The organism is uncultured Tateyamaria sp., assembly GCF_947503385.1.
Taxonomy (GTDB): domain Bacteria; phylum Pseudomonadota; class Alphaproteobacteria; order Rhodobacterales; family Rhodobacteraceae; genus Tateyamaria.
Map to the genome: position 1 here is coordinate 57,672 of NZ_CANNDO010000008.1, position 55,719 is coordinate 113,390.

At 62.7% G+C, this 55,719-nt stretch carries 57 protein-coding genes (2 of these 57 running past the window's edge); 20 read left to right on the forward strand and 37 right to left on the reverse strand.

The window, feature by feature from the left end:
* The 3 genes in view from Q1A85_RS19570 to Q1A85_RS19580 are tightly spaced (at most 57 nt apart) and all read left to right on the forward strand, a layout consistent with a single transcriptional unit that may run on beyond the window.
* Positions 1–2,503: the end of an autotransporter outer membrane beta-barrel domain-containing protein gene (locus Q1A85_RS19570; protein ID WP_299693603.1), read on the forward strand. 6,719 nt of this gene lie to the left of the window's left edge; the window shows 2,503 of its 9,222 coding nt (coding positions 6,720–9,222); its start codon lies off the left edge, out of view; the stop codon is at positions 2,501–2,503.
* Positions 2,504–2,560: 57 nt separating this feature from the next.
* The gene (locus tag Q1A85_RS19575) at positions 2,561–2,791 is read left to right on the forward strand and encodes a type II toxin-antitoxin system prevent-host-death family antitoxin (RefSeq protein WP_299693606.1); all 231 of its coding nucleotides are present in this window, start codon (positions 2,561–2,563) and stop codon (positions 2,789–2,791) included.
* Positions 2,788–3,156, forward strand: coding sequence for a type II toxin-antitoxin system VapC family toxin (locus Q1A85_RS19580; RefSeq protein WP_299693609.1), 369 nt, complete (start codon positions 2,788–2,790; stop codon positions 3,154–3,156). Before Q1A85_RS19575 ends, Q1A85_RS19580 begins: the two co-directional genes overlap by 4 nt.
* 91 nt (positions 3,157–3,247) lie before the next feature.
* Here the strand turns inward: Q1A85_RS19580 and Q1A85_RS19585 are convergent, their stop codons facing one another.
* The 6 genes from Q1A85_RS19585 to Q1A85_RS19610 all read right to left on the reverse strand — a co-directional run bounded on the left by Q1A85_RS19585 (position 3,248) and on the right by Q1A85_RS19610 (position 11,202).
* Positions 3,248–3,664: a 1-deoxy-D-xylulose-5-phosphate synthase gene (locus Q1A85_RS19585; RefSeq protein WP_299693612.1), complete on the reverse strand. Its 417-nt coding sequence runs from the start codon at positions 3,662–3,664 to the stop codon at positions 3,248–3,250.
* 70 nt (positions 3,665–3,734) lie between these two features.
* The gene (locus Q1A85_RS19590) at positions 3,735–5,060 is read right to left on the reverse strand and encodes an ISNCY family transposase (protein ID WP_299693615.1); all 1,326 of its coding nucleotides are present in this window, start codon (positions 5,058–5,060) and stop codon (positions 3,735–3,737) included.
* A gap of 114 nt (positions 5,061–5,174) precedes the next feature.
* Positions 5,175–7,394 (reverse strand): PAS-domain containing protein, encoded by a 2,220-nt coding sequence (locus Q1A85_RS19595; RefSeq protein WP_299693618.1) that lies wholly within the window; start codon positions 7,392–7,394, stop codon positions 5,175–5,177.
* Entirely contained in the window at positions 7,385–8,590 is a 1,206-nt protein-coding gene (locus Q1A85_RS19600; protein WP_299693621.1) for an FIST N-terminal domain-containing protein, read from the reverse strand. Before Q1A85_RS19600 ends, Q1A85_RS19595 begins: the two co-directional genes overlap by 10 nt.
* A gap of 32 nt (positions 8,591–8,622) precedes the next feature.
* A complete protein-coding gene (locus Q1A85_RS19605) occupies positions 8,623–9,324 on the reverse strand; it encodes a response regulator transcription factor (RefSeq protein WP_299693623.1) in 702 nt (233 codons plus the stop codon).
* A gap of 111 nt (positions 9,325–9,435) precedes the next feature.
* Complete coding sequence (locus Q1A85_RS19610) at positions 9,436–11,202, reverse strand: PQQ-dependent methanol/ethanol family dehydrogenase (protein ID WP_299693626.1); 1,767 nt, start codon at positions 11,200–11,202, stop codon at positions 9,436–9,438.
* 219 nt (positions 11,203–11,421) lie between these two features.
* On the opposite strand from Q1A85_RS19610, the gene Q1A85_RS19615 reads away from it, so the two are divergent.
* From Q1A85_RS19615 to Q1A85_RS19625, 3 genes are all read left to right on the forward strand, one after another.
* Positions 11,422–11,943: a hypothetical protein gene (locus Q1A85_RS19615; protein WP_299693628.1), complete on the forward strand. Its 522-nt coding sequence runs from the start codon at positions 11,422–11,424 to the stop codon at positions 11,941–11,943.
* A 69-nt stretch (positions 11,944–12,012) separates the two neighbouring features.
* Positions 12,013–12,984, forward strand: coding sequence for an ABC transporter substrate-binding protein (locus Q1A85_RS19620; protein ID WP_299693631.1), 972 nt, complete (start codon positions 12,013–12,015; stop codon positions 12,982–12,984).
* Positions 12,985–13,650, forward strand: coding sequence for an ATP-binding cassette domain-containing protein (locus Q1A85_RS19625; protein ID WP_299693634.1), 666 nt, complete (start codon positions 12,985–12,987; stop codon positions 13,648–13,650). It abuts the gene before it with no gap.
* On the opposite strand, the gene Q1A85_RS19630 is transcribed toward Q1A85_RS19625, so the two are convergent.
* Genes Q1A85_RS19630 through Q1A85_RS19655 form a run of 6 tightly spaced genes read right to left on the reverse strand, consistent with a single transcriptional unit; the run spans position 13,590 to position 18,199 of the window.
* On the reverse strand, positions 13,590–14,114 hold the full coding sequence (locus Q1A85_RS19630; protein WP_299693637.1) for a sel1 repeat family protein: 525 nt from the start codon (positions 14,112–14,114) through the stop codon (positions 13,590–13,592). The two genes, Q1A85_RS19625 and Q1A85_RS19630, sit on opposite strands and share 61 nt — an antisense overlap.
* Before the next feature lie 39 nt (positions 14,115–14,153).
* Positions 14,154–14,945, reverse strand: coding sequence for an ABC transporter permease (locus Q1A85_RS19635; RefSeq protein WP_299693640.1), 792 nt, complete (start codon positions 14,943–14,945; stop codon positions 14,154–14,156).
* Positions 14,942–15,658 (reverse strand): ABC transporter ATP-binding protein, encoded by a 717-nt coding sequence (locus tag Q1A85_RS19640; protein WP_299693642.1) that lies wholly within the window; start codon positions 15,656–15,658, stop codon positions 14,942–14,944. Before Q1A85_RS19640 ends, Q1A85_RS19635 begins: the two co-directional genes overlap by 4 nt.
* Positions 15,655–16,107 carry a hypothetical protein gene (locus tag Q1A85_RS19645; RefSeq protein WP_299693645.1) on the reverse strand — a complete coding sequence of 151 codons (453 nt, stop codon included), beginning with the start codon at positions 16,105–16,107 and terminating at the stop codon, positions 15,655–15,657. The genes Q1A85_RS19640 and Q1A85_RS19645 overlap by 4 nt, the downstream gene beginning before the upstream one ends.
* 23 nt (positions 16,108–16,130) lie before the next feature.
* Entirely contained in the window at positions 16,131–17,093 is a 963-nt protein-coding gene (locus Q1A85_RS19650) for a YVTN family beta-propeller repeat protein (RefSeq protein ID WP_299693647.1), read from the reverse strand.
* The gene (locus Q1A85_RS19655) at positions 17,090–18,199 is read right to left on the reverse strand and encodes an ABC transporter substrate-binding protein (RefSeq protein ID WP_299693650.1); all 1,110 of its coding nucleotides are present in this window, start codon (positions 18,197–18,199) and stop codon (positions 17,090–17,092) included. Before Q1A85_RS19655 ends, Q1A85_RS19650 begins: the two co-directional genes overlap by 4 nt.
* Before the next feature lie 216 nt (positions 18,200–18,415).
* Here Q1A85_RS19655 and pedF point away from each other — a divergent pair, with 216 nt between their 5' ends.
* From pedF to Q1A85_RS19685, 6 genes are all read left to right on the forward strand, one after another.
* Entirely contained in the window at positions 18,416–19,114 is a 699-nt protein-coding gene (pedF, locus tag Q1A85_RS19660) for a cytochrome c-550 PedF (protein WP_299693652.1), read from the forward strand.
* 4 nt (positions 19,115–19,118) lie between these two features.
* Positions 19,119–20,021 (forward strand): transporter substrate-binding domain-containing protein, encoded by a 903-nt coding sequence (locus Q1A85_RS19665; protein ID WP_299693654.1) that lies wholly within the window; start codon positions 19,119–19,121, stop codon positions 20,019–20,021.
* 85 nt (positions 20,022–20,106) lie between these two features.
* On the forward strand, positions 20,107–20,625 hold the full coding sequence (locus Q1A85_RS19670) for a carbon monoxide dehydrogenase subunit G (protein ID WP_299693657.1): 519 nt from the start codon (positions 20,107–20,109) through the stop codon (positions 20,623–20,625).
* A gap of 39 nt (positions 20,626–20,664) precedes the next feature.
* Positions 20,665–21,150, forward strand: a complete 486-nt coding sequence (locus Q1A85_RS19675; protein WP_299693660.1) for a (2Fe-2S)-binding protein — start codon at positions 20,665–20,667, stop codon at positions 21,148–21,150.
* A gap of 18 nt (positions 21,151–21,168) precedes the next feature.
* Positions 21,169–23,541, forward strand: coding sequence for a xanthine dehydrogenase family protein molybdopterin-binding subunit (locus Q1A85_RS19680; protein ID WP_299693663.1), 2,373 nt, complete (start codon positions 21,169–21,171; stop codon positions 23,539–23,541).
* 12 nt (positions 23,542–23,553) lie between these two features.
* Entirely contained in the window at positions 23,554–24,336 is a 783-nt protein-coding gene (locus Q1A85_RS19685) for an FAD binding domain-containing protein (RefSeq protein WP_299693666.1), read from the forward strand.
* 54 nt (positions 24,337–24,390) lie between these two features.
* On the opposite strand, the gene Q1A85_RS19690 is transcribed toward Q1A85_RS19685, so the two are convergent.
* A complete protein-coding gene (locus tag Q1A85_RS19690) occupies positions 24,391–25,263 on the reverse strand; it encodes an FAD:protein FMN transferase (RefSeq protein ID WP_299693669.1) in 873 nt (290 codons plus the stop codon).
* Positions 25,260–27,314, reverse strand: coding sequence for a 4Fe-4S binding protein (locus tag Q1A85_RS19695; protein WP_299693862.1), 2,055 nt, complete (start codon positions 27,312–27,314; stop codon positions 25,260–25,262). The genes Q1A85_RS19690 and Q1A85_RS19695 overlap by 4 nt, the downstream gene beginning before the upstream one ends.
* Positions 27,315–27,472: 158 nt before the next feature.
* Here Q1A85_RS19695 and Q1A85_RS19700 point away from each other — a divergent pair, with 158 nt between their 5' ends.
* Complete coding sequence (locus tag Q1A85_RS19700; RefSeq protein ID WP_299693672.1) at positions 27,473–28,237, forward strand: ABC transporter permease; 765 nt, start codon at positions 27,473–27,475, stop codon at positions 28,235–28,237.
* Here the strand turns inward: Q1A85_RS19700 and Q1A85_RS19705 are convergent.
* The 17 genes from Q1A85_RS19705 to Q1A85_RS19785 form a co-directional block, all read right to left on the reverse strand.
* The gene (locus Q1A85_RS19705) at positions 28,234–28,935 is read right to left on the reverse strand and encodes a vWA domain-containing protein (protein WP_299693675.1); all 702 of its coding nucleotides are present in this window, start codon (positions 28,933–28,935) and stop codon (positions 28,234–28,236) included. The two genes, Q1A85_RS19700 and Q1A85_RS19705, sit on opposite strands and share 4 nt — an antisense overlap.
* A 9-nt stretch (positions 28,936–28,944) precedes the next feature.
* Positions 28,945–30,030, reverse strand: coding sequence for a pyrroloquinoline quinone biosynthesis protein PqqE (gene pqqE / locus Q1A85_RS19710; RefSeq protein ID WP_299693678.1), 1,086 nt, complete (start codon positions 30,028–30,030; stop codon positions 28,945–28,947).
* On the reverse strand, positions 30,014–30,292 hold the full coding sequence (gene pqqD, locus Q1A85_RS19715) for a pyrroloquinoline quinone biosynthesis peptide chaperone PqqD (protein WP_299693681.1): 279 nt from the start codon (positions 30,290–30,292) through the stop codon (positions 30,014–30,016). The genes pqqE and pqqD overlap by 17 nt, the downstream gene beginning before the upstream one ends.
* Positions 30,289–31,035, reverse strand: a complete 747-nt coding sequence (pqqC, locus tag Q1A85_RS19720) for a pyrroloquinoline-quinone synthase PqqC (RefSeq protein ID WP_299693683.1) — start codon at positions 31,033–31,035, stop codon at positions 30,289–30,291. The genes pqqD and pqqC overlap by 4 nt, the downstream gene beginning before the upstream one ends.
* Positions 31,032–31,919: a pyrroloquinoline quinone biosynthesis protein PqqB gene (gene pqqB, locus Q1A85_RS19725; RefSeq protein WP_299693685.1), complete on the reverse strand. Its 888-nt coding sequence runs from the start codon at positions 31,917–31,919 to the stop codon at positions 31,032–31,034. The genes pqqC and pqqB overlap by 4 nt, the downstream gene beginning before the upstream one ends.
* 15 nt (positions 31,920–31,934) lie before the next feature.
* On the reverse strand, positions 31,935–32,042 hold the full coding sequence (gene pqqA / locus Q1A85_RS19730) for a pyrroloquinoline quinone precursor peptide PqqA (protein WP_076630733.1): 108 nt from the start codon (positions 32,040–32,042) through the stop codon (positions 31,935–31,937).
* 75 nt (positions 32,043–32,117) lie between these two features.
* Positions 32,118–33,464, reverse strand: a complete 1,347-nt coding sequence (locus tag Q1A85_RS19735) for a sigma-54 dependent transcriptional regulator (protein ID WP_299693688.1) — start codon at positions 33,462–33,464, stop codon at positions 32,118–32,120.
* A 4-nt stretch (positions 33,465–33,468) separates the two neighbouring features.
* Positions 33,469–33,594 (reverse strand): hypothetical protein, encoded by a 126-nt coding sequence (locus tag Q1A85_RS19740; RefSeq protein ID WP_299693691.1) that lies wholly within the window; start codon positions 33,592–33,594, stop codon positions 33,469–33,471.
* A 9-nt stretch (positions 33,595–33,603) separates the two neighbouring features.
* A complete protein-coding gene (locus tag Q1A85_RS19745; RefSeq protein WP_299693693.1) occupies positions 33,604–34,893 on the reverse strand; it encodes a c-type cytochrome in 1,290 nt (429 codons plus the stop codon).
* Positions 34,874–36,058, reverse strand: coding sequence for a formate dehydrogenase subunit gamma (locus tag Q1A85_RS19750; RefSeq protein WP_299693695.1), 1,185 nt, complete (start codon positions 36,056–36,058; stop codon positions 34,874–34,876). Before Q1A85_RS19750 ends, Q1A85_RS19745 begins: the two co-directional genes overlap by 20 nt.
* 36 nt (positions 36,059–36,094) lie before the next feature.
* On the reverse strand, positions 36,095–36,796 hold the full coding sequence (locus tag Q1A85_RS19755; protein WP_299693698.1) for an FKBP-type peptidyl-prolyl cis-trans isomerase: 702 nt from the start codon (positions 36,794–36,796) through the stop codon (positions 36,095–36,097).
* Between the two features lie 190 nt (positions 36,797–36,986).
* Positions 36,987–37,595, reverse strand: a complete 609-nt coding sequence (gene fdh3B, locus Q1A85_RS19760; protein ID WP_039689579.1) for a formate dehydrogenase FDH3 subunit beta — start codon at positions 37,593–37,595, stop codon at positions 36,987–36,989.
* A 13-nt stretch (positions 37,596–37,608) separates the two neighbouring features.
* Positions 37,609–40,506, reverse strand: a complete 2,898-nt coding sequence (locus tag Q1A85_RS19765; RefSeq protein ID WP_299693701.1) for a formate dehydrogenase subunit alpha — start codon at positions 40,504–40,506, stop codon at positions 37,609–37,611.
* A 147-nt stretch (positions 40,507–40,653) separates the two neighbouring features.
* Positions 40,654–40,842, reverse strand: a complete 189-nt coding sequence (locus Q1A85_RS19770) for a twin-arginine translocation pathway signal protein (protein ID WP_299693703.1) — start codon at positions 40,840–40,842, stop codon at positions 40,654–40,656.
* A 54-nt stretch (positions 40,843–40,896) separates the two neighbouring features.
* Positions 40,897–41,520: a molecular chaperone TorD family protein gene (locus Q1A85_RS19775; protein ID WP_299693705.1), complete on the reverse strand. Its 624-nt coding sequence runs from the start codon at positions 41,518–41,520 to the stop codon at positions 40,897–40,899.
* Entirely contained in the window at positions 41,520–42,068 is a 549-nt protein-coding gene (locus Q1A85_RS19780; RefSeq protein ID WP_299693708.1) for a DUF3306 domain-containing protein, read from the reverse strand. Before Q1A85_RS19780 ends, Q1A85_RS19775 begins: the two co-directional genes overlap by 1 nt.
* Positions 42,065–42,598 (reverse strand): DUF3305 domain-containing protein, encoded by a 534-nt coding sequence (locus tag Q1A85_RS19785; RefSeq protein WP_299693865.1) that lies wholly within the window; start codon positions 42,596–42,598, stop codon positions 42,065–42,067. Before Q1A85_RS19785 ends, Q1A85_RS19780 begins: the two co-directional genes overlap by 4 nt.
* A 361-nt stretch (positions 42,599–42,959) precedes the next feature.
* Here Q1A85_RS19785 and Q1A85_RS19790 point away from each other — a divergent pair, with 361 nt between their 5' ends.
* Positions 42,960–44,906: a 4Fe-4S binding protein gene (locus tag Q1A85_RS19790; protein WP_299693711.1), complete on the forward strand. Its 1,947-nt coding sequence runs from the start codon at positions 42,960–42,962 to the stop codon at positions 44,904–44,906.
* Here the strand turns inward: Q1A85_RS19790 and Q1A85_RS19795 are convergent.
* Positions 44,900–45,586, reverse strand: coding sequence for a hypothetical protein (locus Q1A85_RS19795; protein ID WP_299693714.1), 687 nt, complete (start codon positions 45,584–45,586; stop codon positions 44,900–44,902). The genes Q1A85_RS19790 and Q1A85_RS19795 overlap by 7 nt on opposite strands.
* Before the next feature lie 103 nt (positions 45,587–45,689).
* On the opposite strand from Q1A85_RS19795, the gene Q1A85_RS19800 reads away from it, so the two are divergent.
* The 4 genes from Q1A85_RS19800 to Q1A85_RS19815 are packed head-to-tail and all read left to right on the forward strand — an operon-like array spanning position 45,690 to position 48,135.
* Positions 45,690–45,881 carry a DUF6494 family protein gene (locus Q1A85_RS19800; protein ID WP_299693869.1) on the forward strand — a complete coding sequence of 64 codons (192 nt, stop codon included), beginning with the start codon at positions 45,690–45,692 and terminating at the stop codon, positions 45,879–45,881.
* A gap of 3 nt (positions 45,882–45,884) precedes the next feature.
* Positions 45,885–46,940, forward strand: a complete 1,056-nt coding sequence (locus Q1A85_RS19805; protein WP_299693717.1) for an Mrp/NBP35 family ATP-binding protein — start codon at positions 45,885–45,887, stop codon at positions 46,938–46,940.
* The gene (locus tag Q1A85_RS19810; protein WP_299693720.1) at positions 46,937–47,647 is read left to right on the forward strand and encodes a biotin/lipoate--protein ligase family protein; all 711 of its coding nucleotides are present in this window, start codon (positions 46,937–46,939) and stop codon (positions 47,645–47,647) included. Before Q1A85_RS19805 ends, Q1A85_RS19810 begins: the two co-directional genes overlap by 4 nt.
* Positions 47,644–48,135, forward strand: coding sequence for a DUF6505 family protein (locus Q1A85_RS19815; RefSeq protein ID WP_299693723.1), 492 nt, complete (start codon positions 47,644–47,646; stop codon positions 48,133–48,135). Before Q1A85_RS19810 ends, Q1A85_RS19815 begins: the two co-directional genes overlap by 4 nt.
* A gap of 102 nt (positions 48,136–48,237) precedes the next feature.
* Here the strand turns inward: Q1A85_RS19815 and Q1A85_RS19820 are convergent, their stop codons facing one another.
* From Q1A85_RS19820 to Q1A85_RS19840, 5 genes are all read right to left on the reverse strand, one after another.
* On the reverse strand, positions 48,238–49,041 hold the full coding sequence (locus tag Q1A85_RS19820; protein ID WP_299693726.1) for a substrate-binding domain-containing protein: 804 nt from the start codon (positions 49,039–49,041) through the stop codon (positions 48,238–48,240).
* Positions 49,038–49,754 (reverse strand): ATP-binding cassette domain-containing protein, encoded by a 717-nt coding sequence (locus Q1A85_RS19825; protein ID WP_299693729.1) that lies wholly within the window; start codon positions 49,752–49,754, stop codon positions 49,038–49,040. The genes Q1A85_RS19820 and Q1A85_RS19825 overlap by 4 nt, the downstream gene beginning before the upstream one ends.
* Positions 49,748–50,452, reverse strand: a complete 705-nt coding sequence (locus Q1A85_RS19830) for an ABC transporter permease (protein WP_299693871.1) — start codon at positions 50,450–50,452, stop codon at positions 49,748–49,750. The genes Q1A85_RS19825 and Q1A85_RS19830 overlap by 7 nt, the downstream gene beginning before the upstream one ends.
* 203 nt (positions 50,453–50,655) lie before the next feature.
* Positions 50,656–51,645, reverse strand: coding sequence for a ParB/RepB/Spo0J family partition protein (locus Q1A85_RS19835; protein ID WP_299693731.1), 990 nt, complete (start codon positions 51,643–51,645; stop codon positions 50,656–50,658).
* Complete coding sequence (locus Q1A85_RS19840; protein WP_299693733.1) at positions 51,642–52,844, reverse strand: AAA family ATPase; 1,203 nt, start codon at positions 52,842–52,844, stop codon at positions 51,642–51,644. The genes Q1A85_RS19835 and Q1A85_RS19840 overlap by 4 nt, the downstream gene beginning before the upstream one ends.
* 620 nt (positions 52,845–53,464) lie before the next feature.
* Here Q1A85_RS19840 and Q1A85_RS19845 point away from each other — a divergent pair.
* The gene (locus Q1A85_RS19845; RefSeq protein WP_299693735.1) at positions 53,465–54,481 is read left to right on the forward strand and encodes a replication initiation protein; all 1,017 of its coding nucleotides are present in this window, start codon (positions 53,465–53,467) and stop codon (positions 54,479–54,481) included.
* A gap of 9 nt (positions 54,482–54,490) precedes the next feature.
* Positions 54,491–55,719 carry the 5' portion of a cache domain-containing protein gene (locus tag Q1A85_RS19850; RefSeq protein ID WP_299693738.1) on the forward strand. The gene runs 712 nt beyond the window's last position, so the window shows 1,229 of its 1,941 coding nt (coding positions 1–1,229); the start codon lies at positions 54,491–54,493; its stop codon lies off the right edge, out of view.

Genomic DNA, 55,719 nt, shown 5'->3' on the forward strand with positions numbered 1-55,719 from the left:
TGTGACCACCTTTGAGGTCACGTTTGACAACTCTGCGTCTCTCATTGATGCCGACGATCTGAACCTGAGCCTTGAGACCGGCGCATTGCTGACCGTTGCACCGACACCCAACGCGACGAGCACATGTGTGAACCCCACCATCGCGCTGACGCCCGGCGACGACGATGTCAGCCTGACGGCGGACGCGATTCCGGCTGGCAGCACGTGTACGTTCTCCTTTGACATTCGGGCCTTGCAGGACGGGCCTGCGGCGCAGGCGACCGGTCTGATTTCGACCGCGCTGGGGGACAGCGTGGGCGTCTCTGTGCCGTTGACGATCACACCGGCGGGCGCGCCGCTGTTCTCGGGTGCGCTTGCGCCCGCCACGGTCACCCAAGGCAACGCCAGCACGCTGACCTATACGATCGACAACACCGCCAACCTGATTGCGGCGACGGGGGCCACGTTCAGCGTGACCCTTGGCGGGACGATGCAGGTGGCGACACCACCGACTGCGGCCAGCACCTGTGCGGCAGGTGCGGTGACGGCGGCGGCGGGCGATAGCACGTTCTCGTTCAGCGGCGGCACTGTGGCCGAAGGCACAAGCTGTACCGTGTCGGTCAATGTGACCAGTCTGGACACCGGCACGTTCAGTGCGACGGCGGGTGATCTGACCACATCGCTGGGCACGTCGAGCGCGGCGGCGGTGTCGCTGAATGTGGGCACCGCACCCGCGCCGGAGTTCCGTCAGACCTTTACACCGCCCAGCATCGGGCAGGGCCAGACATCGCGGCTGGAACTGGTCGTGGACAATTCGTCCTCGGGACTGCCGGCTGCGCAGGTCGGGCGGACGGGGCAGACCGGGCGCAGCATGATGGCCGGATCGCTGGGCTTTGACGCCAATTTGCCCGCCGGTTTGACGCTGGCCTCGGTGCCGAATGCGTCGAACTCGTGCGGCGGCACCGTTTCGGCAGACCCCAATGGGGGGCAGGTGACACTGACCGGCGGCGCGGTCGCTGGGGGGTCCACCTGTACGGTGGGGGTCGATGTGACCTCGATCATCGAGGGGGTCGTGCCCACCATCACCGGATCGCTCAGTTCGAGCCTTGGGGGCGCCACGCTTGCGGCACCGTCCACGCCGCTGGTGGTGACGAACAACCCGTTCGGATCGGTGACGTTTGTGCAGAACAGCGTGGCCGATGGCACTTTTGCCTTTTCCTCGACGCAGGCGGCGTTCAACTTCTCGATTGCGACCGCTGGTGGGTCGGGCAGTTTCGGCCCTGTGTCGGTCAGCACGGGCACCTACACTGTGACCCAGACCCGGCCCGCAGGGATCGGGAATGAGACGCTCGTTTGTTCCGACATGAATTCCACCGTGGATGTCACGGCGGGGACCGTCACGCTGGCCGTGGATCTGGGTGACGACATCACCTGTACGTGGGGCGCGGTGAATTCGCGACAGGAGACGGTGGACCAGATCAACACCTTCCTGAACCGGCGCAACAACCTGATCCTGTCGACCGGCCCGTCTTCGGCGCGGCGTATGGCGCGGCTCAATCAGGGGGTCGGGCGGTCGGAAACGCTGCGCTTCCAGCAGGGCGATCTGGCATCGGCCACACCGTTCAGCTTTGACCTGCTGTCGCTCGGCTCCAACAACTACAAGTTCTCGACCTCCTTGCAGCAGATCGAGCGGTCGCGCCGGATGTTCCGGCTGGCCGTGGACGGTGTCGAGGACAATGAACAGGTCTGGACGCCGCCGCGCTGGGATGTGTGGTTCGAGGCGAGCTATACCCGCTATGAGGCATCCGGCGGGTCAGATGGCCATTTCGGCATAGCCTATCTGGGGGCTGACTATCTGGTGTCCGAGGACATCCTTGCCGGGTTCCTGCTGCAATATGACAGTCTGGACGACGGCGACGATGGCGGGGCCACGATTGACGGCACCGGCTGGATGGCCGGGCCCTATGTCACCGCGCGGATCGCACCCAACCTGATCTTTGACGGGCGCATCGCCTATGGTCAGTCCAGCAACTCGATCAGCCCGTTCGGCACCTATACGGACGAATTTGAGACCGACCGTTTTCTTGTCGATGCCACGTTGTCGGGCAATTTCGACTGGGACAACTGGGTGGTCACGCCAAACCTGAGCCTGAGCTACATCGAGGACCGGGCCGAAAGCTATGTGGACAGCCTTGGCGTGACGATCCCCGAACAGAAAGTGTCGCTGGGCCAGATCCGGCTTGGGCCGACTTTCTCGACTGTGTTCGAGGGGCGCAACCAGACGGTGATCCGCCCGACCTTCACGGTCAACGGCATTTACAACTTCAGCGACACGGACGGCGTGACGATCGTGAACGACACATCCGGCGAAACGGACGGGTTTCGGGGCCGGGTCGAGGCGTCGGTGCAGATCAGCGGGCGCAGCGGGATCGATCTGACCTTTGGTATGCACTATGACGGGATCGGGGCGAGCGATTTCGAAGCCTATGGCGCGCGGCTGCAACTGAGCATTCCACTGAACTAGGGGTCTTGATGAACGGCGCGTTATGACCTACATTATGGTCATAACGCGAGGTATCCTATGAAGATCGCAATTGCCGAAGCCAAGGCCCAATTTGCCGAACTGATCCGCCGCGCCGAGGCTGGCGAGCCGGTGGAACTGACCCGTTACGGCAAATCCGTTGCGCAGATCGTGGCGGTCGAGCGTCCGGCAGCACGTCCGTTGCGCGGGGCGATGGCCGGTGCGTTTCAGGCTCCAGAGATCGGGGCAGGGGACGCCGAGGCCGAAGCGCTGTTTGCCGCCTCTGAATGAAGTATCTTCTGGACACGCATGTGCTGTTGTGCGCGCTGGTGGATGACCCGCGCCTGAGTGCTGCGCAGCGCGAGGTGCTGGATACGGGCGAATTGTATGTTTCTGCCGCGAGCGTCTGGGAAGTCGGGATCAAGCGTGCCCTTGGCAAGCTCGCCGTGCCCGGTGACGTGTTCGAGGTGGCCCATGCCTCCGGTGTGCGACCGCTGCCGATCACGTGGGCGCACGCCGATGCGGCGGCGGCGCTTCCGGCGCACCATTCCGACCCGTTCGACAGGATGCTGATCGCGCAGGCGGTGGCCGAGGGCATGGCCCTCGTCAGCGGTGACGGCAAGGTGGGGCGGTATGACGTTGCACTGGTGACCTGACCGTGCGGTGCGGTAATGTTTCAACCAAGTAGAAATGTCTACTGGGTTTGCAAAGCAGAAGTGTCACCAACAGCGCTGACGGGAGCAAGGCTTAGCAGCCCGGAGACCTCAAATATCGCAGGGCTGAAAAGCCTTGCGGGACTGGTCGTCCGGAGATCAGGGTGGCGTATTCTTCGCGAACGTCATCATCAATCTGTACACCGCTATTGCCGCCGTACAGACGATCATTCTGGTCTTTCCGAGGCCCTGAAATCCAGTAGTGACCACCGGTCTCAGTCTCGAAATAGTTCGCTTTGAAACCTGCGCCCTTCAGGCTCTGGAATTTGAGACCCTTGTAGTACAGCGTCTTCCCCGACTTCGAGAAATATACACGCCCAATCACAGCAGGGCCTTCAAGCCCGTCTGCCTTGCTTTCGATGTACATGATCTTTGAACGTGACAGCCGGAACTGCGAGGGTAATTCCTCGTCGAGCTGTAGCTTGTCCATCCAATGATCGGCGTGTCTCATGCCGTCCTGATAGTTACATTGCTCTCTAAAGTCATCCCTCGGCGGCGGCTCGCTCGGCGCGTCTGCGCTGTTAGTACGCTTCCATCTTTGACGGGCGTCCTCTGGGTCGGCGTCCGGTCTTCTTGTAGCCGTTCCTCGCACTCTCGGGTTTGACCTTTGGCGGCGGTGTGGCCTTCTCCTGTTCTTCCTTGATGTGGGCCAGAACGGCGCTTAGGTGCTTGTTCTCTGTGATCGCCGCATGGGTCACCCGCTGCTGATGTGGATCGAAGATGCTGCAGGGCAGGGCGACGCCTTTGGCGCGGACTTGGATGCGCCCGTCCGGCATCTCATAAACATCCACGTATTTACCGGCGAGACCGCGCGTCAGATCGTTAACCTCCAGCCGTATGCGCTTGCGGTCGTACGTGAGCGTCAAATCCTTAGTGACATAGCGTTTATCGCGCAGACAGAATACTTCCGCCAGCCGATCCGGCTCAATGTTCAAAGCACGATGCAGATTGTCTGTCTTTACCGGGGCCTTTGCGAACTTGGCGTTGTAGCGTTTGACGAAGCCCGCAAGGAAAGCGTTGCCGTCTTCCATGTTTGAGATGCCTGCGATGCGCAGCTCTTTGACCAACCGATCTTGCAGTGTCCGGTTGGCCCGTTCAACACGGCCTTTGGCCTGAGAGCTGTTCGCACAGATGATCTCAATGTTCAGCTCCGCGAGAGCACGCCCGAATTGGGTCATGCCCGTCATATGTTCATTGGGTTTTGGAACTCGGAACACTGTGTGCTTGTCACTGTAGAAAGCAACAGGGCGTCCATGCTTCAGCAGATAGCTTTCCACTGCCTCGAAATAGCTGAACGTGCTCTCGGACGTGACGAAGCGCAGCTCCATCAACGTGCTGGTGGCATCGTCGATGAAGACGAGCAGGGTGCAAGGATCGCCCCGATCCTCGAACCAACGGTGGTCTGATCCGTCAATCTGGATCAGCGCGCCGAAGCATTCCCGGCGCAAACGCGGCTGGTGGGACGTGCGGCGTTGTTTGCGAGAGAGCCAGATGCCATCTTCCTGCATCCACTTACGAACCGTCTCGCGCGAGACTTTGAAGCCGTGATGCTCGGCCAGCATCTCAGCCGCCAAGGTCGGCCCGAAGTCGGCGTAGCGCTCCTTGATGAGGCTGAGCGCATAGTCGCGTTTGGCATGGTGAATGCGATTGTTCGGAGGTTTGCCACGCGCTTTGTGCCGGATCGCCGATGCGCCATCCTGACAATACCGCTTCAACAGTCGGAAAATCTGTCGCCGTGTCAGGCACAACATGTTCGCCGCAGTATCGACCGTCAGCCGACCATCATCGACCTGCGCCAAAACCTCCACGCGGTTCAACTCGCGCTCGCTCATAATTACCCATCCCATGTCTGCTCACCCTCAGTAATTTTTGAGGGCAGAGTGACATTCCTGAATTGCTCATGGGTGACATTATCGCTTTGCGGCTACATGCAAAGCGACGAATAATCATACTTATGTAAATTATCCGACCTGCACCCGCTGGTCCGCGCCGAACCCTTCGCTCAGGAAATCGCAGACACGTTGGGCGTTTACCGGTTTCGCCAGCAATTTGATGTGCAGGCGTTTGCAGTGGGATCGCAACTCCATCGTGCGATCGGCAGAGATAATGGCCGCCGGAACGCGCCCGTAGCGGTGCAGGATACTTTCGTACAGTTCGACGCCGTTCATCCCGTCGCCCAGTTGGAAATCCAGCAGGAACACATCCGGCACCAGATCAATCTCGGAAATGGTGGCCAGCGCCTCTTCGGCGGATTCGGCGACGATTACCTCGCCGCCGCAGCTTTCGATCAGGTGGCTGATGGCTTGCGCAACGCTGCGGTTGTTTTCCACCAGCATGACCAGCAGCCCATTCAGATCGCGCAGCGCGTGTGACGGCGCAGGCGCGCGCGTGTTGAGCAGCCGGGCGGCCGGGGCCGACACGGGCACCATCACGGAAAAGCAGCTGCCCGTGCCCGGTTTCGACCACAGTTCAAGCGGGTGGCGCAGCCCTTTGCAGGCGCGTTCGACAATCGCCAGCCCAAGGCCGAGCCCGGTGTTGGCGGCCCCCGGCCCAAGCTGTTTGAATTCCTGAAAAATCGTGTCCTGATCCTGTTCGGCGATGCCGCAGCCGGTGTCCCAGACCTCGATCCGGGCAAAGTCACCCACCTGCCGCACCCCGGCCAGCACGCGGCCCGTTTCGGTATAGCGAATGGCGTTCGACAGCAGGTTCTGCACGATCCGCCGCAGGTAACCGGGGTCGCTGACAACGGTCAGCCCGCTGTGAACGAGGGTGAATTTCAGCCCTTTGGCGCGGGCGCTTGGGGCCAGTTCATCACGCAGAGGGTTGAACACTTCGCTCAGCGAAATGGGTTGCACGTCGAACACCGCATGGCCCGCATCCAGTTTCGAAATGGCCGACAGCGCCTCGATGATTTGTTCGACGCCTTGCAGGGCGGTTTCGGTCTTGTCCACCACGCGCTGGATATCGGGGTTGTCGGTCTGGTCGGCGATGGAGGACACAAAGAGTTTCGCCGCCGACAGCGGCTGCAACAGATCGTGGCTCGCGGCGGCGACAAAGCGGGATTTGGACGCGTTGGCGCGCTCGGCTTCGGCCAGCGCCTCTTCCAGTTCGGCGGTGCGTTCTTCGACCCAGCCTTCGAGCTTTTCGTTCACCTCGGCCAGCGCCCGTGTGGCGGCGCGTTCGGATGTCACGTCCGTCAGGCTGATTACGAACCCACGATCCGGCATTTCCTGCGCAAAGATGCTGTAGATTTGGTCACCCTTGCGCGTCACTTCGAAAGCGATGGGTTCGCGCGGGCGCGCGCGTTTGGTCCAGTCTATCAGGCGCTGCGCGCTGAACGTGGCGTTAAAGGTCAGTTCCTCGCGGAACTGATCCATCAGATCGTCAAAGGTCAGCTTGCGGCGCGTTTTGATCGGGGCCACGTCCAGCAGCCGGTCCATGCGTTTGTTCCAGCCCACCAGCGTTTTGTCGTGGTCAAAGATGCAGACGCCCTGATTGAGGTGGTCCAGCGTGGCTTGCAGCTTGCGCGCCTCCTGATGTCGCATCTTGTCGCGTTCCTGCCGCTCCATCCGGATGATGTCGGTCACGTCCGTTTGCAGGATCACGGTCCCGTTGCGCGAAGTGCGGTGTTCTGAGGCCTGTAGCCAGCGGTCCCAGATCAGGCTGACATTAAACACCACATGTTCTTCGCGGTGCCGTTCAAGGCGCAGTTGCGCCCAGTCATCCGCCGTCTGGCCGTCCGGCAGCGCGAGAAAGCGGCTGTTGGACAGGGAGGTGACGTAGTCGTGAAAGGTCAGCCCTTCTTGCAGGTGCGGTTCGACGTCTTGCAGGTCGCGGCAGAACCGGCTGTTGAACAGCACCAGCCGGTCGTCCTGATCAAAGAGCGCAAAGCCTTCGTTGATGGTCTCGATCGCCTCGGTCAGGTTGGCCTGCGCCGTTTCGGTTTCGAGATTGGCCTGTTCGAGCCGCGCGTTGGAGTCCTGCAACAGGTCCAACGTGCGTTCCAGATCGCGGGTGCGTTGGCGCACCTCTGATTCCAGCAGTGCGGCGCGTTCAAACTGCTGATAGGCAAAGCCGGATTGTTCGGTCTTTTGTTCGACCCGGCGCATGAGCGCCTGCGAGATTTGCAGCAGTTTTTGGTTCTGCCGCTCAAGCGAATCCTGTGGGTTGATCAGCGACATGGCGTGCCCGCCTTGTCATGGGGCGCGGGATGGTAGAAGGCCACGCCGCTCATCGTGTGGTTTACGTGCAGGGGGCCAATCTGTTCGCCATAGGTGGAAAACCCGGTGACGTGATTGGCGCTGAGCACGTCGGAGATCTGGCGGGTTTGCTGGGTCTGCTCCGCCTCGATCCGGCGCAGAATGCAATCGCAGCCGATGATATTGGCCGGTTTCTGCGCGTGGCCCAGGTCAGACAGCTTGTCTTGCAGGTGGGTCGACAGGTTTTCCTGTGACGCGACAGTCAGCACCATTCCTTCGTCGATGGCGGAAAAGAACACCAGTTCGCCATGTTCATTCACCTGCTGGATGGCGCGCACGTGGTGGGTGTCGCCGATGCGCACAACAACCGGGTGCGAGGCAAAGGTAAAGCGGTCCAGCTGATCCGGGTCCTTGCCCACGAGGCGTGCATATTCCCGCGCGGCGGGTTCGGCGTTGATCTCCTTGACGATGCGGCGGGCCGGATCGGCCCCGGTCACGACCATCTGGGTGTCGCCGGGCACAAGGTGGTTGAGGCTGAACACCCGTGTCTGGAAGCGGCTGCGCGCAAGGGTCAGGATCGCCGCGTTGCTGGCGACCTTGCCGTTCAGTGCGACAAAGGTCTGGGCAAAGCTGGTCCCGTCCCCCGCAGAGCCGCCAAAGATCGGAAAGTCGCGCAGGGCGGGCGCAATGGTGGCGGCCAGCGTATCCTCGCTGAGCGACAGACCGTCCACGACCAGAAAGGCAAAGCTGTCGTCAAGGTCGGGCGTCCGGTCCCGCAGGGCGATCCGTTCCAGCGTCACACGGTCGATGGTCGCCTGCATGTCGAGCGCGCTGATATCCTCGATCATCAGCGATTTGGTGACAAACCCGTCCGAGGGGAAGCCAATGGCCACCACCAGCCCTTCCTCGTATCCGGTTGTGCCGATCTCGCCCGCTGTGGTGCAGGCCAATACGTCGGTGTCTGGAAACAGCGCGGCCGCCTCTGCGACGACGGTATGAAAGTCGATCGTGGGCGTGACAAACAGTGCGACCAGCGCGAACGGGCCTTCGCCCAGTTCACGTTTCAGATGTTTGACGGGTGACGTCGTTGAAGCGCGCACTTCACCGGTGCAAAGAATGTCACACTGGTCTGCCACGGCACGTCCTTCAAGCCTGTCGGCCTTGGACTGCAATGTCATTTGATTTCTCCCTGACCCTCACGATACGGGGGTCAGTCCGAGCTTGGCAAGACCTTAGAGTACTTGGCTTCCTGTGCGACAAGAACCGCTTGTGTCCGGCTTTGCACACTGAGCTTGCGCATGATCGCCGTCACGTGCGCCTTGACCGTGGTTTCCGCGATGGACAGGTCAAAGGCGATCTGTTTGTTCAGCTTGCCCTCACAGATGAGGTCTAGGATGCGCGCCTGCTGATTGGTCAGCGAACACAAGCGGGTCAGGTGGTCTTCCTTGCCTTCGGCGCCGTTGCCTTCGACGTACCCTGCGGGTTTGTAGATGTCGCCCGCCGCGATGGTCTGGATCGCTTCGCGGAACACCGACCGGTGCGAATGTTTCGGGACAAAGCCCTGCGCGCCCGCGGTGATGGAATTGGCGATGATGGAATTATCGGTCATCGACGACACGATGATCACCGGCGTGTTTTCCGCCGTACGCTTGAGACGCATCAGCCCGTCCAGCCCGTCCACATCCGGCAGGTTCAGGTCCAGCAGGATCAGCGAGGGCGGCACGTCTTGGTTCAGCCGGTCAAGGGCGCGTTCGAGGCTGTCGGCTGTCACCACGTTGGCAAAATTGGCCACCGACCTCAGGGTCAGTTCAAGCGCGTCGCAGAACAGCGGGTGATCGTCGATCACCAGCGCCCAGCCTTGCGGCATTTTGGTTTCGGAAGGATCGGATACGGGCACAGGATGAAGCGACATGACATCAGCTTAGCCCACGGTGCGGCGTGCGGTCACTTGCCAAAAGGTACTAGACCCTAACGTAAAGCGCCCCCGCAGATGCAGGGGCGCCAGAGCGTGCTTTGTGTTGGATCAGTTGGCGGAGGCCAGCTGTTTGGGCAGGCGGAAGGTCCAGAGCGTACCACCTTGGTTCAGGTAGTTGACCTTCTTGGCCACCTCACCACCCCAGAGCGGAACCGCGCCACCCCAGCCGGAGATCACGGTGACGTATTGTTCGCCGTCCTGTTCCCATGTCACGGGCTGACCCACGATGCCGGACCCGGTCTGGAACGACCACAGCACGTCGCCGGTGTCGTCGTCAAAGGCGATAAAGCGACCGTCCGGCGTGCCGGTGAACACAAGGCCACCCGCCGTTGTCATCACGCCACCCCAAAGCGGTGCGTCGTTCTTGAATTCCCACTTCACGTCGCCGGTGTCGGGGTCGATCGCCTTGAGGCTGCCGATGTGGTCTTCGTAGTTGGGCTTGATGGTAAAGCCCGAGCCCAGATAGGCGGCACCTTTCTTGTAGGTGATCGGCTCGTTCCAGATGTCCATGCCCCATTCGTTCGAGGGCACGTAGAAGTTGCCGGTGCGCTGGCTGAACGCCATCGGCATCCAGTTCTTGCCCCCGAGGAAGGACGGCGAGGCAAAGACGACTTCGCCCTTTTTGCCATCGGCAGCCGCAGCCGGATCACCGGGGCGGTTTTCCTCGTTGTAGATCGGGCGGCCATTCTCATCGAGACCTGCGGCCCACGAGATGTCCTTGACGAAGGGCACGCCACGGACGAATGCGCCGTCGTCGCGGTTCAGCACGTAGAAAAAGCCGTTGCGGTCCGCCGTGGCAAAGCGTTTTTCGCCTGCCCGGTTTTCATAGGCCACAACTTCGTTGACGCCGTCATAGTCCCAGCCCTCGCGCGGTGTGGTCTGGAAGTGCCACTTGATTTCACCGGTTGCAGGGTCGATGCCGATCCGCGAGGCGGCATAAAGGTTGTCGCCCGAGCCGTCATTGTTCTGGCCCGCATCCCGCAGCCAAGAATTCCAAGGCGCAGGGTTGCCGGTGCCAAAGACCAGCGTGTCGGTGTCCGCGTCATAGGACCCGCCCAGCCACGTGGCGCCGCCGCCGGTTTTCCACATGTCGCCCGGCCATGTCGCGTTCAGCGTGCCGGTCATGGTGCTTTCTTCGCCGTTGAGCATCCCCATGTGACCTTCGATCACGGGGCGGTCCCAGACGAGTTCGCCGGTTTCGGCGTCACGCGCCTGCACGGCACCGACGATGCCAAACTCACCACCCGAATTGCCGGTGATGATCAGGCCGTTCACGATCAGCGGTGCAGCAGTATAGCTGTAGCCCGCCTTGTAGTCGGCGATTTTCTTGTTCCAGACGGTGTCGCCCGTCTTGGCATTCAGCGCCACGATGCGCGCGTCCAGCGTGCCGAAATAGATATTGTCGCCATAGATGGCCGCGCCGCGGTTGACCACGTCACAGCAGGGCAGGATGCCTTCGGGCAGGCGGGCGTCATATTGCCAAATCTCCTGACCGGTTTTCACGTCGATGGCGTACATCCGGCTGTAGGAGCCGGTGATATACATGACACCGTCATGCACGATGGGCTGTGTTTCCTGCCCGCGCTGTTTCTCACCGCCCAGCGAAAAGGCCCACGCCGGAACCAGATTGTCCACGTTGTCCTTGTTCAGTATGTCGAGCGGCGAATACCGTTGCAGGTGGCGGCCCATGCCGTTGGTCAGAACGTCCCCGGTGCTTGCCGTGTCGTTTGCCAGCATCTCTTCGGTGACGCCTTCTGCGAATGCAGACGTCGCCGCAAGGATGCCCGCGACGGTAAGCGCAATAAATCTGTTCATATCTTTTCCTCCCAAGACCCGTTGGTGGGCAGTTCTCGCAAAGGCGTGCCGTGCGCACTGCGCAGCCTTCGCCCTGCTGATGATTATTCGTGCAAAAGGGGTGCACAGGTATTGCACAATGGTCGTAAGACCCCAAAGACCTTGACAGGAACCCCGCGACTTTGGTCGCAGAGCGACTCGATCCGGCACGTCATATCCTGCGCATGGGAGGACGGTGCCATGAAATTCGCAGCACCTATCGTGCTGGCATTTGTGGCCGCTGCCGCCGCAGCGGAGCCACAGGGCGTCTATCTTGAGTCGCAGGATGGGACGCGGGTAAAGATTGCCACAGTAGAGGTGTCGGGCAGTGGCGACTACACGGTCGAGATGGCTGAGGCCCCCTTTGCCGATCACTTCCTGTCGATGCGCCCGTTTCGCTGTCTCGAAGGGCCGGCCAAGCATTGGTGCCACGTCCCCTACCCTTACGAGATCGCGCGCAATATCGGCGCGGACCTGACCGATCTGGAATATGACTTTCTCTTTCTGTGGAAGGGCGCCACGGAATACGGGATCAACATGTGGAACGGGGTCTACTACAAACTCGACCGCGCGGACGGGCGTCTGATCGGCACCCTGCACGAAATGGACATGGACCTGCTGTCCGCCCCGCCGGGGGCGGGGGACCTGCGCCCCTTGCGGGCCAGTGACCTGCACGAAAGTGACCCGGACAGCCATTGGCTGCCACGCATGATCATCGAATGAACCTGCGGCTTTGGTCGCATTCCGGCGCGGGGCGAACCTGCTAGGCTGGACCGATACGGGGAGGATCGCATGACGTTTTTCAAAGCAGTGACCGGGGCGGTGATCGCCGCTGTTGTGGCCACGGTTGGCTGGGCCGACACACCGACGCTGCGCGCGTCTGTGCTCAAGTTCGGGACCGTCAATTGGGAACTGAACACGATCCGGCACCACGGCTTCGACGCCGCGCATGGGTTCAACTTGCAGGTACAGGGTGTCGCCGGTGGATCAGCGGCCAAGGTCGCGTTTCAAGGCGGCGAGGCGGATGTGATCGTGTCGGACTGGCTGTGGGTCGCACGTCGGCGCGCGGCGGGCAAGGACTACGTGTTCATCCCGTATTCCAAGGCGGTGGGCGGTGTGATGGTGCCCGCTGACAGCCCCGCACAGTCGCTGGCCGACCTTGCCGGGGCCAAGATCGGCATCGCCGGTGGACCATTGGACAAAAGCTGGCTGATTTTGCAGGCCTATGCGGAACAGGCCCACGGCCTCGATCTCAAGGCAGACACCGAACAGGTGTTTGCCGCGCCGCCGCTGATCTTCAAATCCGCCCTGTCGGGCGAGGTGGGGGCGGCCATCAACTTTTGGCACTTCCTCGCTAAGATGGAGGCGTCGGGGATGCGCAAGCTGGTCGATGTGGCCGATGCCGCCACGGCGCTGGGGTTGGACCCGGATACGCCACTGCTGGGCTACGTGATCAAGGGCGAGATGCTGCGCGACAATCCCGACCTTGTACACGGCCTTGCAGCCGCCTCGCGCGATGCCAAGGATCTGTTGGCCGCGAATGATGCCGAATGGGACCGCTTGCGCGACAAGATGAACGCCAAGACGGATGCGCAGTTTGCCGCCCTCAAGGCCGGGTTCCGTGCAGGCATTCCCGCGCCGGGCCCGGTGGACGAGGATGCCGCCGCCCGGATGCTGGCGCTGATGGTCGCGCTTGGCGGTGACGATCTTGTGGGCGAGGCGCGCACGTTGCCCGCAGGTACATTCCTCCAACCGGGCAGCTAGGTGGCGGCACCGCTTCTTGATCTGCGACTGCGCGCGCTGGACCATCAGGGCACGCCCGTGCTGCGGGACGTGGCGCTGCAAATGGCGCGGGGCGAGACTTTGGCGCTGGTGGGGCCGTCAGGTATTGGCAAGTCGTCCTTGCTGCGTGTGATCGCGGGGATCGACGCAGGACAGGATGCAATCTGCACGCTGCGCGGCACCTGTGCGATGGTGTTTCAGGAGCCCACCCTGCTGCCGTGGCGGTCCGTGGCCGACAACATCCGCGTGACGACTGGCGTGTCGGACAAAGTGGTCGACGCCGCGCTGCGTGACGTCGGGCTGGATGGGCGTGGCGCGGATTATCCGAGCCAATTGTCCCTCGGCCAGCAGCGCCGGTTGTCGCTGGCCCGCGCCTTTGCGGTGACGCCCGACCTGCTGTTGTTGGATGAGCCGTTTGTGTCGCTGGACCCCGAACTGGCGCAGGAGATGATGGCGCTGTTTGCGCAGCTGCGGGCGCAGCACGACGTGGCCACGATCCTTGTGACCCACGTGGCGGACGAGGCGCAAAAGCTGGCGAGCCGCATCGTGACACTGGGCGGCAGCCCCGCGACGATCACCGACGACGTTCAGAACGACGGGGCGTATTTCCAGTTGTCGGCATCCGGCGTGACCTCGTCGAGGTCGTAGCCCGCGCGTTGCAGCCGTTGCGCGATCACCAGCCCTTCGCCCGCCGCTTCGTCGACCAACGCACGCCCGCGGGCCTCGTCCCGTGCCACACCGTGGCCACGCATCAGGGCAATGCCATAATTGAACTTGCCCACTGGGTCGCCAGCGTCAGCTGCGCGGCGGTCCCATGTGGCGGCGGCATCCGGGTCGTAGTCGCCGCCCAAACCATTGTTGTCCAACTGACCCATCCACGTCATGGCACCGGTGTACCCGGCCTCTGCGCAGTTCTCGAACAGGGTGCGGGCGGCGGCGTGATCGCCCGATTTGGTCAGCATGTAGCCGCTGGCACACAGGGCAAGGCCGGTCTCGCCCCGCTCCGCCTCGTTTAGGAAATGCTGCCACGACATCTCGTCGGGATTGAGGGTGCCGAACTCTTCGGCGAGCGCTGGCGTGGCGCAGAGGGCAAGGGCAATCAGATAACGCATGGCCCACATATAGCACAAAGGACAGGCCCCGTCGAAGCCTCAGCCACGCCGCCCGATCCGCGTGCGCGCCGGGTCATAGCCGATGAGCGCGGCAGCAGCGAAGAGGCCCGCCGCCAGCACCGTCCAAAGCAGCGCCATTCCGCTCCATTCGACATAAAGCGCAAAGCGGATCAGCTCGACCGCGTGGGTAAACGGGTTGAGCGCGCAAATGTCGTGCAGCAGTTCCGAGCTTTCGGCCATTTTCCACAGCGGGTAGAGTGCGGAAGACAGAAAGAACATCGGAAAGATGACAAAGTTCATCACCCCCGCAAAATTCTCCAACTGCTTGATAAAACTCGACAGGACCAGCCCCAGAGCCCCAAGCATCAGCCCCGCCACGACCAGCGCGGGTAGCACAGTGACGTATCCCCAGCCCGGCATTGTGATGCCAAAAAGTGCGGCAATTGCCAGAAACGCATAGACTTGCAGGATCGAGATCGCGGTGGACCCCAACAGCTTGCAAAACAGCAACCATCCACGCGGCAAGGGTGAGGTCAGCAACAGCTTCATCGACCCCATTTCGCGGTCGTAAACAAGGCTCAGAGACGACTGCATCCCGTTGAACAGCAGGATCATGCCGCAGAGGCCGGGCACGATATAGGTCTCGTAGGTGATATAGGTCTGGTAGGGCGGAATGATGCTGAGGCCGAGGGCCGCGCGGAACCCGGCGGCAAACACCAACAGCCAGACCAAGGGCCGCACAAGGGCCGCCACAAACCGCTCGCGCTGGTGGATGAACCGCAGGGCCTCGCGCGTCACAATCGCGTGCAGGGAGGTGAGATAGGCGGTCATGCCGCCGCTCCGGTCAGCGTCAGGAACCGATCCTGCAAAGTCGTATCGCCCGCAATGTCACGCGCCGTGCCAGTGGCCAGTATCCGCGCGCGGTGCAGGATGATCAGGGCATCGTCGGGCTGTACCTCGTCCGTCAGATGCGTCGCCCAGAGGATCGTCTTGCCCTGCCCCGCCAGCCCATGGGCATAGTCTGTGATCGACGCGCGCGCCGCAGCATCCAGACCCACGGTTGGCTCATCCAGCAGCAGGACGCTCGGGTCATGCAGCAATGCGCGGGCAATCTCGGTCCGGCGACGGTGGCCGCCATTGAGGCTGCGCGCTTTCTCCCCTGCCCGCTCGCGCATGTCGAGTTGTTCAAGGGCCGCATCAATGCGGCTGCGCGCGGTGCGACCCGACAGCCCGTGCAGCGCCGCAAAGTAGCTGAGGTTCTGCAGCACCGTCAGATCCAGGTCCAGCGTGGTCTGCTGAAACACGATCCCCAGTTCGGCCAAGGCTGCACGCGGTGCAGCGCGCAGGTCGTGACCGGCGATGCGGATCGTGCCCGAGGGCGCCACAAACAGCCGGGTCAGCAAATTGAACAGGGTCGATTTGCCCGCGCCGTTTGGACCCAGCAGCGCACAGAACGTGCCTGCGGCAACGCTGAACGACACATCGTCCAGCGCCTGCTTTGGTCCGTAAGCATAGCTGAGGCCCTGCGCCTCAAGTCCGGTCATTTGATGGTGATGTCCAACCGTTGCGTTTCGCCGGTCGTGCCGGGGATCTTGATGTAATATGCACCGGGTTTGATCGCGACGAAACCAATCTCCATCTCGCCCGCCTCGTCGAACTCGATACTGTCAAGACCAAGGGGGCGGATCTCAAGCCCTTCCACCACGATCTCGTCGATCCAGATCGCACGAAAAAACTCAGGTCCCACCAGCGCCAGTTCCTGACTGCCATCGCCCTGAATTTCGAACTCGTAATAGGTGCCCGATTGCAGCACCCACGGGCCGTCGGGCGCGATGGGTTCACCTGCGGACAGGATGATGGGGGGCAGGACTTTCTTGTTCTTGCCGCCCAACAGGCCTGCGGCGCCGTAGCTGGGGCCGTCATCATCGTTGTCGGCAAATGCGGTGCTGGGCATGGTAAGCGCCAGCGCGGCGATCAGGGCGAGGGTCTTCATCTGTGTCCTCCTGAAAATCTGGATTAGGATCCGGTGGGCCGGAACGCGGCCCCCCAGGGAAAGCGGCCCACCTTGATCGACTTGATCGCCGTGCGTTTGGCCACGTCGATCACCGTGACGTCGCCGGAAACACCATTGGTGGTGAACAGCAGCGACCGGTCCGCGTTAAAATCCATGTGCCAGACGCGACGCCCGACAAGGATGTAATCCTCCACCTCATAGGTGTCGGCATTGACAACAGCCACGTGGTTCGAGGGGCCAAGCGCCACATAGGCGTGCGTGTCCCCAGCCGTAAATTCGAACCCAACGGGCTGCACCCGGTCGGGGTGTACGCCCTGCACTTCAAACTCGATCTTGGCCTTTTCGCCTTGGGTGGCCACGTCAAAAACGGTGAGCGTGCCGCCAATCTCTGAACTCACCCACATCTCGGTCCCGTCTTTGACGAATTCGGCGTGGCGCGGGCGGCTGTCGACAAGCGTGTTGGCAAACAGTTCCTGCGTTTCGGTGTCAATCCAGTGGGCCATGTTGGTGGTCTCGGACGTGGTAATCGCGATTCTGCCATCGGGGCTGACGGCCATCCCTTCGGGTTCCACGCCCACGTCGATCTGGGCGATAACCTTGCGGGTTTCGGTGTCCACCACGGTGGTGATCGCGTCGTCCTCATTCGCGATGTAAAGGTGGCGGTCATTGGGGTGCAGCACGAACTGTTCCGGGTCATCGCCCGAGGGCAATTCATGCAGGATCTCGCCCGAATTGGGGTCCATCACCTGCACCGCGTTGCTGTCGGAGGCGCAGATATAGACCCGGCTGTAATCCTTGGAAAAGATGATGCCGCGCGGGCGTTCGCCCGTTTCATAGGTGCGCACCACCTCCAGTGTCTCGGTGGAGATGACCGAAATGGTATCGTCCTTTTCATTCGTCACCCAAATCTCACCCGCCATCGCGGTGGTGGACAGGAGCGTCAGCAGTGCAGTCAGTCGGATCATTGGAACGCCTCGCATTTGCTTTCGGGACGGTCGAGCCCCAGGCTGTCTAGTTCATTGATCTGGTGCAGGAACCCATCCAGCGGGGCCTGCGCCACCAGCGCACGGGGGTGCGCCACGGCAATGGGCTGGCGCAACTGCCCGTTCCAGTCGCGATAGGTCAGCGGACGCCCCTTGAAACCGGCCAGTTCAAACGCGTCGGACAGGATATAGGCGCGCAGCGTCTCGGGGTCGGTGGCATTTGTCCGCGTCAGCGCCTCGCCCAATGTGCGCAGGGCGGCCCACGCGGCATAGTCCTGCGCCGTCATTTCGCGCTGGTGCTGTTCCTCGAACCGGGATTGTAACTGCGCTGCCCCCCATTGTTCGATCACCGGGGACCAGCCCACGGCGGTTAACCCTTCGGACCCCACCACGGGTCGTGCTTCCCACGTGTTATATAGCACATAACGCCCGAAATCATGCACCTCATCGGCAATGATCAGTGCGTCGTAGTCGCCAAAGTCTTGGGTGAACAGCGGCACCTCCTGACTGGCGGTGCGGCGCATATCGGCGTCAAACGCCCATTCCTTTTCCGCCTCAAGCGACAGGCCGAACTTGGTCAGGGATCGGCGCATCGCCTGCGCATAGCTGATATCGGCGGGATGTGTGCCGGTGATCATCACCAGATCGTCCCAGCGCCGCTTGACCAGCACCTGCGCCAGCGCATCCGTGCGCATCGCGTCTGACGCGAGCGTGTGAAACAGGTTGGCCCGGCAGGCCGTATCACGCAGGTCCAGATCACCCGCGGATGTGTTGAACAGCATCGCACCCGCTGCCTCGGGCAAATCCGCAATGGCCAGCAGATCGGATGCGGCGGCATCAAGCACGAGGTAGGGTGAGGCCGCCAGAAGGTCGCGCGCCGCAGCCAGCGGGTCGTCCCCTTCGGCCACGTCGACGCGCGTCATCTCATAGGTCTGTCCCAGAAACTTGCCCGTGGTCAGGTTGTCCGCCAGCCCCGTTTCCGCACCTGCGAGACCGTTTTTGTCCGGGATGGGATCGAGGTTCGACAGCGTGGGCGGCAGGGGCTGGGCCACCCGCAGATATCCAATGCGCAACACCGTCTCCGCCATGGCGGGTGCGGCCAGCGCAAGACTGGCGCACGCCGCCAAAACGAGATGTCTGAAGCTGGAATTTCCCATGTCTGCAACGCTAACGTGCCGGTCTGATCGCCCGTAATAGGACCTTGGTACTACTCCCCCTGAATCGCAACCAAAGTCCAATACCACCACCCTTTCCCGTGGCGTAGGACAGGACCAACACGAACGCTCATGTCAGGGAGGCATGTGATGCCCAGCACTACGAACAAGAGACTTCTGATCGCCGGCGCGCTGACCGTGGCCGCCACATTCGCTGTTGCCCACGGGGATGTCGCCCCGCAGGCGGTGGACACCACCGGCCTGCCCGCCATCGAAGGCGACTGGTTGACCGAAAACCCCTATCGCGCCGACAAGGTGGGCGAAGAGACGTGGATGCGCGCCATCGAAATTGGCGCCTCTGGCTATAACCAGAACTGCGCACGGTGCCACGGGCTTGAGGTCGTGTCGGGCGGTCTCGCCCCCGACCTGCGGTTCCTTGAGGCCGAGGAATACGGCGACGAATGGTATGTGGAGCGGTTCCGCACCGGTTACACTCAGAACGGCACCACCAAGATGCCCGCCTTTGGCGAATTGCTGGGCCAAGAGGCCGCATGGGCCATCCGCACCTACATCGAGGCGCGCCCGGATGACGTCGCGATGGAAGAGATCGCCGAAGAGCTCAAGACACTCCGCGACGAACTTGCGGGCTATGCCACGGATGCCAGCGGCGCAGACGCTGATGCGCTCAAGGGGCGGTTGAACGAGATTGCGGGTGAAATCCCGACCCTGTCAGGCGCACCTGTTGCCGACAGTGTCGCCTTTCGCGCGGCAAACCTGATCGACGGAACACCGGATGCCTACAAGTCCGCTTCCGAAGCCTTGACCATCGGACTGTCTGCCGCAAACTGACGGCATGACATTCCGTACCACGTTCTTCTCCCTGGTGGTGGCGGGTCTGTCCCTGAGCGGACAGGCCCACGCTGCTGATCCCTGTGCCGACCACGTCCCGCAGGCCAAACCCCAGAATGTGGGGCGTGACATTGTCGGGCAGGAACTGGACCAGATCCAGGACCAGGGCCACATGCTCTTTGCCGTCTACGAGGATTATCCGCCCTATTCGTGGGAAGAGAACGGAGAGGCCCGCGGCGTCGACATCGAGATTGCGCGCATCATTGCCGAAGACATCGGCGTCGAGGCGCGGTTTAACTTTGTCGCAGCGGGTGAAAACCTTGATGCGGACTTGCGCAACAACATCTGGCGCGGCGCGCTGATTGGCGGACGCATTGCCAACGTGATGATGCGCATCCCCTATGACAGCGCGTTCAAATGCCGGGTGGAACAGGTCGTGTTCACGGGCCAATACGCGGGCGAAAGTATCGCGATTGCCTATGACAAGGCGTCCTATCCGGACGAAAAACCTGTGCCCGCCTATTTCCGGTTCGACACGGTGGGGGTCGAGAATGACTCGATCTCTGACTTTTACCTGTCGGGCTTTGTCGGTGGGCAATTACAGAAGAACATCCGCCGTTTTCCCACCACCGTAGACGCCATGGCGGCGCTGAACGCGGGCGAGGTGATGGCGGTGATGGGTCCTTTGGGCGCGCTGGAACACGGGCTGACCGACCGGACAGCTGTCCATCAACCGCCGCTCGCCGGATTTGCGGTGAGCGAATGGACCCTCGGTGTGGCGGTGAATTTCCGCTATCGGCCCCTGTCCTATTTCGTCGATGACGCGATCAATTACGCGCTTCAGGACGGGCGGATTCCGGCGATCTACGAGAAATACAGACTGACCCACCAAACGCCGGAAAGATAAGGCCGACTTTGGTCGTACACACTTGGTCGAATGGTGCCCTGCCCCATGGCCCCATAGGCTTTCGGCCAAGCAAAGGGGGCATTCCATGAATCTCAGCGACTCACGTGTCATCAACGCCGACCGCGCAACCGTCTGGGCCGCGATCCTTGACCCTGATGTGCTCAAGGCGTGCGTGCCCGGTTGTCAGGAGATGGACGGCACGCCCGAAGACGGCTTTACCGCCACGGTTGTGCAAAAGGTCGGCCCGGTAAAGGCGACCTTCAAAGGGGCGGTCAGCCTGTCCGACATGCAGCCGCCGCAAAGCGTCACAATCTCGGGCGAGGGCAAGGGCGGCGCGGCTGGTTTCGCGAAAGGCGGCGCGCAGGTGCGCCTTGAGGAACAAGGCGCGCAGACCGTGCTGCACTATGACGTGGAGGCCAAGGTGGGCGGCAAGCTGGCACAGCTGGGCAGCCGCATCATCGACGGGTTCGCCAAGAAAATGGCGGACCAGTTCTTTAACAACTTTCAGGACCATGTGGGCGCGCCTGCGCCTGACGCGGAGCAAGAGCCGGAGACGTCCAACGAGACCCCCAAAAAGGGCTGGCTCAAGCGCCTCGTGACCTGAGCGCGCAGAACAGAAAACGACATTCCAAGGGAGGAACGCATGACAAAGGTAACCATGACGGTGAACGGCAAGGCCGTCTCCGGGGACGTGGAAGGGCGCACATTGTTGTCGTCCTTTCTGCGTGAGGATCAAGGCCTGACAGGCACTCATGTGGGCTGCGACACATCGCAATGCGGCGCTTGCGTGGTGCATGTAGACGGTGCCGCGGTCAAAGCCTGCACCATGCTCGCCGCCGAAGCCGACGGCGCAGAGGTCAATACGATCGAAGGGCAGGCCAATGCTGACGGTTCGCTCAACGTGATCCAGCAGGCGTTTCAGGACCATCACGGCCTGCAATGCGGGTTCTGCACCCCCGGCATGGTGATGTCGGCTGCGGCGCTGCTCAAGGACAACCCGAAACCCAGCGAGCAGGAGGTGCGTGACTACCTCGAAGGCAACATCTGCCGCTGCACCGGGTATCACAACATCGTCAAGGCCATCATGGCTGCGTCCGGGCAGGACGTGCCTGCCATGGCCGCCGAATAAGAAGAGGAGCATCAGACAATGCCCAAAGACACAGGGATAGGCGCCTCGACCGTGCGCCGCGAAGACGTTCGCTTCCTCACCGGAACCGGCGAATATACCGATGACATCGTGTTGGCGAAACAGACCTACGCGGTCTTTGCCCGCTCGACCGTGGCGCATGGCACGATCAAATCCATCGACACGTCCGCCGCCGAGGCGATGCCCGGCGTGCTGGCGGTGTTCACCGGCGAGGACTTCGTCGAGGTCGGCGGCAACCCCGCTGGCTGGCTGATCAACTCGCGCGATGGCGAACCGATGAAGGAACCCAAACGTCCCGTGCTGGCGCACGGCAAGGTGCGCCATGTGGGCGACGCCTATGCCGCCGTCATCGCGGAAACGATTGAACAGGCCCGCGACGCGGTCGAAGCCATTGAGGCGGATATCGACGAACTGCCCGCTGTTGTGGACATGAATGATGCCCTGTCGGGGTCCAATTTCGTCCATGACGAGATCGAGACGAACCAGTGCTTTGACTGGGGCTGGATCGAGGACAACCGCGAGGCGACAGACAACGCGATCAAGAACGCGCATCACGTCACCACGCTGGAACTGGTGAACAACCGTCTGGTGCCCAACGCGATGGAACCGCGCGCCTCGATCGGCAGCTACAAGGCCAGCACCGGTGAATACACCCTGCACACCACGTCGCAGAACCCGCACCTGACGCGGCTGCTGATCTCGGCCTTTGTGCTGGGCATCCCGGAAAACATGCTGACCGTGATTGCACCGGATGTGGGCGGCGGCTTTGGCTCCAAGATCTACCACTACGGCGAAGAGGCGCTGGTGCTGGCGGCGGCCAAGAAACTGGGCCGCCCGGTGAAATGGACGGCGGACCGGACGGAATCCTTCCTGACCGACGCCCATGGCCGCGACCACGTGACCAAAATTGAACTGGCGCTGGATGCCGAGGGGAATTTCCTCGCCTTCCGTACCGACACCAAGGCGAATGTGGGCGCCTATCTGTCGAACTTCTCGACCGCGACGCCGACATTCCTGCATGGGACGCTGATGGCCGGGAACTATACCGTTCCGCTGGTCTACGTGAACGTAAAGGCGGTGTTCACCAACACCGCCCCCGTGGACGCCTATCGCGGCGCGGGTCGGCCCGAGGCGACCTATTCGCTGGAACGTGTGATCGACAAGGCCGCACGCGAACTGGGCATGGACCCGATTGAACTGCGCCGCAAGAACTTCATCAAGCCGGATCAGTACCCCTACGCCTCGGCGGCGGGTCTGGAATATGACGCGGGCAATTACGACGCGCTCATGGACAAGATGGAAGAGGTCGCGGACGTGGCCGGTTTCGAGGCCCGGCGCCAAGCGTCGGAGGCCAAGGGCCTGCTGCGCGGCTTTGGCGTAAACGCCTATATCGAGGCGTGTGGTATTGCGCCGTCAAACCTTGTCGGTGTGCTGGGGTCCCGCGTGGGTCTCTATGATGCGGCGACGGTGCGTGTGAATGCCACTGGCAACCTCAGCGTTATGGTCGGTGCGCACAGTCACGGTCAGGGTCACGAGACGGCCTTTCCCCAAGTGGTGGCCGAAATGCTGGGCATTGATCCCGCCGTCATCGACATCGTGCACGGTGATACCTCCAAGATCCCATTTGGCATGGGCACCTATGGCTCGCGCAGCCTCGCGGTCTGCGGATCAGCAGTGGTGCGCGCGACCGAAAAGATTATCAACAAGGCCAAGAAGATCGCAGGCCACATGCTGGAAGCGTCCGAACATGACATCACCCTGTCGGACGGTGTGTTCTCGGTCGATGGGACGGACAAATCCGTGACCTTCGGCGAGGTTGCGCTCAAGGCCTACATCCCGCACGAATACCCGCTCGAAGATATCGAACCGGGGCTGGAGGAAACGGCGTTCTACGATCCGGCGAACTTTACCTACCCTTCGGGCGCCTATGCCTGCGAGGTCGAGGTGGACCCGGACACCGGCAAGGTGCGGGTGGACCGGATGACGGCGGTGGACGATTTTGGCAACGTGATCAACCCGATGATCGTGACCGGTCAGGTCCATGGTGGTCTGGCCCAAGGTATCGGGCAGGCACTGGTCGAAAACACGTCCTATGACGAAAACGGCCAACTGCTCAGCGCGTCCTACATGGATTATACCATGCCCCGCGCTGACGACATGCCGATGTTTGCGGTGGACCACAGCCAAGGCACGCTCTGCACCCACAACCCGCTTGGGGTCAAAGGCTGCGGCGAGGCGGGGGCAATTGGCTCACCTCCGACAGTTGTGAACGCGGTGATCGACGCGCTGCAATCGGGGGGCCGGAATGTCACCCATATCGACATGCCTGTCACGCCCGCGCGGGTGTGGGACGCCATGCAGAACGCCAAGTAAGGGAGGCTTCAGATGTATAATTTCGACGTTGAAAAACCGGGCACAATTGCCGAAGCCGCCGCTGCCATGGGCGCCGACGAGGCGCAGGCTTTGGGTGGGGGTCAGACGCTGATCCCCACGCTGAAACAGCGCCTTGCCAGCCCGTCCACTCTGGTCTCGCTCAGGGGCGTGGCCGAGATGCAGGGCATCACCCGCGATGGTGACAGCCTGCGCATCGGTGGGGCCACAACCCACGCGGCGGTCGCCGCTGACGGCAGCTATCCGGCGCTGTCGGCGCTGGCCGCACATATCGGGGACCCGGCAGTGCGCAACCGCGGCACCATCGGCGGGTCGCTGGCCAATAACGACCCCGCAGCCTGCTATCCGGCGGCGGCACTGGCGTCAGGCGCAACCATCGTGACGAACACGCGCGAGATCGCGGCGGACGACTATTTTCAGGGCATGTTCGAAACGGCTCTGGACGAAGGTGAGATCATCACCGCCGTCCGCTTTCCGATCCCGCAGGCCGCGCATTACGAGAAGTTCGTGCAGCCCGCGTCGCGCTTTGCGCTCGTTGGGGTGTTTGTGGCCAAGTTTGCGGACGGCGTGCGTGTCGCAGTGACAGGCGCGTCGAACGAGGGGGTCCACCGCTGGGCCGAGGCCGAAGCGGCGCTGAGCGCGGATTTCTCCGCCGGTGCCATCGACGGGCTGAGCGTATCCGCCGACAACCTGATCGCGGACCTGCACGGCTCTGCCGCGTATCGCGCGCATTTGGTCAAGGTGATGACGGGCCGCGCGGTGTCCGCCGCCAGCTGACACAAGCGCCACAGCCAATGACAAAGGGCGGGGAATTCCCCGCCCTTTTGCCGTTTACACTGTGGTCAGGTCCCCGCCCGGATCAACCAAGGTGATCCGGTGGACCCCTTTGGCCCTGCGTACCCGCGCCACCAGATCGAGGTCTGCAAGAACCAGCCCGGTCGACAGCGCATCGGCCATCGCCGCCGTCTCTGCCTCGACCGACACGGTGGACCAGCGCGGGTGTTCGGCGGCGTGTACGATATGGCCCTGCGCCCCGATCGGCGTTGCCATGGGACTGGATGTGGCAATGGCCATGTCACCAATTGTCCGCGTCCCCAGCAGGCCATGCACCGGATCCTCCAGACCCAGTCGCCATGGCCCGCCTGCCCCGCGATGCTCTCCGATATTGACCAATGTGCGTTCGAACCCGTGGGCGCGCAGCATGTCCGCGACCAAATCCGTGGCAAAACCCTGCGCAATCCCGTTGAAGGTCAGCGCCTGACCGGCCCCCAGACGCACGCGGTTGCCACGCATTTCCACCCGGTCCCATCCGACACGCTTGCGCGCTGCATCCACATCCGCGCCCTCGGCCACAGCACGCCAAAGCGGCTGGACCGTTGGATCGAACAGCCCCTCCGTCAGGTCGTGTGCGCGCGCCGCGATCCGCATCAGCGCCTCGAACCGCACCGGGACCGTGTGTGTGCCTTGCGCGTTCAACCGCGACAGATCGGACGCCGGGTCGTACAGGGAAAACATCGCCTCGACCTCTGCAATCAACGTCTGCGCCGCAGCCAGTGCCGGGCGTGCCGCATCGGCAGGCCCGTCGAGGTCAATCGACACCTCCGCCCCAAAGGCGCGCCCGGTCCAGGCGTGGCGCTGCGCGACCGCCGGGGTTGCGGCAAAACTTGCCGCAATGGCAAGAAAACGTCGGCGCGTCACTGTCATTCCGCAGCCACCTGTAATTTGCGCCCCTTCGCGGCAAGGATCAGCGGCACGCACTGCGCCTTGTCATCGTGGATTGTCACGCAGTCGAGGCACTGGAAACATTCGGAATACTGAATCTCACCCGTTTTCTTGATCGCGCCATAGCTGCATTTGACCTTGCACAGTTGGCAGGGCGACCCGCATTCGGCCCGTCGCGCAATCCAGTCGCGGCCCCGCACCAGCCCGCCAATCGCCATGACGGCGCCCAGCGGGCACAGGTAGCGGCAGAATCCCTTGAACAGCACCATCGACACCAGCAGCAGACCCACCGCATAGGCCACATAATACCACTCGCGGACAAAGAACGTGGTGATCGCCGTCTTGAACGGCTCCACTTCGATCGCCTTGTCCAACGCGGCAGGCACCGTGAACAACAACGCCACAAGCCCGGCCAACACGACATATTTCAGCCCCTTCAACCGCGCATCCCAGAACGCATTGGGCTCGATCTGCGGCAGGTGTAAAAGGCGGCCCAGATGGTGCGCGAACTCCTGCAAGGCCCCAAACGGACACAGCCAGCCGCAAAACAGCCCCCGCCCCCACAGCACAAACCCGAGGATCGACACACCCCAGACCACCAGCGAAAACGGATCATAGAGCAGGAAGGCATAGCTGCCGCCCTCAAGCGCTGCGCGCGCCACCGCCAGCGGCGTGGCAATCGACAATTGCCCCTGCCCCCACCAGCCGATGAACACCGTGACAAAGGCCAGAATGCCCAGCCGCAGCGGCGTGAACAACGGATGCCCCGCCAGCCGGTTCATCCCGAACAACAGCAGCACAACCAAGCCCGCCAGAAACCCCCCAAGCACGATCAGATCCGTCGCCCGGTTGCGCAGCGCATCGACCCAAGGCGGCGCGGGCTTGATGATCTCGGGCCGGGAATAGAACCGCTCTGGCGTGACATGGGGCACGTCCAGCGTCACCGATCCGATTTCGGGCTGGAAGGATCCGTGTTCGCGCAGCGCCTTGACCTTGAGCGTCCATTCCGCCGTTGGATCAAAGCCAAGCCGCCGGTCCGTCCGCAAGATCAGAGCGGCACCATCGTAAACCGCGTTGTGCAGATCATTGGGCAGCGCATCGTTCAGTTCCACGTAGATATCACTGTCGCGGAACGCGATGGGAAAGCCGCCCTGTTCCGCGCTGATCAGATCGGGTGCGGTGTTGCGCACAAATTCTTCGGTCACCAGCCCGTGCCGCGCCGTCTCGATCAGCAGCACGGGTTCGTCCGTGTCCGCAATCTCCATAAAGTCCCGTAACTCTTCGAACCCGCTCTTGCTGAGCACCGCGCGGGCCACGGACGGCGCGCCGATATCCACCACCCACAGGTCAAGGAAGGTGCCATCGGGATCGTCCTTGGCCTCCGGGTCGTCATCCTCCCACAAGGTGCCGTCAAAATGCGCGTCCATCTCGGCGTTGGTCACGATCTTGCGGGTCACGATACCCTGCGCGACCAGATCGTCCCATGTCAGGTCCTCGTCATAGCCCGTGTTGGGATAGGCGGGCGGGCCGGACGATATGCCGCCCATCTTTTCGCGCGCGACCTGCAAGGCGGCGGCCAGAATGCTTTCATGGGCGATGCGCACCGACGCGGTGCCCTTGGTCACCCCGTCGAGGTAAACCAGCGCCGAGCCTTCGCTGCCCGCGCCATAGGGCGAGCCAACCACCAGCGAATCCGAAATGGAATGGCCCCGGTATTGCTTGAAAAAGTCGTAAAACAGCTTCTCCGGCAGGCCCGAGACAAAGATCGGCTCGTTATGCGAGATCAACTGCACATCCAGAAACCGACCCTCCAGATCGAGCACCACCAGCATGTTGATCGACGCACCGGAAAAGCCGGGCAGCGGCGCCATCGGCTCGGTCTCGAACACGTATCCCGCCTCGGCCCCGCCGGAGTTCAGCAGTTGCCAGACTCCCTTGTCATTGATCGGCTCGCCCAGCGACATGGGCGGCACGATATAGGGTGCCAGCACCTCGCGCTGGAGCGGTTCGGCCACTGCCGAAACGACACCCATACACCACAGTATGGATGCCAGCAGCACAGCCCTTATGGAATTGATCAACCACATCTGGCCCAGCCTATTCCGCTGCGCCCCGCGCCCCTATGCGACTAAGGTATGACCGGCGGCCAACAACGCTTTGGACGCGATCACAAATGTGACAGGTTCGGGACATGACCGACACGCGTTTCGACTTTACGGCGGTGGCTCTGTCGCTGCTTGGCCTGCTGGCCCTGTGGTGGGCGGCGGCGTGGTTGGGCGATGACCCCAGCGTCCTGCCCACCCCGGCAGAGGTCTGGGTGATTTTTCGGGCTGAAATGGCCAGTGGCGAAATGCAGCTGCATTTTTTCGCGACATTGCTGCGCGTGGCGGCGGCCTTTGCGCTGGCGATGGGCATCGGCTGTGTCATCGGGTTGATCATGGGGCTGAACGCCACGATCAACCGGTGGTTTTCAACGTGGCTTGTGGTGCTGCTGAACGTGCCAGCGCTGGTGGTCATCGTGCTGTGTTACCTGTGGATCGGCCTGAACGAGGTGGCCGCCATTACCGCGGTGGCGCTGAACAAGACCGCGATGGTCGCCGTGGCCATCCGCGAAGGGGTCCACGCGCTCGACCCCCGATTGCGCGACATGGCGCAGGTGTTCGGGATGCGCCCCTCAGCGCGGCTGCGCCACGTGATCCTGCCGCAACTCTGGCCCTATATCGCGACCTCCACCCGCAACGGGCTCGCCATCATCTGGAAGATCGTGCTGGTGGTCGAATTTCTGGGCCGATCCAATGGGATCGGCTTCCAGATCCACCTCTACTTTCAACTTTTTGAAACAGGCTACGTGCTGGCCTATGCGCTCAGCTTTGTGGCGTTCATGCTGCTGATCGAATTCACCCTGCTGCGCGCTCTGGAAACCCGCGCAACACAGTGGCGGCAGGTCAGCGCCTAGAACAGCAGCTTGCACCCCAACGTCCGGTTCATCGCCGCCACCAGTTGATCCACCGTTTCGGTGTTCACATATTCCCCGCCCGTCAGATCAGCGAGGCATTTGGCCACGCTGACCGTCACGTTGTACCCCATGGCGTCGTCCGACTGCCAACCAAAGTGTTCGCCGCGCACCTTGAACCCGATCACATGCACGGTCAGCCCCGTGCCGGACAGGTCCGCCGCCAGCGCGCAGGTCTGGCCGCCGCAGGTCTCCTTGCCATCGGTGACCAGCACGACGGTGCCGGGCCGGTCGGGGTATCCCAGCGTGTCGGCGGCCAGCGATACGGCTTCGGTCAGCGCGGTGCGGCCTTCGGGCTCCAGCCCATCGACGGCAGCAATCACGTCCAACGCCGCATCCGCCCGCGGGGCAAAGCGCAGTTCGATCCCCGAACACTCGCCCACGCCCCCTGCCCCGCCGGGACCATAGACAACCAGCCCGATGCGCCGGAACGGGGCAACCTGCGGCATGGCGGTGCGCACGGCGCGGCGCGCTTCGAAAATGCGCGGCTCGTCAATCTGGTTGAACCCCATTTCCGCCATGGACCCCGATCCGTCAAAGACGATCATCGCGTCCTCGGTACAACTGGCGCGCACAGGCGTGGACAGGAGGATCGCCGCGATGCTCGCGGCCGCTGCTGCCTTGTGTCCCCTGCGTCCCATGACCATCTCCTAGCGTCGGTATACAAACTCCGGCGGCGCGACCTCTCGCACTTCTTCGGTCAAAAGCGCATCCAGCGCCGCGCGACCGGCAGATTTGCGGCACACCGGGTCGGGCGCCGATGCGTCCCCCAGCACTGCCATCGCCTGACAGCGGCATCCGCCAAAATCAATGTCGCGCCGTTCGCATCCCTGACACAGGTCCGGCAACCAATCCGTCCCGCGATAGGCGTTGAACGCCGACCCGTCATACCAGATATCCGCCAGTTTGCGCGCGGTCACGTTGTCAAAGGTCAGATGCGGGATGGTTTCAGCGGCATGGCAGGGCAGCACCGTGCCATCCGGCGTGACGTTCAGTCCGGTGGACCCCCAGCCATTCATGCACGCCTTGGGGAAATCCGAGTAGTAGTCCGGCGGCACGAAATCGATAACCAACTGCCCCCTGAGCGATTCCACCGCCCGCGCAACGGTCTTTTTCGCCGTCTCCACCTGCGCCCGACTGGGTTGCAGCGCGGCACGGTTGACCAGCGCCCAGCCCTGAAACTGCACGCAGGCAATCTCGATCCGCCGCGCACCAAGGCGCAGCGCCATGTCGATGGTCGCAGGCAGGTCGTCGAGGTTCTCGCGGTGCATCACCGCGTTCAGCGTCAGCGGAAAGCCGATGTCGGATATGATCTCGGCCACGTGCATCTTGCGGTCAAACCCACCGTCATAACCGCCGATGCGGTCCGCCATCGCCGCCGTGACGCCTTGCAGGGACAGCTGCACATGGTCCAGCCCCGCATCGTCCAGCGCGCGCAGGCGGCGTTCATTCAGCCCGACGCCCGAGGTGATAAGGTTGGTGTATAACCCCGCCTCCCGCGCCGCCGCCACAAGTGCCTCCAGATCACGCCGCGACGCAGGCTCACCCCCCGAAAGGTGCAGCTGCAACACGCCCAGCTTGGCCGCCTGTACAAAGACATCCGCCCACGCCTCGGTGCTCAATTCGGCATCGCGCGCCAGCAACTCGGTCGGGTTCGAGCAATAGGGGCAGGCCAGCGGACAACGGTGCGTCAGCTCGGCCAGCATCGCCATGGGGGGATCAATGCGGACGGACATGCACCATCCCCCGATCCCGCAGGTCTTCGACAAACGCCACCACATCCGGCGCGATCACGTCCAACGGCGCGTCATAGACCTGCGCCAGCGCCTCCGAAATCTCCGACAGGCTCGCCTCTCCGTCCAGTTGCCCCAACACCGCCGTGCCCACCTGATCCAGCACCAGCACCCGCTCGGGTCCCAGCAGCACATCCACCTTGCGCACCGCATCGAACTGCGTCCGCACGCCGCGCGGCAGGAATGGCACGTCCTCAGGGCTCATGCGGCGAGCCCCTCACCCGGTTGCCAGCCGCCGGGCGGAATGCGACCGGGTTCCACATAAGCCGACCACAGCGCGTCCAACTGTGCCCACAGCACCTCGGTCTTGAAAGTCAGCGCGCGCACGGCTGCGTCCTGATCGGGCCGCGTTACGGCGTGATCCATCACCCATTTCAGGCCAAAGGCCACGTCTTTGGGCGCCTCGTTCAGACGGTTCTGGAAATAGGACAGCGTGTCGGCATTGGCGAACTCGTAATGCTCCAGCAGGCCCGCGATACGGTTCTTGTGGATGGCCGGTGCGAACAGTTCGGTCAGCGACGATGCCACGGCGGGCAACAGCGGCTCGTCCCGCACAAACCGCACATAGGCGTCAACGGCAAAGCGTGTGGCAGGCAGAATGCCCGCTTCGGACGCGACATAATCAGGGTCCAGCCCCACGCCCTCGGCCAGTTTCAGCCAACGGGCAATGCCGCCCTCGCCCGGGGCCGACCCATCGTGATCCTCGATCCGCGACCGCCACGCGCGGCGCAGGGCCGGATCGCTCACACGGGACATGAAAGCGGCGTCCTTCATCGGAATGCGCGTCTGGTAATAATACCGGTTGATCACCCACGCCCGCACCTGATCCGGCGTGCAATCGCCCGCGTGCAGCTTGTGGTGAAACGGGTGCTTGTCGTGATAGCGCGCGTCGCCAACGGCGCGCAACCGCGCCTCGAAGGCCTCGGCACTGTCAGGCTGATCGGTCACAGCGTGATCTCCATCCCGTCAAAGGCAATTTCCCACCCGCGCGCCAGCACCTCCGCCCGCTCGGGCGCGTCCGGTTGCAGGATGGGGTTTGTGTTGTTGATGTGGATGAACAGCTTGCGCCCGCCCACATTGTCCAGCCGCGCCAGCGACCCCAGGTCCCCGTTCAACGGCACATGGCCCATGCGCGCGCCGGTTTTCTCGCCCGTGCCGGTGCGCTGCATGTCGTCATTGTTCCAAACCGTGCCATCAAACAGCAGCAGGTCCACGGCACCGAGCCGGTCCAGCAACCAGTCGGGAATGGCGGCGCATCCCGGCACATAGGCCGCCCGCGTCGTGCCGTCCTCCAGCATCAGGCCCACGGTCTGCTCTCCCACTTCTTCAAGGTTCAGCGTCTCCCCTTCGAGAAACAGCGCCACCTTTCCCGGCACGGCAAAGGGGGTGACTGTCAGGCCGGGCACCGGTTCAAACGGCACATCCAGCGTGATCCGGTGCTGCGCCACCAGTGCAGCGTCCAGCACCCCAAACACCGAATTGCTCTGCAAAATTTCCAGCCCCGCCGCCGTGGCAAAGACATCGAACGGCGTCTTTTCCCGCAAGGTCAGCAGGCCCGCGATATGGTCAATATCGCCGTTGGTCAGCACCACCGACGCAATGGGCGAGCCGCGCAATCCCGGCGGGTGCATCTGCGCACAGGCATCCACCTGCGCCCGGATGTCGGGCGAGGCGTTCAGCACCGCCCACGCAGCCCCGTCCACCGACACGGCGACCGACGATTGCGTCATGCGCGGGATCACACCCTTGCGCGCGTCCGTGCAGTTGCGGCAGCCACAATTCCATTGGGGCAGCCCCCCGCCGGCGGCTGCCCCAAGAACAATCAATCTCATGTAAGTCTGTGTGGCTTAGATCACGTCGCGCTCGGCGCCGCGGTCATCGTCCTCACCGGGGCCATACATGTTGATCTCCATGCCGCACTTCACTTCGCGCGCTTTGGGTTTTGTCCATGCCATAACGAATTCCTCCTCTTTTGCCTGATCACGATAACGGGGCAGCGGCGCGGGACATATGCGACTTTAGCCCTAGCCTCACTCGGACCAGACCGCCATCTTGCGGTCGATGGTCTTGCGCGAGACGCCCAGACGGCGGGCCGCCTCGGCCCGGTTGCCGTCACACAGGTCGAGCATCCGCAGGATGTGCCGCTGCACCACCAGATCAAGGTTTTCGATCGCCTGCGCCCCTGTCACACTGCCCCCGCCGGAAAACTCCTCCGGGAAAGCGCCCAGAATGACCGACCGTTCAATAAGGTTGCGCAATTCCCGCACATTGCCTGGCCATGCGTAGCGCCGCAGCTTCAGCAATGTTTCCTCGTCCAGTTCCAGCGACGGCATGGCAAGCGAGGCGGAAAACTGCGCCATGAAATGCGCGGCCAATTCAACGATATCGTCCATCCGGTCCCTGAGCGGCGGCATGTCGATCTTGACCACGTGGATGCGGTGATACAGGTCCGCCCGGAACCGCCCCGCCGCCACTGACGCCTCGATGTCGTCATTGGTGGCAAAGAGGAACCGCACGTTCAGCGGGATCTCCCGCTCGGCACCGACGGGCCGCACTTTCTTGTCCTCCAGCACGCGCAGCAGCGCGGCCTGCACCGTCTCGGGCATCTGCGCAATCTCGTCGAGCAGCAGCGTGCCGCCATCAGCCAGCAGCAACAGCCCCGGTTTCAGCCGGTCCTCCGCCTCGACCACGCCAAAAAGTTCATCGGCGAAACGGTCCGGCTGGATCGTGGCGCAGTTCACGGGAACAAAGGGCGCATCGGCCCGGTCCGACGCGTCGTGCAGGTGGCGCGCGGCCATCTCCTTGCCCGTGCCGCTGGCGCCGGTGAACAGCACCGGCGTGGGCAGCGGGGCCAGCCGTGCCAGCATCCCGCGCACATCCTCCATCGGTTCGGAATTGCCCAAAAGCTTGCCATGCCCTTGCCCCGACGACAGTTCGCGCCGCAGCAGCGTGTTGTCCCGTTGCAGGTATTTGCGGTCCAGCGTGCGGGCCACGGCGCTGAGAATTTGATTGGCGCGGAATGGTTTGAGGACAAAATCGCTGACCCCTGCCCGCAGGGCTGCAATCGCTGTCTCAAGGTCCGCATAAGCGGTAATCAGGATCGCGTCAGCAAACAGGCCCTTGCGCTTTTGTTCCGTCAGCCAGTCAAGGCCCGTCCCCCCCGGCATCAGATTGTCGAAAATCACCAGATCATATTGCGCGTCATCCAGCGCCTTGGTCGCCTGCGCAGGCGATCCCACGGCCTCCACACGCTTGACCCGCGGCTCCAGCGTCTTGGTCAGAAAATGCCGCATCCCCGGCTCGTCATCAATCACGAGGATCGACGCGCCAGCCAGCGACTTGCCGTAGATATCCGGGGTGGAGCGCGGCGCGTTCATCGGCTCAGTCCAGCCGCACAGCGTCGCCTGACTGTACCGCGTCAGACGAAAACCCCATCTCGTGCAGCACAAAATACGATGCCACGGAAATCACGATCATCGCGGCAAATCCCATCATCATGGCCTTCATCGGTCTCTCCTATTCGGTTGCGTCGCGCAAAAAGGCGATCAAATCGGCGCGGTCCTGCGGTGCCGCGATCACCTGCATCGGCATCTTTGATCCCGGAATGTAGTGGTCCGGGCCTTCGTCAAACAGGGCGTCAATCGTGGTGTCATCCCAGACAATCGCAGACCCGTCCAGCGTTGGCGAGTAGCGATAGCCCGGCACCACACCCGCCTTGCGCCCGAAGACCCCGTGCAGCGTCGGCCCCGCCTTGCGCGACGGTCCGTCCTCAAGGCTGTGGCAGATCGAACATTTGCGCATGAACTGCCGTTCACCATTGCTCATCGTCGCTGCGTCGCGCAGGAAACTGCGGGTGTCGCCGCCCGCCGGGTCGTAGGTATCCAAAAGCGCCACAGGCCAGGCATAAATCACGTCGTCGATCCCACCCGCATGGATCACCGTCCCGTCCGTGGAAAAGGCCAGCGCCCAGACCGGCCCTTGCCGCATGGCGCGAAAGTCGCGGGCAATCCGCCAGTCGTTTGTGTCCACCATCATGATGTGCCCCTCACCATCCCCGATGGCGAGTTGCCCGGTGGGCGCGTGAAAATCCATCGACAGGATGGGGCGGCGGTCGAGGGTGAAATCTGCAATCTCTTCACCCGTCTCCCGGTTGATCACCCGCGTGGTGCCGTCGACAGCGCCATAGGCGAGCCAGTCGCCGTGAACGACAATCCGGTTGATGCCAAACCCCTGATTGGCAATGATCCGCGATCCCATCCCGCCCCAAACGCGCACTGTCCCGTCGGACGATGCCGAATAAAGCGCACCGTCAGGATCAAAGGCGACATCCGTCACGTTCGACCGGTGATCGGTCAGGTCGCCGCCGATCTTGGCAGATGGCTGCGCACCATCCGACAGCAGCGAGGAAAACAGGCTCATTATCCGAATGGAGCCGTCCCAACTGGCTATCGCCGCGCTCCGCCGATCCGGTGCAATGGCAATGGCACTGATCTTGCCCTTCATCCGGGTCACTTCAAAAGGCTCCGGGTCATCGGGACGCCACATCAGAACGCGGAAATCGTCACCGCCCGAAAACGCCACGGACGCGCTATATGTCACTGCCGTTACCGCCGCATCATGGCCTTCGCGCCATTCCGGCCCCGGCCACAGACCGACCGAGTTGTCGAAACTCGCAGACGCCAGTGCCCCGTCCGGCGACACATCCAGCGCCATGACAGGGCCGCCATGGCCCTTGTAGGTCGTGAATTCCTGCGCGGCGGCGGGCAGCGCGAGGCACAGCAAAAGACTACTCAGCAGGTGTCGCATCTTTAGGTGCTGCCTTGCCCTTTGCCTCCAACTCTTCGAGCCACAGCGAATGGTGCTGGCGCGCCCACGCCTCGTCCACCTCGCCCGTGCCCATCGCGTCATAGGCGCCTTCCATGCCCACCGACCCGATGTAGATATGCGCGATGATGATCGCCATCAGAACAAAGGCCACAATGGCGTGCCACGCTTGGGCGTATTGCATCTCTTCGTGCGGGGCGAGGCCCTCGGGCAACGGCCCGTAAATCGGCAGGCTTTCGATCCCCACGGACCGCATCAAATCAAACGTCTTCATGAACATCGGGAACTCAAAGGGGAACAGCAACGACACACCCGAAAGCGAAATTGAACCGCCCAGCAGGATCACCGACCAAAAGATGATCTTTTGCCCGCCGTTGAACTTTTTCGCTGGCGGGTGTTTCGATCCAATGATGCCGCCCGCTTGGGCAAACCACGTGATGTCGGTGCGGTTCGGGATATTGTGCCAGACCCACAGCACAAAAATGGCGACCAGCGCCACGATAAACGCCCACGCCACATTGTTGTGGATGTATTTCGACGCCATCAGCAGCGTCGCGTTGAACTCTTTGGAGATGTAAGGCGCGATGAACATGCGCCCGAACAGGGTCAGCAACCCGGTGATCCCCAGCAGGATGAACGACCCGGCCAGCAACCAGTGCGATGCCCGCTCAAAGCTCTTGAAGCGGGTGACCGTGCGGCCCGTTTTCTCGTAATCCAGCTTGACCCGGCCCCGCAGGACAAAGAACACGACAAGCAAGGCGATGGTGCCCAGCAGCAGATAGCCCCCGTATTTCGCCAAAGGTCCCTGCCGGAATTGCAGCCACGCCATGCCGCCATCCTGCACCAGAACGGTGGCCACCTCACCGCCCGACGACACGGTGATGTCAGCCGATCCGTAGCGCAGCGCACGCCACAGGTCCGGGTCGGACGCGCCGCCCAATGTGCCAAGTTGCCCCGAAAGGTCGCGCGCAGCCCCCGCCGCATCGCCGGTTTTGGGCGCGACCTCTTCGCCGCGCTGGCGGGCCATGATGTCCTCAAGCGTCTGTGCGCCGCCCGTTGCGGCGCGGTCGCCCGCCGCGTCCTGCGCATCCGCCAACGCAGGCCACATCCCCAGGCACAACACAAAAACCAGAATGGCACGTAGCATATCTTGTCTCTCCTCATGCCGCGCCCGGGCGCGGCGTTATCCTTCGATGCTGATCAGCTCGATCGTGAAATTCAGCACTTCGTTTGGCCCAATGGCCTGCCCTGCACCATTGGCCCCATAGGCCAGGTCGGATGGAATCCAGACGTCCCATTTGGCGCCGGGTGACATCAGTTGCAGCACCTCCTGCCAGCCGGGAATGACACCGCCCACAGGGAACGTCGCAGGTTCGCCACGCGCGATCGAACTGTCGAAAACGCTGCCATCCAGCAGGCGGCCCTCGTAATGCACCGTGACCGTCTGATCCGCCGACGGGCTGTCACCACTGCCCGCCGCGCGGACCTCGTATTGCAGACCACTGTCAGTCGTGACCACCCCGCTGCGTGTGGCGTTGGCTTCGAGATAGGCGGCATTGTCCGTCAGCTTCTGTTCCGCACTGGCGGCAGCTTCGGCTTGCTGGCGCTGCTGGACAACAGCCTGCATCGCGCCCACTGCGGCCTGCATCTCTTCGGAGGTCAGCCGGGGTTCCTTGCCGTCCACGGCGTCCTGAATGGCGAGGGCCAGTGCGGCCACGTCGACTTCGGCAAAACCCTGATCGCGAATGTTCAGCCCGACCTGCAATCCAATGGCATAGCTGGCGCGGGCGATATCGGTGTCCAGCGGGGGTGCGTCCTGCGCCACCACGGGCAGTGGGGACAGACACAAGGCGCTGACAGTGAGCGCGGGTACGAGACGATGCATGGTAAGCCTTTCAAAAATCGGAAACATCATGACTCCGTAGCTATCGCCCCCGGCGACCCATGCCAAATGAACTGAAAGGGAGCGCGGATATCCGCCGCGCTGCCAGATTGCCCGGGCAGCCTTGCCGCTGCCCGGGCGTGCTGGAATCGCCGGTGCACGTGTTGCGCACACTGACCGGCGATCCCGTCGCTTAGCCGTCCTGACGACCGTAGGCCGAACCCCAGCCCCACGCGCCCGAACCAAAGCCGCGCGCCACGACGCGCTCGCGGTAGATGGCGGACACAACGTCACCATCACCCGCCAACAGCGCCTTGGTGGAACACATCTCGGCGCAGATGGGCAGCTTGCCCTCGGCGATCCGGTTGCGCCCGTACTTGGCGAATTCGGCGGTCGAGTGGGTTTCTTCGGGACCACCGGCGCAGAAGGTACATTTGTCCATCTTGCCGCGGCTGCCAAAGTTGCCGGCCTGCGGGAATTGCGGCGCGCCAAAGGGGCACGCGTAAAAGCAATAACCACACCCGATGCAGAGGTCCTTGGAGTGCAGAACCACCCCTTCCTCGTTTTGGTAAAAGCAGTCCACAGGGCAGACCGCCATACAAGGCGCATCGGAACAGTGCATACACGCCACAGAGATCGACCGTTCGCCGGGATCACCATCATTGATGGTGACCACGCGGCGGCGGTTGATGCCCCAAGGCACTTCATGCTCGTTCTTACAGGCCGTGACGCAGGCGTTGCATTCAATGCAGCGCTCGGCGTCGCACAGGAACTTGGCTCTCGCCTGTCCTCCTAATGCCATGTCGTAATCCTCCTTACGCTGTCCAGATTTTGCAGAGAGTCGCTTTGGTCTCTTGCATCTGGGTTACTGAATCATAGCCATAGGTCTGGGCCGTGTTGGTGGATTCACCAAGCACGTATGGATCGGCACCCTCGGGATATTTCGAGCGTTGATCCTCACCCTGGAAATGACCGCCAAAGTGGAAGGGCATAAAGGCCACGCCTTCGCCCACCCGGTTGGTGACCATCGCCATAACCTTGACCTTGCCGCCTTCGGGCCCTTCGACCCAGACCTGTGTGCCGTCCCGCACGCCCAAATTGTTGGCGTCACGCGGGTTGATCTCGACAAACATGTCCTGTTGCAGTTCGGCCAGCCACGGGTTGGACCGGGTTTCGTCCCCGCCGCCCTCATATTCGACCAGACGGCCAGAGGTGAGGATGATCGGGTAGTCCTTCGAAAAGTCCTGCTTTTGGATCGACGCATACATCGTCGGCAGGCGATAGAACTTCCGGTCTTCGTAGGTGGGGTAGTCAGCCACAAGGTCCCTGCGATTGGTATACAGGGGCTCGCGGTGGACAGGCACCGGATCAGGGAAGGTCCACACAACCGCGCGGGCCTTGGCGTTCCCGAAGGGCGCACAGCCATGCTTGATCGCGACCCGCTGGATGCCGCCCGACAGGTCGGTCTTCCAGTTGGTCTTGGGACCCGCAACCGCATCAATCGCGGCGCGTTCGTCGTCCGTCAGATCACCGTCCCAGCCCAGATCCATCAGCATCTGCATCGTGAATTCAGGGTATCCATCCTGAATTTCCGATCCGACACTGTAGACCCCTTCGGCCAGCAGGTTGTCGCCGTCCCGTTCCACGCCGAAACGCGCGCGGAAGGTCAGACCACCCTCGGCCACGGGTTTCGACATGTCATAAAGGTTCGGCGTGCCCGGGTGGTTCATCTCGGGCGTGCCCCAGCTGGGCCATGGCAGACCGTAATAATCGCCATCTGCGGGGCCACCAATGGCCTGCAACGTGGTGCGATCAAACGTGTGCTGGTTCGCCATGTGCTTCTTGATCCGCTCAGGGCTCTGGCCGGTGTAACCCACCGTCCACATGCCCCGGTTGATCTCGCGCAGCGTGTCCTCCGGCTCGGGCGTCAGGCCGTCTTCTTCCAGCTTGATGTTGCGGAAGATACGGTCGTGGAACCCGAACTTTTGGGCGAACAGGGCAATGATCTCTTCGTCCCGCTTGGATTCAAACAGGGGATCAATGACCTTTTCGCGCCACTGGATCGACCGGTTCGACGCCGTGACAGAACCACGCGTTTCGAACTGGGTACAGGCCGGCAGCAGGTACACACCGTCCGTGCGGTCATGCAGCACGGCAGACACGGTCGGGAAGGGGTCGATGACAACCAGCATATCCAGCTGTTCCATCGCCTTCTTCATTTCGACCATGCGGGTTTGCGAGTTGGGCGCGTGGCCCCACAGAACCATGGCGCGGACCTTGTTGGGCTGATCCGTGTTCTCCGGGTCTTCCAACACACCGTCGATCCAGCGCGACACCGGAATACCGGTGAGGTTCTGAAGCGACTTTTCCTTGCCATCAGTGCCGGTGACCTTGTCAAACTGACCGGCCAGCCATTCGGAGTCCTCACCCCAAACGCGACCCCAGTGGCCCCATGCGCCTGCCGACAGACCGTAGTAGCCGGGCAGCGTGTGGGACAGAACACCAAGGTCCGTCGCGCCTTGTACGTTGTCGTGGCCGCGGAAGATGTTGGTGCCGCCACCGCTGGTGCCCATGTTGCCAAGGGCAAGCTGAAGCACACAATAGGCACGGGTGTTGTTGTTGCCGTTGGTGTGCTGCGTGCCACCCATGCACCAGATCACGGTGCCGGGGCGGTTGTTGGCCAGCGTCCGCGCAACCCGCTTGAGTTGGCTTCCGGGGGCACCGGTGACGCGCTCCACCTCTTCGGGTGTCCACTTGGCCACTTCTTCCTTGATCTGGTCCATGCCCCAGACGCGGGTGCGGATGAATTCCTGATCCTCCCACCCGTTGTCGAAGATGTGCCACAGGATACCCCAGACCAGCGCCACGTCGGAACCGGGACGGAACCGCACATATTCGTCCGCGTGGGCCGCCGTGCGGGTAAAGCGCGGGTCACACACGATGACGGGGGCGTTGTTCTGCTCTTTGGCGCGCAGCAGGTGCAGCAGGGACACGGGGTGTGCCTCAGCCGGGTTGCCGCCGATGATAAAGATCGCCTTGGAGTTATGGATGTCATTGTAGCTGTTGGTCATGGCGCCGTAGCCCCATGTGTTCGCAACACCCGCAACAGTGGTCGAGTGACAGATCCGCGCCTGATGATCCACGTTGTTCGTGCCCCAATAGGCGGCGAACTTGCGGAACAGGTAGGCCTGTTCGTTGTTGTGCTTGGCCGAACCCAGCCAATAGACGCTGTCCGGGCCGCTTTCGTCCCGGATGTTCATCATGCCGCCGCCGATCTCGTCGATCGCCTGCTCCCATGAGACGCGCTTCCACTCACCACCCTCTTTCTTCATCGGGTATTTGAGGCGGCGTTCCCCATGGGCGTGCTCGCGAACAGCGGCCCCCTTGGCGCAATGCGCACCCAGGTTGAACGGGCTGTCCCAGCCGGGTTCCTGACCCGTCCAGACACCGTCCTGCACCTCGGCCACGACCGTACAGCCGACCGAGCAGTGCGTGCACACCGTCTTTTTCAAATCCACTTTGCCCGCTGCTGCCGTGGCAGCATTGGCCTGGGTGACGGTTCCGCCCGTGGCGGCAATGGCCGACAGGCCCCCAATCACCAGTCCCGATCCGCGCAGGAATGCGCGCCGGTCTACCGAAGCGTTTGCCGCCTCGGTCAGGATACTTGTCCGCTGGGGGCGTCGCGCAACCCCGTTGGTCTTTTTCCTAAGCATGTTTGCTTCCTCTCCCTTGCTTGCCATCGTTCCCGAATGGCTCGCTTGGTCTCTCATGGTTCTCAGCAGTCGGGCGTCACGCAACCAGTCGCTGATCCCCTGCCCCGTCCGGGGTCATTCCCGGGCGTTGCATCCTTTGTGTGCACCTCAGAACTTGGCGCTTTCAAAATACGCGCGGGTGTGCGCGGTATCCTGCATCTTCTCCGAGGTCAGGTCCGGCTCTGCCGCGGCCTGCGCCCCGCCTGCCGTTGCAACCGCCACCGCTGCTGCGGGGGCTGCCGTTCCGGCCAGCTTCAGAAAGTCGCGGCGCGATGCACCATCTTCTTTCCTGCTCATGCGATCGTCTCCTCTCGCTGCTCAAGGCCGGGTTGCCCCGACCGGTTTGACGCCTCAGTCGGCGCCGCTCATCCGGAAGGCTTCCGCCTCCACGGACATGAAGATTTTGCCGACCGTGCCCACGGGGCTGTAAAAGACGGATGTCTTTGCCTCCTCCAGATCGGTAAAGAAATGCCCGGCCCACGGGCCGATATGCTTGTTGAAGAACGTCTTTTGCGCCGTCACATCCGCAGGGGTACCGAACCGGCCCACGATCATCGCGGCCATCATCTCCATCAGGCTGGCAATGCTGTCTTCGGGCTCGAACACGGTCTCTGACCGCTGCATCCCGATCCGGCCCATGTCCTGCCGCAGGACCGCCAGCGGCTTTTCGTTCAGGAACCCGGTCAGGTAGTAGCTGGCAAAGGGCAGCAGCTCGCCCCGGCCCAAACCGATGAACAGCTTGTTGAACTCCGATTCCGCCGCCTTGGGCTTGGTCACCTTGGCCAGTCTGGCCAGCGTGCCAATGGCCTGTCCCAGCTCGGTGTCGTCACCTGACAGCCCTGCCGTCTGCGCCAGAAGCATCTCGTCCGGCGGCCCGGCCAGCAACGCACCAAGGAAGTTGTAAAGATCGGCGCGGGCGCGATCCATATCGGTGATCGTGGTGTCTTCGGCGGCTGTCACTGTCTTGTCTTCCATTAGCTCATGTCGAATGCGAACCGCATCCGGCGCTGCGGCATTGCGGGCGCTTCGGGTTCCGGTTCCGGCAAGGGGGTCGGTTCGGCAGCCGCGATCAGCGGGGCCTCTTCTTCTTCGTCTGCGAATTCTTCGGCGGGGGCCTCTTCGGTATCCTCATCGGCCTCTTCATCCTCAAGGAACGCTGTCACCATGCCTTTGCCGACCTGATAGACGGTCTGCATGTTCTCGATCACCGTGGCCGCATCGGTGTAATCCTCACCGTAATCCACCAGCCCATCCAGATTGGCGAGCATCGGGTTCAGCCGCCACATCCGGCGCAGCGCGCGGGTCTTGAGCCGTTGCGGCAACTCTTGCCTGAGAAAGTCCCGGATGGCCTCCGGGCTGTCCAGCGCCTCCGGCTCGGGCAGGTTCAACTCGGCCAGAATCTCGTCATCGGGCCGCTCGTCGCGCCTGGCCAATTCGGCCTCGGCCACGCGCGCCTCCACGGCCTGCGCTTCGGCTTCAACCCCGGCACGCCGCCGGGACCAGAAATCACGCCCCTCGCTCAATGCACCCGCCTCCGCTGCCGCGCAGGCGACGCATAGATATCCGCCGCCGATGAAATCCGCGGATCGCCAATCCCGTCTTGCGTCAGATCGATGCGCTTCTTGTCGCGCTTGCGCTTGATGAACACTTCGTCCTCGTGAAAGGCGCTGACAAAGCCCTGCACCCACGCCATCAGCCCGGGCGGCATCGGGACCTTTTCCACGATCTCCTCGCCGCTGTCGGTGTAATCCTGCGCCTCATAGGGCGACGCGGTGACCAGCAGAACATCCAGCGGCTGATCCCCCTCGCCGTCCCGCATGATCACGTAGATCGACGGAACCTCGGCGGACAACCCATGCAGATACGCCTCCGTCTCGGCCCCGTGCAGGTCCAGCGGCAACGTGGCGGCGTGGTATTCCACGGCCTCCCCCTCGCGGCGCAGCTCCTGCCAATCGGCAAGCCCTGCACCCGGCAGCACGGCAACCGCCTTCCAGCTGTGCGTGGCCCAACGGGTCACGCCCGGCAGGCGCCGCAACACGACGCCCAAAGGCATTGTTTGATACTGGTCGGGGTTACGGATCACCCTATGTCCTCCCTTGGTGTTATCAAACTGCCAAAAATTTCATCCTCAAAGCGGCTTGTTCAGGATTTGTCGCTTCGCACCTACCCAAAGGCAATTTGGCCAGCCTGTCTGAGGCCGCAGGTCATGTAGGGACGAAATGTCCATCACGACTATTTCAGTCGGGAATACATCCGCATACCGAATCGCGAATCACCACATGCCCACCCGGGCAATTCCAGCCCGCAACCGAACCGTAAAACGGTTTGTGAAGCGGTCCGAATCATGTCTAGGCTGCCGCAGCTACACGGGCGACGAAGGACCAAGAAAGGCCCTTCAGACGGGGGAGACGAACGTGGTCAAATCATTGATAACATGCGATTGTTTGGGAACCCAGACCATCGACGCCGAAGGGCTGTCCAACGCCACCGGACTGGACGTCCGCCCCCCCTGCTCTGCCCTCTGCACCACGCAGATCAACATCGCGCAGGCCGCCCTCGCCGACCCCGATGCCGTTTTTTGCTGCACCCAAGAAGCCCGCCTGTTCGAAGAGCTGGCAGAGGGTCTGGACCGCCCCGCACCCCCTACGCTGGACCTGCGCGACCGCGCCGGGTGGAGCGCGGATGACACCCTAAAACTGCCCAAAATGTCCGCACTCATCGCAGACGCCATGCTGCCCGCCGATGCGGAAAAGACGCTGGATGTGGTCAGTGAGGGGCTGTGCCTGATCCTTGGGCCTGCCGCTGTGGCGCTCGACGCCGCCGAACAGCTCAAGGATCATTTGGGTGTCACCGTCCTGCTGTCCGACGCCGCCGACATCCCCGACACCCGCGCCTATGACGTGGTGGTTGGGCGCTTGCGCCGCGCCGCCGGTGCGTTTGGCCAGTTCGACGTGGTGATCGACGCCCTGCAACAGATTGAACCGGGCGGGCGCGGCGCGTTTACGCTCACCGATCCGCGCGACGGGGCACTGTCGCAATGCGACATCATCCTTGATCTGCGGGGCGACACGGCGCTGTTTCCCGCGCCGGAAAAACGCGACGGCTATCTGCGGGCCGACCCCGGCCATGCGCCCGGTGTCGCGGCTGCGATCATGGCCGCGTCGCACCTGACCGGCACGTTCGAAAAGACGCTCTATGTCAAAACCGCGCCCCTGCTCTGCGCCCATTCGCGCGCCGAACAGACCGGCTGCACCAACTGCCTCGACCTGTGTCCGACGGGGGCGATTACTTCTGCGGGCGAACATGTGAGCACCGACCCGATGATCTGCGCGGGTTGCGGGGCGTGCTCTGCCGCCTGCCCATCGGGTGCTATCACCTATGATGCACCCGCGGTGGACCTGACCATGCGGCGCGTCCAGACGATGGCCAAAGCGTTCCTCGACGCGGGCGGCACCGCGCCCCGCCTGCTGGTCCACAACGCCCACGGAGCCGAGATGGTGCGCCTGAGCGCGCGCCACGGGCGCGGGTTGCCCGCTGACGTGATCCCGCTTGAGATGTCGGCCATCGGCGCCTTTGGCCATGCCGAGGCGGTCGCCGCCCTTGCCGCCGGGTTTGCACATGTCACCCTTTTGCCCGGCCCGACATCGGATATCCCCGCGTTAGAGACGCAGATTGCCCTCGCCAATGCCATCGCAGGGGCGGGCAAGGTTGCGCTGCTCGACACACCCGACCCCGACGCGATGAGCGATGCGCTCTTTGCGGGCGAGGCCCCTGCCCCCGTTGCCCAGCCCGTTCGCCCCATGGGCACCCGCCGCCAGATCGCCCGCCAAGCCGCCAAAGCACTGCATCCAGACACCGACAGGATCGCGCTGCCGGACGGTGCGCCATACGGTGCGGTGGTCGTCGACACGGACGCCTGCACGCTTTGCCTGAGCTGCGTGTCGCTTTGCCCCTCCGGTGCGCTTGGCGACAACTCCGACAAACCGCAACTGCGGTTTCAGGAGGACGCCTGCCTGCAATGCGGTCTGTGCGCCAATATCTGCCCCGAGGATGCCATCACCTACGCGCCCCGCCTTGACCTGACCGACGCGGCGCTGACCCAGACCATCCTCAACGAGGAAGAGCCGTTTCCCTGCATCGAATGCGGGTCACTCTTTGGCTCCAAATCCGCCATCGACCGGATCACCGACAAGCTCAAGGACCACGCCATGTTTGCCGGTGACAAACTGCGCATGATCCAGATGTGCGACAACTGCCGGGTAACGGCGCAGTTCCACGCGGACGACAACCCGTTTCAGGGCGGCGAGCGCCCGCGCGTGCGCACCACCGACGACTACCTGTCAAAGCGGCGCGATCACTGATGCTCCAGCGGTTTGCCCAGATCGGCCGGGGCCAGCGCGGCCACGTAGGCCAGAATCGCCTCAAGATCGTCGAGCGTCAGTTCGATCGGGGCGATGGGCGACGGGCGGTCGATGGGAAACGGGTCCGTGACCCCTTCGAGCTGGGTAAAGGCCGCGTGCGGTTTCAGGAAATAGAACCCGGCAAAGCGCGATTCCCAATCCTCGAACCCGCGCATCACGAAAAAGCTGGGGGTGGAGCCGATGCCAAAACCGCCCCTGCCCCGCTCGGTCACGTGGCAGCGCCCGCATTTGGCCCAGGACGCCTCTTGTCCCGCCACCGCATCGCCGGTCATCTCGACCTTGGCCACGACAACCTTTTGCACCTTGGGTTCGGTAAACAGCGCGTCGCCGTCCGGCGCAAAGCTCTGGATGGTGCGGCTGCCCACCTGCGAGGTCAGCCACTCGGCAAAGCGTTGCGCCCCCTTGGTGTCACTGCGCAGGTCCAGATGCCACGTCTCGCCCAGCCCCGAAAACAGCGCGCGCCCCTCAGGCCCCAGCACCAGCTCGGCCTGTGCCGGGTCGTCGACAATTTCGACCCTAACTTGGGTTTTCAGCGAGAAACGCGGCGCGATATGCTTGATCAGACCGCTTTCGACAAGGGCGGGCGCGGCATAGAATGCCACCCGCTTGTCATCGGCCATTGCCAAACCGGGCAACAGGGCCAAGATCAACACCAACACGCGCATGACCGCAGCCTACGGCCCGTCCATGCGCCCCGTCAACGATAGGGAGGGCACAGGCCCAATGAGCGACGATTTCAACATGTCCATGCGCAAGTTCCTGAAACAGGTCGGCGTCACCTCGCAACAGGCCATCGAAGAGGCTGTGCGCAACGCCGGACCCGGCGGCAAGACCTATGCGGTCAAGGCCGTCGTGACCATCGAAGAGCTCGACATGACCCACGAGGTCACGGGCACCATCACCGGTCAGGACTAGGGCGTGAGCAGAGAACAGGTACTTGAGGTCCTCAAGGGGATCGACGCGCCCGGCGGCGACATCGTGTCGACGGGCGTCATGCGGGCGCTGAATGTGGACGGCGGCAGCGTCCGCTTTGTGATGGAGATCAACCCGGCGCAGGCGTCAGCCTACGAAGGGGTCAAGGCGCAAGCCGAAACGGCATTGACCGCGCTGGACGGGATCGAGAACGTGGCGATTGTGCTGACCGGTCACACGGAAAAGGCACCCCCGCCCGACCTGAAACCGCAACGTCCCGCAGATCCGAAAGGGCCACAGAAGGTCCCCGGCATCGACCGCATTCTGGCGATTGCCTCCGGCAAAGGCGGCGTGGGCAAATCCACCGTGTCCGCAAATCTCGCCTGCGCGCTTGCGCAACAGGGGCGGCGCGTGGGGCTGCTTGATGCGGATGTCTATGGACCGTCGCAGCCGCGGATGCTGGGCGTGTCCGGGCGGCCCGCCTCACCCGATGGCAAAACCATCCTGCCCATGCGCAATCATGGCGTCACGATGATGTCCATCGGCCTGATGATGAACGACGATCAGGCCGTTGTGTGGCGCGGGCCGATGCTGATGGGCGCGCTGCAACAGATGATGACCCAAGTGCAGTGGGGCGCGCTGGATGTGTTGATCGTCGACCTGCCGCCGGGCACCGGTGACGTGCAGATGACGCTGGCGCAGAAATTCGTGGTGGACGGGGCCATTGTCGTCTCTACACCGCAGGATGTGGCCCTGTTGGACGCGCGTAAGGGTGTGGACATGTTCCAGCAATTGCACGTGCCCATCGTCGGCATGATCGAAAACATGAGCACGCATATCTGCTCCAATTGCGGGCACGAAGAGCACGTGTTTGGCCATGGCGGCGTCAAGGCCGAGGCCGAGAAACTGGGTGTACCCCTGCTGGCCGAAGTGCCGCTGGACCTGCAAATCCGGCTCGCCGCGGACGGCGGTGCCCCCATTGCCGTCAGCCAACCCGACAGCCCGCAGGCCAAAGCGTTCCAAGACGTGGCCGCCGGTCTGGTCGCACAGGGCGCGGCATGAGCGACACGGCAGAGGTCACATTCCCACCCCTGATGTGGGGTGAGGCGGCACCGGACAACGCCTTGGATCACGCCGTGATGCGCGCGACGCTGGGTTGTGACGCCGGGTTGATCTCTTACAAATTGGGTGCAGCAGAGATGGAGGCCGCGCTGGTCTTTGCCCCCGAAGTGCCCTTGCGGGACGCCATGGCGATGCTGCCGCTCTGCGGTGTGGGGTTTCAGAACGCGCTCGGCGCATTGGCCCCGCCCGAAGTGGCCGTGCATCTCGATTGGTGGGGCGGCATCCGGGTGAATGGCGCGCGCTGTGGCGGGTTCCGGGTGGTGGCGTCGGACACGGACCCCGAGGCTGTGCCCGATTGGCTGGTTGTGGGTTTCACCCTGCCCCTGATGCCCCCGTCCGAGGATATGGGCCTGACCCCGGACCGAACCGCGCTTTTTGCCGAAGGCTGTGCCGATGTTGCACCGCCGACCCTGCTCGAAGCATGGGCGCGGCATACGCTCAACTGGCTGAACCGCTGGGAAGACGACGGCAACGCGCCGCTGCATTCCGAATGGCGCGGCTTGGCCCATGGGATTGGGGAACGTGCGACGCATCAGTCTCTAACCGGGACATTTTTGGGCATAGATGAGGGGTTTGGTATGCTGCTGCGCGATGAGGACACGACACATCTGATCCCGCTGACATCCCTGCTGGAGGCACAGACATGAAGCTCGCCCGCGCAATCCATTTTGACGAAAGCGACATGAACGTCTTTGCCTCACCCGCCCGCACGGGCGAATGGTGCATCTCGGGCGGGTTCGAATTTTCGAACTGGGGCGAAGGCGATCTGACCGGCAAAGCGCGTCAGGCCTTTGCCAATGGATGGTTTGGGCTGGAGACCGGTGGCCGCGTGACCTTTGTCGCCGTGACGCAACTGGAAGCGGCCGAACTGGAGACACTGACCGCCCTATTGGCGCAGCATTTCGTGACCTACTACGGCGCGCCCTCTGTCGAGGCTGCGCGGCCTGTGGCAGCCGAAGAACTCGCGCAGATGATCGAGATGTGCGAAGACCACGACCCCAACACCTTGCTGACGGTTGCGCGTGAGTTAACGGAGGCAGGGGTGCGGGAGGCGTATCGGTCGATCCAGCCGCAGGATGCGGGGTTGGATCAGTTTGCAGTCCACGGCGATATGGACCACGGCCACGATCATTGATGTCGCATTGGCTGCGCCAATCCGACGTCTGCGAGGGGCGCTGCCCCTCGCGCTCCCCGGAGTATTTTCAAAGAGAAGAAGCCAAAAAGGGCTGATTAGAGCCTATCTTGCATTGAAGACGAACAGCGTTTCGCTATCAATCGTGTAGCTGTCGATCAGAGATTTCGCGCGCTCGGATGTGAGCCAGGTTTCGAGTTTGGCGGTCAGGTCCGATTTGACATGCGAGTGCAGCGCCGGGTTCACAGGCAGGTAGGCGTATTGGTTGAACAGCACGGGATCGCCAGCAAACAGCAGGGCCAGATCGCCCTTGTTGCCGAAGTTCAGCCAGCTGGCGCGGTCCGACAGGACATAGGCGTTGAGACCGGACGCCGTGTTGAGCGCCGCGCCCATGCCCGCACCCACCGCGCGATACCAGTCGCCCGACGGATCAATACCATCACCGGCGGCCTCCCATAGCTCCAGTTCCTTTTTGTGCGTACCGCTGTTGTCACCGCGGCTGACGAACAGCGCTTGCTGTCGTTTGATCCGCTGAAAGGCGTCAAGGACAGTCTCGGCACCCGACACCTGCGCGGGATCCGCAGACGGGCCAATCACGACAAAATCATTATACATAATCTCGCGCCGGTGGGTGCCGTAGCCATCTGCCACAAACGCCTCCTCCGCCGCGCGGGAATGGACGAGGATCGCGTCGACATCCCCCGCCTGCCCCAATTTGAGCGCCTGACCCGTGCCGACGACCAGCAATTGCACCTCCAGATCCAGATCATGTGCGATTTCCGGCAGCAGCACATCCGCAAGGCCCGAATTGTGGAAGGATGTGGTGACAGCCATGCGCATCTGATCGGCAGCCTGCGCCAGTCCGGCTGTCATCAGGGTCACAAAGGCCAGTATCAGTGTCTGTTTCATTCCACGATATCTCCGTTCAGAAAGGCGCGGGCCTGCGGTGTTTTGGGCCCGTCGAAAAACGCGGCGGCGGGCCCGGTTTCCTGCACCGTGCCACCCAGAATGAAAACAACCTCATCCGCGATACGCCGCGCTTGACCCATGTCATGGGTCGACAGGATCAGGCGCGTGCCGTCCGCCTTGGCCCGGAGCAGGATCGCTTCGATTTCGCGCATGGCACGCCCGTCAAGCGACGCAGTGGGTTCGTCTAGAAACACCAGCGCAGGTTCGGTGATCAGGGCGCGTGCGATGGCCAGTTTCTGTTGCTCACCGCCCGACAGGACCATGGCACGGCGGGTCAGGTGCGGGCCCAGCCCCACCCGTTCCGCCCAGTCGCGCGCGGCCACCTGCGCCACCTTGCGCGAGGTGCCGCGCAGGCGCAGCGGGTAGGTCAGGTTTTCCTCGACCGTGCGGCGCAGGACCACGGGCCGCTGAAAGACAAAGGCCTGATGATGGCGCGCCACATCCGTGTCGCAGGCCCATGTCACGGACCCGCCTGTCAGCCGAGCGGTGCCGTGCATCAGCCGCAAGAGCGTTGTCTTGCCAGACCCGTTGGGGCCCATCACAACGCACAGCCCCTGCCCGTCCAGCGACAGATCAACGGGGCCAACCAGACGTTTGCCACGGCGCGATGTCTCAGCGCCTTTGAGGGTCAGCGGGAACAATTCGGTCACCATCGGCTGTCCCGCTCGGTCTGGCCGATCCAGTGGATCATCAGGTTCACCCCAAGGGCCAGCGCAATCAGGATAAATCCAAGCGCCAGCGCCAGCGCGAACTGCCCCTTGCCGGTCTCCAGTGCGATGGCCGTGGTCAGCACGCGGGTCGCGTTGTCGATATTGCCGCCGACGATCATGATGGCACCAACCTCACCGATGCCACGGCCAAAGCCCGCCAGCGCGGCTGTCAGCAACGCCCGCCGCGCGTCCCACAGCAGGGTGCGCATCTTTTGCATCTGCGTGACGTTCATCGAAATCAGCAGGTCGTGGTATTCCGCCCACAACTCGCGCAGGGACTGATGCGCAATGGAGGCGATGAGGGGCACAATTATGATGACCTGCGCGATGATCATGGCCGTGGGCGTGAACAGCAGGCCAAGCGCGCCCAGAGGGCCGGACCGCGACAGAAAGATGTAGACGATCAGGCCCACGACCACTGGCGGCAGGCCCATTAGCGCGTTCAGCATTGCAATTGTGGCGCGTCGCCAGCGGAACCGGCGCACAGCCAGCATCGCGGCGAGGGGCAGGGCGATCAGGCAGGCAATGACCAATGCGGAGAGGGTCACGCGGAGCGAGCGCAGCGCAATCTCCGCCAGCGCGGCGTCAAACGTGACGACCAGCCAAAAGGCGTGGCGCAGACCCTCCCACAGATCGACGATGGCCGATCCTCCCATTGCTTGTTTTGCCTGAAATTGGACGGTTTTGCGGGGGGATACCAGCCCTGTTCTGTGGCGGTGTCAGTCTGTCTTGGTCCGTATGCGTTGTGGGGTGGACCGGGGTCAGATTGTCCGCCCAGCCTTGAATTGCCCACGGGCAATTTCCGCATCAGCCACAGGAATTGCCCATGGGCAATTTCTTGGGTTCATCCGTCGAAGGTCGCCTTGAGGTAGGCGGCGAACGCCCCTTCGAGCTGGGTCCGGGACATGTCCTTGTCAAACTCCATGCGCATCTTGCGGCCCTTCTGGACCACTGCGACACCTTTGTCATGCGGGGTGCGGCGATAGATGCGCCCTTCGGTTTCGGCTTTGGGTTGCAGCGGTTTGCCCGCCCGTGACAACCGCCGCATGACGGTTGCGGCATCCACAAAGGACCCGCGCCCGCTGCGGGCCTGTGCCTGTGTGCGGCCTATGGCATTTGCTTCGTCCAATACAGCGCGCGCGGTCTCTGGCTGCGCCAAAAGCGGCTTTAGCTCGCGCGCGTTGCGTTCGCGAATCTCGCGGATGTTGGGAAAGGCATCAACGATGGCTTGGGGCAGCTTGGCCAGTTGCAAATAGCGCGACAGCCATGGCTGGCTGACCTCGAGCCGTTCGGCCATCGCCTTTTGCTTGCCGCCATAGTAGCGCGCAACCGCATCAGCATAGTCCAGCGCCCGTTCATAATCCGAGATATCTTCGCGGTCGCGGTTTTCGATATCGGCGAGGCGGAACGCCTCTTCGTCGCTCAGTTGGCGGGCCTCAATCAGATATTTGAACTGCGTGTAATTGTTGGCGCGCAGCCATGACACGGCGAAATGGCGGCGCGCACCGCAGATCACTTCGAAGTCGTAATCGGGGTCGTCCACGGGGCGCACAATGGCCGGGAATTCCTGTTGGCCTTGGCTGCGGATACCGTCGATCAGGTCGCGGCAATTGTCTTCGGTCAGCAGGGCGTAATCGCGGTTGTGCCGGTCCCACATGCGGCAACGGGCGGGATCGACCCACCGCAGGGTCTTTTCCTCAACCTCTCCGGCCAGCCTGTCGCTGATTGCCGTCGACCGCTTCAGGAACCGCGCGCCGGCGCGGTCGCTGGCATCCGGCGCGCTGTCCAGATCGCTGAGCACATCGTCAAAGATCGCATCGTGTTTGCGGGTCATAGCAGTCCCTCCTTGCGCAGGCCCGCATGGTGGCTGGGCCATGTTTTGCGGATCAGCACCTCGATCTCGCGGCACACGGCATCGAGATAGGCGCGGCAGCGCTTGTGGGTTTCGGTCCGGGTGGCGGGGCCGGTGAGTTCGTAGACCGTGCTGAGGTTCGCCGCGGCATTGTCGATTTCGGCGCTGTCCTTGAGCACCGCTTGCAACATGTCGAGGGGGAACACCGCGTCCATCATCCGTTTGATCGCCATATGCGCTGATTTCGAGTCGTTCATTTTGGTTGCGAGGATCTTAACGAAAGCATAATCGCGCGTACCCCCGTGGCGGGCGAGTTCGTTGAGCGTGGCACCCAACATCTTGAGAAAGTGCGCGGTAGAGCCGAAATCAATGTTGTTGGGCGGGGCAGGGATCACCAGCGCGTCGGCGGCACGCAACACAGACAGGGACAACATGCCCAAGGCCGGGGGCGGGTCGAGCAGGATGACGTCAAAGCGGTCCTTTATGGTCTCCAGCCCGTTGCGCAGCCGGTCCAGCACAAACACCTGCTCGCGGGCCATGCGGGCGGCGAATTCATATTCCGCATCATAGAGACCCAGATTGGCGGGGATGAGCGCGATATTCGGCCAGTAGGTGGCGCGCAGGGCATAGCTGAGGTCTTGCGGCCCGCCATGGCGAAAAAAGGGGTAAAGCGTGTCCTCCTCCTCATCGACATCCACATCCGGGTTGAGGCCAAAAACAGAGGTCGTGCTGGCCTGACTGTCGCAATCCACGACGCAGACGCGGTAGCCGCGCAGGGCGAGGTGTTGAGCAAAATGGCAGACCATCGTGGATTTGCCGACGCCGCCTTTGAAGTTCTGGATCGCCAGCACCATTGCCGGGTCGCTGTCGGCGCGGTGGGGCAGGGTGCCGAACACCTGCCGCATCCGGTTGACGTCCGACAGGGAATAGCCAGTGCGACGGCCCGTGTTAGGGTCTTTTTCCGGCATGGGCAGGCGGCCATCGGCCTCGGCATCGCGGATCAGCTTGTCACTGCGCCCGACCATGTCTGCGGCGCGTTTCACGTTGAACCGCAGGTCCAGCATTTTCTGTGCGCCGGGCGCATAAAGCCGGTCGCGCAGACGGTCGATTACAGTCGAGGCGCGTGTGGCCAGCTTGTCCAACTCCTCAAGGGAGACGGGGGGTAGGGCGGACTGCTCCATAGGGACCTCTTGTGGGTGCGTTGGCGCGAATCATGACGGGTGCTGGCCTTTGCCTCAAGTGCAAACTTTTGGACAGAGGCCTGAAAAAAGCGGAAATTGGCGAAGGGGCTGCGAAAGGATGGAAATCAGACGCGGACCAACCCTTGTGTGGACGTGTAGCCGGTATTCTGGGCAACAGAACCCATTATGTACGACTGTGCAGGCAGAGAGCAGCGATATGCAACCGGAACCCCCAAAACATCTAAATACAAATCACCCCTCTATTCAAAATTCTTAGAGTTCAGTGTTCCCAAAGGCCAAGACATTGAAACCTTTGTATAAAGTCGCTCGAAACCTTACATATAGGGGTTGATCCGCTTACATGCGGGGATGCAAAAACCTACATGCGGGGACGGCAAACCTTACGTCTTGGGTGGGGTCTAATCCTTACGTTTTGGGTGACTCCGTGCGGCGACTCAGCCCTTTGATTTTTGGGTGTATTTCGAATCGCTTGCGCGGTGCGTTGAGTCCCGGCCTTTGTCTTATCCTTACAAATTGGGTGCCCTCGTTTTCGTGGACGGCTGTGGGCGCGGCTGTTATTCTTACGTCACACTGCCCGTCAGAGGTAAGAGAAGAGCAGCATGGCGCAGCGCCCATCGCAAACATACCGGACCATCGACGCGCGGCCAAATGCGCAGAGCCTGGTCAAACCCGGAGAGTTGGTGGACCTTGTGGAGGTCACGCCGCTGACGCTGGCCGACCGGCGCATTTACAACCAGCTTCTGGAAAATGCGTGGGACGCGATCGAAAAGCCGGTGACCCACGTGATTGCCAAGGCGGACCTGCGTGGCTCGCACAATTCCAACGACCGCGTGGGGGATTCTGTCGAGCGGTTGATGGGGGCCATCGTCAAGGTGAAGGTCACCCATGAGGGTGAAGACGCCATTGAGCGGGTGCAATTGCTGGGCGGCAATATCGAGACGACGCGGCGCGATGGGGTGCTGGAATACGAGATCCCGCAGCGGCTGCGCAAGATCATCAAGGACAGCACCGTGTTTGCGCGGCTGCAACGGGAGGTGATGTTCGCGCTGAGTTCGAAATACGCGCTGACGCTCTATGAAATGATCCAGAAACGCGGGAACCTGCGCTATCGCTCGTCCGAGAAATTTGCGCTGGACGATCTGCGCGGGGTGCTGGGTGTGCCCAAGGGCAAACTGACCTCGTGGTCGAACCTGAAACTGCGGGCGATTGAGCCTGCGGTGGCGGAGGTGAATATGCTGTCGGATTACGTGGTCGAGGTGTCGCCGATTAAAACGGGGCGGCGGGTGACCCATATCGAGCTGAAATGGTGGCGCAAGGACGGGGCAGGGACCGCAGAGACGGAGCGCGAATTGTCCTTTTCCAAAGTTGGGCGCCGCGCGCGTATGGAAGGCACGACCGAAGACCTCAAGCCGCGCCCGGCGTGGCTGGAGGCGGCAGGCCCCGCGCTGCGCACCGAAACTTACGAGACGGCGCGTCTGCGCCATCCCGGCTATGACATCTACCATGTGGAAAAGGAGTGGCGCGCGTGGGCCGCTGGCAAGGACGCGCCGCGCGATGCCGACCGCGCCTATCTCGCCTTTTTCCGGAGTTTTGCGGAAAACAACCCGCTGTTGTAGCGTGATGCCATGAATTCCGTTCGTCTCCGTCTGCTGATCCTCGCGCTTGCGCCGATGGTCGTGCTGATGCCGCTGCTTTTGTTTCTGGGCATGACGCGGTGGACGGCGGATTACGACGAGGTGCTGATTGCCAATGTAGAGAGCGATTTGCGCATCGCGGAGCAGTATCTGTCGCGGCTGATGGTCGAGACCGGCGACGAATTGCAGGCGGTTGCGGGATCGGTCGAATTTGCGCAAACGCCGCCCGAAGGTTTCGACGCCTTTTTTGAGGACAAGCGCGCGGCGCTTGAGCTGGATTTCCTTTACTACCTGCCGCGCCGTGATGTCACGGACACGTGGCCGGTTATTGTCAGCGCAGGCCAAGGGCAGGGGCGGACAGAGATCGACATATTCTCGGGCGCGGCGCTGGTGGCCATCTCACCCGACCTCGCGACCCGCGCGCGCCTGCCCCTGATCGAGACGGAGGCCGCGGTGCCCACCGACCGCACGGCGGAAGATCGGGGGATGGTGATCCATTCGGCCATTCCGGTGACCTTGCCGGGACGTGACGGGGTGCTGGTGGGCGGCATCCTGCTGAACCGCAATCTGGGTTTCATCGATACGATCAACGCGCTGGTCTATCAGGACGGCGCGACAGGCGGGTCGCGGCAGGGCACCGCGACGCTATTTCTGGAAGATGTGCGCGTTTCGACCAATGTGCGCCTGTTCGAGGATGTGCGCGCGCTTGGCACCCGCGTATCGGCGGCGGTGCGCGGCAAGGTGCTGGGCGAGGGGCTGACATGGCTGGACCGCGCGTTTGTGGTGAACGACTGGTACATCTCGGGCTATCTGCCGCTGACCGACAGTTTCGGAACCTCTGTCGGAATGCTTTATGTCGGGTTTCTGGAAGAGCCGTTTACAACCGCCAAACGGAATGCCTTTCTTGCCATCCTTGGCGCGTTTGTCGTGGTGCTGCTGATTTCGGCGCCGGTGTTTCTGCGGTTGGCCAAAGGTATCTTTGCCCCGCTGGAACGCATGACCCACACCATGTTTCTGGTCCGGCGCGGCAACCTGTCGGCGCGCAACGGGGACATGGGCGGCACGGGCGAGATTGGCGAAGTGGCGGGCCACCTTGATGACCTGCTGGATCAGGTGCAGGAGCGGGACGAAGAGTTGAACGTCCGGGTTGAGCAGCGCACCGATGAACTCAAGCGCGCCAACGAAAAGTTGGAAGAGACGTTCCGCCAGCTTGTGATGAG

Excerpts from the sequence above, each read along its gene's own strand:
- Q1A85_RS19820 (WP_299693726.1), bottom strand. The coding sequence starts at position 49,041 with ATGAAACAGACACTGATACTGGCCTTTGTGACCCTGATGACAGCCGGA.
- Q1A85_RS19685 (WP_299693666.1), top strand. The coding sequence starts at position 23,554 with ATGTATAATTTCGACGTTGAAAAACCGGGCACAATTGCCGAAGCCGCC.
- Q1A85_RS19670 (WP_299693657.1), top strand. The coding sequence starts at position 20,107 with ATGAATCTCAGCGACTCACGTGTCATCAACGCCGACCGCGCAACCGTC.
- Q1A85_RS19740 (WP_299693691.1), bottom strand. The coding sequence starts at position 33,594 with ATGAAGGCCATGATGATGGGATTTGCCGCGATGATCGTGATTTCCGTG.
- Q1A85_RS19815 (WP_299693723.1), top strand. The coding sequence starts at position 47,644 with ATGAAGCTCGCCCGCGCAATCCATTTTGACGAAAGCGACATGAACGTC.
- Q1A85_RS19840 (WP_299693733.1), bottom strand. The coding sequence starts at position 52,844 with ATGGAGCAGTCCGCCCTACCCCCCGTCTCCCTTGAGGAGTTGGACAAG.
- Q1A85_RS19750 (WP_299693695.1), bottom strand. The coding sequence starts at position 36,058 with ATGCTACGTGCCATTCTGGTTTTTGTGTTGTGCCTGGGGATGTGGCCT.
- Q1A85_RS19825 (WP_299693729.1), bottom strand. The coding sequence starts at position 49,754 with ATGGTGACCGAATTGTTCCCGCTGACCCTCAAAGGCGCTGAGACATCG.
- Q1A85_RS19645 (WP_299693645.1), bottom strand. The coding sequence starts at position 16,107 with ATGAAGACCCTCGCCCTGATCGCCGCGCTGGCGCTTACCATGCCCAGC.
- Q1A85_RS19680 (WP_299693663.1), top strand. The coding sequence starts at position 21,169 with ATGCCCAAAGACACAGGGATAGGCGCCTCGACCGTGCGCCGCGAAGAC.
- Q1A85_RS19615 (WP_299693628.1), top strand. The coding sequence starts at position 11,422 with ATGAAATTCGCAGCACCTATCGTGCTGGCATTTGTGGCCGCTGCCGCC.
- Q1A85_RS19735 (WP_299693688.1), bottom strand. The coding sequence starts at position 33,464 with ATGAACGCGCCGCGCTCCACCCCGGATATCTACGGCAAGTCGCTGGCT.
- Q1A85_RS19800 (WP_299693869.1), top strand. The coding sequence starts at position 45,690 with ATGAGCGACGATTTCAACATGTCCATGCGCAAGTTCCTGAAACAGGTC.
- Q1A85_RS19610 (WP_299693626.1), bottom strand. The coding sequence starts at position 11,202 with ATGAACAGATTTATTGCGCTTACCGTCGCGGGCATCCTTGCGGCGACG.
- Q1A85_RS19635 (WP_299693640.1), bottom strand. The coding sequence starts at position 14,945 with ATGACCGCCTATCTCACCTCCCTGCACGCGATTGTGACGCGCGAGGCC.
- Q1A85_RS19650 (WP_299693647.1), bottom strand. The coding sequence starts at position 17,093 with ATGATCCGACTGACTGCACTGCTGACGCTCCTGTCCACCACCGCGATG.
- pqqB (WP_299693685.1), bottom strand. The coding sequence starts at position 31,919 with ATGAGATTGATTGTTCTTGGGGCAGCCGCCGGCGGGGGGCTGCCCCAA.
- Q1A85_RS19580 (WP_299693609.1), top strand. The coding sequence starts at position 2,788 with ATGAAGTATCTTCTGGACACGCATGTGCTGTTGTGCGCGCTGGTGGAT.
- pqqA (WP_076630733.1), bottom strand. The coding sequence starts at position 32,042 with ATGGCATGGACAAAACCCAAAGCGCGCGAAGTGAAGTGCGGCATGGAG.
- Q1A85_RS19590 (WP_299693615.1), bottom strand. The coding sequence starts at position 5,060 with ATGGGATGGGTAATTATGAGCGAGCGCGAGTTGAACCGCGTGGAGGTT.
- Q1A85_RS19575 (WP_299693606.1), top strand. The coding sequence starts at position 2,561 with ATGAAGATCGCAATTGCCGAAGCCAAGGCCCAATTTGCCGAACTGATC.
- pedF (WP_299693652.1), top strand. The coding sequence starts at position 18,416 with ATGCCCAGCACTACGAACAAGAGACTTCTGATCGCCGGCGCGCTGACC.
- Q1A85_RS19675 (WP_299693660.1), top strand. The coding sequence starts at position 20,665 with ATGACAAAGGTAACCATGACGGTGAACGGCAAGGCCGTCTCCGGGGAC.
- Q1A85_RS19630 (WP_299693637.1), bottom strand. The coding sequence starts at position 14,114 with ATGCGTTATCTGATTGCCCTTGCCCTCTGCGCCACGCCAGCGCTCGCC.
- Q1A85_RS19835 (WP_299693731.1), bottom strand. The coding sequence starts at position 51,645 with ATGACCCGCAAACACGATGCGATCTTTGACGATGTGCTCAGCGATCTG.
- Q1A85_RS19845 (WP_299693735.1), top strand. The coding sequence starts at position 53,465 with ATGGCGCAGCGCCCATCGCAAACATACCGGACCATCGACGCGCGGCCA.
- Q1A85_RS19690 (WP_299693669.1), bottom strand. The coding sequence starts at position 25,263 with ATGACAGTGACGCGCCGACGTTTTCTTGCCATTGCGGCAAGTTTTGCC.
- Q1A85_RS19745 (WP_299693693.1), bottom strand. The coding sequence starts at position 34,893 with ATGCGACACCTGCTGAGTAGTCTTTTGCTGTGCCTCGCGCTGCCCGCC.
- Q1A85_RS19755 (WP_299693698.1), bottom strand. The coding sequence starts at position 36,796 with ATGCATCGTCTCGTACCCGCGCTCACTGTCAGCGCCTTGTGTCTGTCC.
- Q1A85_RS19595 (WP_299693618.1), bottom strand. The coding sequence starts at position 7,394 with ATGTCGCTGATCAACCCACAGGATTCGCTTGAGCGGCAGAACCAAAAA.
- Q1A85_RS19695 (WP_299693862.1), bottom strand. The coding sequence starts at position 27,314 with ATGGGTGTCGTTTCGGCAGTGGCCGAACCGCTCCAGCGCGAGGTGCTG.
- Q1A85_RS19795 (WP_299693714.1), bottom strand. The coding sequence starts at position 45,586 with ATGGCCGATGACAAGCGGGTGGCATTCTATGCCGCGCCCGCCCTTGTC.
- fdh3B (WP_039689579.1), bottom strand. The coding sequence starts at position 37,595 with ATGGCATTAGGAGGACAGGCGAGAGCCAAGTTCCTGTGCGACGCCGAG.
- Q1A85_RS19775 (WP_299693705.1), bottom strand. The coding sequence starts at position 41,520 with ATGGAAGACAAGACAGTGACAGCCGCCGAAGACACCACGATCACCGAT.
- Q1A85_RS19785 (WP_299693865.1), bottom strand. The coding sequence starts at position 42,598 with ATGCCTTTGGGCGTCGTGTTGCGGCGCCTGCCGGGCGTGACCCGTTGG.
- Q1A85_RS19605 (WP_299693623.1), bottom strand. The coding sequence starts at position 9,324 with ATGTCGCTTCATCCTGTGCCCGTATCCGATCCTTCCGAAACCAAAATG.
- Q1A85_RS19700 (WP_299693672.1), top strand. The coding sequence starts at position 27,473 with ATGACCGACACGCGTTTCGACTTTACGGCGGTGGCTCTGTCGCTGCTT.
- Q1A85_RS19810 (WP_299693720.1), top strand. The coding sequence starts at position 46,937 with ATGAGCGACACGGCAGAGGTCACATTCCCACCCCTGATGTGGGGTGAG.
- Q1A85_RS19770 (WP_299693703.1), bottom strand. The coding sequence starts at position 40,842 with ATGAGCAGGAAAGAAGATGGTGCATCGCGCCGCGACTTTCTGAAGCTG.
- Q1A85_RS19600 (WP_299693621.1), bottom strand. The coding sequence starts at position 8,590 with ATGACATTGCAGTCCAAGGCCGACAGGCTTGAAGGACGTGCCGTGGCA.
- Q1A85_RS19665 (WP_299693654.1), top strand. The coding sequence starts at position 19,119 with ATGACATTCCGTACCACGTTCTTCTCCCTGGTGGTGGCGGGTCTGTCC.
- pqqD (WP_299693681.1), bottom strand. The coding sequence starts at position 30,292 with ATGAGCCCTGAGGACGTGCCATTCCTGCCGCGCGGCGTGCGGACGCAG.
- Q1A85_RS19640 (WP_299693642.1), bottom strand. The coding sequence starts at position 15,658 with ATGACCGGACTTGAGGCGCAGGGCCTCAGCTATGCTTACGGACCAAAG.
- Q1A85_RS19655 (WP_299693650.1), bottom strand. The coding sequence starts at position 18,199 with ATGGCGGAGACGGTGTTGCGCATTGGATATCTGCGGGTGGCCCAGCCC.
- Q1A85_RS19620 (WP_299693631.1), top strand. The coding sequence starts at position 12,013 with ATGACGTTTTTCAAAGCAGTGACCGGGGCGGTGATCGCCGCTGTTGTG.
- Q1A85_RS19765 (WP_299693701.1), bottom strand. The coding sequence starts at position 40,506 with ATGCTTAGGAAAAAGACCAACGGGGTTGCGCGACGCCCCCAGCGGACA.
- Q1A85_RS19585 (WP_299693612.1), bottom strand. The coding sequence starts at position 3,664 with ATGAGACACGCCGATCATTGGATGGACAAGCTACAGCTCGACGAGGAA.
- pqqE (WP_299693678.1), bottom strand. The coding sequence starts at position 30,030 with ATGTCCGTCCGCATTGATCCCCCCATGGCGATGCTGGCCGAGCTGACG.
- Q1A85_RS19705 (WP_299693675.1), bottom strand. The coding sequence starts at position 28,935 with ATGGGACGCAGGGGACACAAGGCAGCAGCGGCCGCGAGCATCGCGGCG.